Raw genomic sequence first — 57671 nt, forward strand, 5'->3', positions numbered from 1 at the left:
ACATCGAGATCGCCGTGCTCGACGAGGCCGACCACATGGCCGACCTCGGCTTCCTGCCCGCCGTGAAGCGGATCATGGACGCCACCCCGCGCGGCGGCCAGCGGATGCTGTTCTCCGCGACGCTCGACAACGGCGTGGACATCATCGTCAAGCGCTACCTGACCGACCCGCTGACCCACTCGGTGGACTCGGCCTCGTCCCCGGTCGCGGCCATGGAGCACCACATCTTCGAGGTGTCCGGTGCGGACGCGAAGCGCGACCTGATCGAGCAGCTCGCCGCGGGGACCTCCCGTCGACTGCTGTTCACCCGCACGAAGCACCAGGCCAAGAAACTGGCCCGGCAGCTCACCGCGAGCGGGATCCCCGCCGTCGACCTGCACGGGAACCTGTCCCAGAACGCCCGCGAACGCAACCTCGACGCGTTCTCCACGGGCGCCGTCAAGGTCCTGGTCGCCACGGACATCGCCGCGCGCGGCATCCACGTCGACGACGTCGAGCTCGTCGTCCACGTCGACCCGCCGGCCGAGCACAAGGCGTACCTGCACCGCTCCGGTCGCACCGCCCGGGCCGGCTCCGGCGGCACCGTCGTCACGCTCATGCTCCCCGAGCAGCGGGGCGACGTGCGCCAGCTGACCCGCGCCGCGAAGATCACGGCCTCCCCGGTGCGTCCGGACGCGGCCGCCGTGGCCAAGCTCGTCGGTGACGTCGCCGTCAAGGTGGACCCGGCACGAGCCCCCGCAGCAGCGGCGACTGCGCCCGCGCCGTCCGGTCCCGGCCGCGGCCGCTCCGGTAGCGGCGGTCGTGGCGGTGAGCGCTCCGGCGCCGGCGCCCGTACCGGTGGCCGCTCGCGCGGTGCCCGATCGCAGGGCGAGGGCGCGGGTTCGCGTTCCGGCGGCGCGTCCGACGGCGGCCGTTCCGGTGGCGGTCGCTCCGGCGCCCCGACCGGTGGCGGCCGTTCCGGTGGCGGCCGTTCCGGTGGTGGTCGCTCCGGCGCCCCGACCGGTGGCGGACGTTCCGGTGGGGGACGCTCCGGCGGCTCGTCGTTGACGTACTCCACCAGCAGCGGTGGCTCCAGCACCGGCGGCCAGACTCGTTCGGGCATGCAGGCATCCTGGGCCGGTGAGCGACCGGCAGCCGCCGGCTCCGGCGGCGGCGCGGCGCGGGGCAGCCGCGGCGGGCGCCGTTCCGGCCGCCCGGCCGGCTCCCCGGCACAGGGTCGCTGACCCAGCACCGGCAACCACACCGAGCTCGAGGCCCTCGTCCTGACGGATGGGGGCCTCGAGCCGTCTGGCGTCACGCGAGCGCGGCGAGATCCGAAGGTGCCGACGGCCGACGGCGACGCACGAGCATCGCCGACGGCCGCCGTCGAGCGTTGGTTCGGCGGTGCTCAGCCGACCAGTCGGCGGCGCAGCAGCAGCAGCACGGCCCCACCCACGAGCAGCGCGACGGCCGGTGCCAGGAGTGACATCTGTGCGCCCGTCGCGGCGAGCTCGGGTCCGGTCTCGGGTGCCGCGGCGGGTGGGTCATCGGTCGGCGCCACGACCTCGGCCACCGTGATGACGAGTTCCTGGGCGGACGCGGCGTAGTCGGCGTCGCCGCTGTAGGTGGCGGCCAGCGTGGCCGTTCCGGCCGGCCCCGCCGTCCAGGCGATGGTGGCGACACCGCCCGACACGACGGCGGTGCCGATCTCGATGCCGTCGGCGGAGAACGTCACGGTCCCGGACGGCGTCGGTCCTGCCGGCGGGGTGACGGTTCGGCTCCCGGCACCTGCCCCCGCGGGTGCGACGACCTCGGCCCCGGCTCCGGTCACGCGTGCCGTCAGCGTCACCGACTGGCCTTCGGTCGGCGCAGAAGGGTCCGCGGACAGGGTGGTCGTCGTGCTCGCACTGGTGGCCATGGCCACAGTCACCGTCAGGGCCTCGGCTGTGGCTGCCGCGTGTATTGCATCACCGGAGTAGGTCAGGTCGAACTGGTAGGTCCCGGGGGTTGGTGGGACGAAAGTCGTCTCGGCCGTCCCGGCGTAGGGGAAGTCCCCGGCCGTGGTCACGGGCAGTTCGGCGATGGTCTCGCCGGACCCATCGTGCGTCGCCGTGATGGTCAGGGTGCCGCCGCCGCCCGGCGCGTCGAACTGGTGGATCAGGCCGGTCAGGGAGATGGGCTCGCCTGCCACCGCGTCCACGGTCGTGGTGCTCAGGTGTGCGGCGGTGCCCAGGTTGGCGTAGCCGATGGTGATGAATCCCGCGCCGGTGCTCGCCGACTCGGTCGTGACCGTGATGCCGTCGCCGACGAATCCGGAGCCGCCGCCGCCGCCGCGGAAGGGCTGCTGCGCTCCGGCTCCGCCGAAGTAGCCGCCGCCTCCGCCGCCGCTGCCCTGGCCCTCGGTGTTGGCGCCCTGCTGGCCCTGTCCCGGGATGAAGTCGGTGCCGTCGAACGTGGCGGGCAGCGGCGAGGCGGTGTCGTAACCGGCTGCGGTCACGCTGGCGCCCGCGACATGGGTGCCATCGACCGCAGGGTCGGCGTCGGGTCCGGAGCCGGTGAAGCCACCAGCCCCGCCGTAGCCGTTGCCGCCGTAGGCCTCCCTGTCACTGCCATCGCGGCTGCCTCCTCCGCCGCCGCCGGCGGCGAGCAGCAGGTCCCAGTCCCCGGGTCGCTCGGCGAAGAGGAAGCTGCCGCCTCCGCCGCCGCCGCCATAGCCGTCGCCGTAGCTGCCGGCGCCGCCGCCGTAGCCGCCGCGACCGCCACTGTGACTGACCTCTCCGACGTCGCCGACCACGAGCGCCAACTGCTGTCCCGGCTCGACGGCGATCGTCGCCTCGGCGCGGCCGCCGGCGCCGCCGTCGGAGAAGTAGTTGCCGCCGGCACCGCCCGCGACGACCACGGTGACCTCCGTGATGTGGTCCGGGACCGTCCACAACTGCGGTGCGCCGGTGACGCCGAAGGTCTGCGTGCACAGGGTCGCCCCATCGCAGGGGTCGCCCTCGGCGGCGACCGCCGGTGGCGCGGCGCCTAGGGCCAGCAGCAGGGCCACGGCAGCAGGAGCGGAGAGTCTCAGGGCACGGCGCATAGCGCACTCCAGGGGTCCGACCGTCCCCCCGTGGGTCGGCAGCACATGAAGACTACGCGTGTGGCCCACCCCACATTCACGAGTCCCAGGATGTGGTCGGGGCGAGGGCCCTGTCCGTCTATCGGTCGCGGTTGTCCCCACGGGCCCGGGCGCGCCTACCCTTGGAGCCATCAGGTCCACCGCGCCGGCTGCGGATCCCAGCGGGAGTCGAACGGTGCGGGACGCGCCAACCGACGACCCCGAGAAACAGCGAGAAGGACACAGTGGCCACTTCCGCCTCCCATCACCTCAGCTACCTGACCGACCCGGACCCGCACACCGGCCGCCTGCCCGCCCGGGCCCGACTGACCAGCGACGCCCCCGCCGTCGACCTGGACGGCGACTGGGCGTTCCGGCTGGCGAGCGACACGCTCGACCTGACACCGGCCGTCGGCGCCGAGGACCTCGACGACACCGCCTGGGACCGGATCACGGTGCCCGGCTCCTGGCAGTTCGTCGGGCTCCCGGGTGAGCCGACGTACTCGCCGCCCGCGTACACCAACGTCGTCTACCCGTTCCCGGTGGACCCGCCGCATGTGCCGGACGCGAACCCGACCGGGGAGTACCGGCGCACCTTCACGGTGCCCGCGTTCGCGCCGGACGCGCGAGCGGTGCTGCGGTTCGAGGGCGTCGACTCCACGTTCGTGGTCTGGGTGAACGGGACCGAGGTCGGCACCAGCGCGGGTAGCCGGTTGGCAGCCGAGTTCGACGTCACCGGCCTCGTCCGCGAGGGTGAGAACACGGTCGCCGTGCGCGTGCACCAGTGGTCCGCCGCGAGCTATCTCGAGGACCAGGACATGTGGTGGCTCTCCGGGATCTACCGCTCCGTGCGGCTGCTGCTGCTGCCCGCCGGCGGCATCGAGGACGTGTTCGCCCACTCCGACTACGACCACACCACCGGCACCGGCACGCTTGCCGTCGAGGTGACCACTCGCGACGGCGCCGCCGCCGTGCTCGACGTCCCCGAGCTCGGCCTGCACGGGGTGGACCCGGCCGGGCCGCACACGCTCGACGTCGAGCCGTGGAGCGCCGAGGTGCCGCGCCTGTACGACGCGGTCCTGCGTACGCCGACCGAGCAGGTGAGGCTGCGCCTCGGCTTCCGCACGGTGCGCGTCGCGGACGGGCTGATCACCGTCAACGGCGCGAACCTCCTGTTCCGCGGCGTGAACCGGCACGAATGGCACCCCGAGACCGGGCGGACCCTCGACCCCGAGACGATGCTCGCGGACGTGCTGCTGATGAAGCGGCACAACATCAACGCCGTCCGCACCTCGCACTACCCGCCGGACGCCCGGTTCCTCGACCTGTGCGACGAGTTCGGGCTCTGGGTCATCGACGAGTGCGACCTGGAGACCCACGGGTTCGGGCTGAACGGCTGGCGCGGCAACCCCAGCGACTCCCCGGACTTCGCCGATGCGCTGCTGGCCCGGATGCGGCGCACCGTGGAGCGGGACAAGAACCACGCCAGCGTCATCGCCTGGTCCCTCGGCAACGAGGCCGGCACCGGTGTGAACCTGGCCGCCATGGCCGCCTGGACCAAGGACCGCGACCCGAGCCGGTTCATCCACTACGAGGGTGACTGGGACTCCAGCTACGTCGACGTCTACTCCCGCATGTACGCCGACCACGCCGAGACGGAGGCGATCGGACGCCGGGCGGAGACCCCGACGACGGACCCGGCGGCCGACGCGCACCGGCGCGGCCTGCCGTTCCTGCAGTGCGAGTACGCGCACGCGATGGGCAACGGGCCCGGCGGGCTCACCGAGTACCAGGAGCTGTTCCACACCTACGACCGGCTGCACGGCGGCTTCGTCTGGGAGTGGATCGACCACGGCATCACCCGCACCACCGAGGACGGCCGGTCCTACTACGCCTACGGCGGGGACTTCGGCGAGGTGCTCCACGACGGGAACTTCATCACCGACGGTCTCGTGTTCCCCGACCGGACGCCCTCGCCCGGCCTGCGCGAGTACAAGAAGGTGATCGCCCCGATCGAGATCGAGACGGTCGACGGCGGCGCGCGGGCGCGGGTCCGCAACCGGTACGCCGTGCTGTCCACCGCCGGCCTGGTGGTGCGCTGGGACGTGGAGGTCGACGGCGAAGTCGTCGCCTCGGGCGACGTGGACCTGCCCGACATCGCAGCCGGGGAGGTCGGCGAGGTCGACCTCTCCCCGGCGGTTGCGGTGGCGTTGCCGGACGGGCTCGACGGCGAGGCCTGGTTGAACCTGCGGGTGCGGCTGGGCGCCGACACGGCCTGGGCCGACGCCGGGCACGAGATCGCCTGGACCCAGTACCTGCTGAGCGACCGCGCCGAGGCCCTGGTGCGCACCGGCGCAGGCGGCGCCGAACGGACCGAGGCGGGCTACGCCGTCGGGCCGGCGCGGTTCGATGCCCGCGGAACCCTGATCGGGCTCGGGGACGTCCCCGTGACCGGGGCCCGGCTCGACCTGTGGCGGGCGCCGACGGACAACGACGTCGGCTGGGACAACGTGGCGGCGGCCTGGCGCAAGGTCGGCCTCGACCGCACCGAACAGCGCACGGTCTCGGTGGACCTCGACGGCGACTCGCTGCGGGTCGTGACGCACACGATGGCGGCCGCGGTCGACGTCGGGATGCGCGCGGTCTGGACGTGGACCGCCACGGCCGACGGGGTGCTGCTGGACGTGGCGACCGAGGCGATCGGCACCTGGACCACCACGGTGCCCCGGATCGGGGTGCGCCTCGGGCTGCCCGTGGCACTGACCGACGTGACCTGGTTCGGGCTCGGGCCCGGGGAAGCGTACGCGGACACCCGGCGGGCGCCGCACGTGGGCAGGTTCGAATCGACCGTGGCGGACCTGCAGACGCCGTACGTGTTCCCCCAGGAGAACGGGAACCGGGCGGACGTGCGCTGGGCCGAACTACGCGACCGCGACGGCGGTGGGGTCGGATTGCGCGCCCCGGACCTGGTGGACCTGACTGTGCGCCCGTGGACGTCGGAGGACCTCGACGCCGGCAGGCACACGACGGACCTGGTGCCGGGCGAGGCGACCTGGGTGAACCTCGACGCCGCGCAGACCGGGATCGGTACGAATTCCTGCGGTCCGGGCGTGCTCGCGCAGCACCGCCTGCTCGCGGCGCCTGCTCGGATCACGGTGGAGCTGCGCACGCTCTGAGCCAGACCTGGGCGGGAGGCGCTACGCCGCGCTAGCGTGTGCGACCACGGACCATTCCGTTCTGCGCGAACGCCGTGCATCCGCGGAAGAGTTCGGCGTGGTCTGCTGTTCGGCGGAAGGTGGGCGTAGAGGTGAGCACGAACAGCACAGACAGCACGAGCGCCGGGAGCGCGGACCAGCGGGCGGACCCACCCCGGCGGCCCGATGGGGACGAGCCGCAGAGCCGGACCCACCGCAAGCACCTGATCGGCCAGCTGCCCGGGCCGCTGCGCTCGTTCCTGGCGACCGAGGCGGGTGGCGCGACCCTGCTCCTGGTGGCCGCGGCACTCGCGGTGATCTGGGCGAACTCGCCGTGGTCCGCCTCGTACGAGGCGCTCTGGGATGCCGACGCCGTGATCGGGCTCGGTCCATGGATGCTCGAGATGCACCTCGGGCACTGGGTGAACGACGGCTTGATGGTCGTGTTCTTCTTCGTCATCGGACTCGAGGTCCGGCAGGAGCTCGCAACCGGGGAACTCACCGACCGCCGCCGCGTGGTGGTCCCGGTGCTCGCCGGCATCGGCGGCATGCTGGTCCCGGCCGCGATCTACCTCGCCCTGAACGCCGGCACCGAGGCTGCGCACGGGTGGGGGATCGTGATCGGCACGGACACCGCGTTCCTGCTCGGCGCCCTCGCCCTGGTGGGACCCGCCGTGTCCACCCAGCTGCGGATCTTCCTGCTCACCCTCACGGTGGTCGACGACCTCGTGGCCGTCAGCGTGATCGGCGTCGCCTACTCCGACGACCTGGACCTCGGCGCGCTCGCGTTCGCGGTGGTGTGTCTGATCGGCCTCGTGGTGCTGAGCCGGTTCCGGGTGTGGCGGGCCTGGCCGTACGTGCTCACGGTCGTCGTGCTCTGGCTGGCCACCCTCGCCTCCGGGGTGCATCCGTCCATCGCCGGGATGGCCGCCGGACTCCTCGTGCCGGCGTTCCTGCCGCGGCGCCAGGAGGTCGAAGGTGCAGCCCGGCTGTTCGCGGCGTTCCGGCAGTCGCCCCGCCCGGACTCCGGGCTGACCGTGCAGGCCGGCGTGGCCCGGTCGATCTCGGTGAACGAACGGCTGCAGACGGTGCTGCACCCGTGGACGTCCTATCTGATCGTGCCGGTCTTCGCGCTCGCCAACGCGGGGGTCGACCTACGCGGTGGGGTGCTGGCCGACGCCCTCGGCTCGCCGGTGACCTGGGGTGTGGTGGCCGGTCTGGTGCTCGGCAAGACGGTCGGGATCAGCCTCGGTGCGTTCGCCGGGGTGCGAGCCCGTCTCGGGTCGCTGCCGCAGGGGGTGGCGCCCGGGCACGTCGTCGGTGGCGCCGCGCTCTCCGGGATCGGGTTCACGGTGTCCCTGCTGATCGTGGACCTGGCGTTCGGCGACTCGGTGATCGCCGACGAGGCCAGGGTCGGCGTGCTGCTCGCGGCCGTGTTGGCGGTGGCCGTCGGTGCCCTCGTGTTCCGACTGGCCGCGAGGTTCCGGGGCGAGACCAACGCGAGCCTGCCGATGGTGCTCTCCGATCCGGTCGACCCGGTGCGCGACCACATCCGGGGACCGGTGGACGCCCCGCTGACGCTCGTGGAGTACGGGGACTTCGAGTGCCCGTTCTGCGGCAAGGCCACCGGCGTGGCCCGTGAGCTGCGCGAGCACTACGGCGACGACCTGCGATACGTGTTCCGCCACCTGCCGCTGCCGGACCTGCACCCGCACGCCGAGCTCGCCGCCGTCGCGGCCGAGGCCGCCGCCCACCAGGGTCGGTTCTGGGAGATGCACGACCTGCTGTTCCGGCGCCAGGACGAGCTCGAGGTCGAGGATCTGGTCGGGTACGCGGCGGACCTGGGCCTGGACGTGGAGGTCTTCATGCGCGGGGTGGACAAGGAGACGCTCAGGCGGCGCGTCCGCGAGGACGTCGCCAGTGCCGAGGCCAGCGGCGCCCGGGGCACCCCCACGTTCTTCGTGGGGGAGCGGCGCCACCTCGGCCCGCACGACACCGCATCCCTGATCGCGGCGCTCGAGGCCTCCAGAGCGCCTGCCTGACCCGCGGTCCCGGATCGCCGCCCGGTCGGTGGCAGACTCTGCCGGATGGCACAGCGGCAACGGGCACGAATGCTCACGGACAGGTCACCACTCGCGCTCGGGCTGCGCACCCTCATCGTGGTCCTCGGGATCGTCGCCGAGGTGTGGAACCTGACCGAGCTGGCCACCGGCGCCGGCGCGCTCGCGGACCACTTCGCGTACTTCACGATCCACACCAACCTGCTGGTCATCATCGTGCTCGGCTGGGCGATCGGCGTGCCCCCGGCGCGCCGGCCCGTCTGGTTCGACCCGCTTCGTGGGGCGATGACCACCTACATCGTGCTCACCGGGATCCTGTACAACCTGCTGCTCGCCGCGCCCGGGGAGATGTTCTCCTGGGCGGTGCATCCGCCGAACCTGCTCCAGCACCGGATCATCCCGATCCTCGTCGCCATCGACTGGCTGGTGATCCCGACGGTGCGGCGGCTGCGGCTGTCCCGGTTCTGGATCTGGCTCGCCTACCCGGTGGGCTACCTCGCGTTCACGCTCATCCGCGGTCCGCTCGTGGGCGACTGGTACCCGTACTTCTTCCTCGACCCGAACGAGTTCGGCGGGTACGCGGGCCTGCTCGTGCCGATCCTCGGGCTCGTGGTGGTGTTCGCCGTCGGTGCGTTCGTCGTGTGCGCGGTCGGGGTGGCGCGGTACCGATCGGTCAGGGCCGGATCGTCGTAGGCCGTCCCGCGGTGAGGTGGTGCACCGCGCGGTCGTCCCCGACGCGCACCGTGACGGTCGTGTCCCGGTCGGCGGTGAGGGTCGCTGTGCGCAGTCGGCCCGTGGCCCACTCGAGGTCGACGGTGATCGCGCCGCGCACCCGCAGACCGTGCACGGCGCCGTCGGCCCACGCGGGCGGTAGGCAGGGCAGCAGGTGGACCTCGCGGGCACCGTCGGAGGAGACCCGGTGTCCCTGCACGAGCAGCTCGGCGACCCCGGCCGTGAAGCCGAAGTTGCCGTCGATCTGGAACGGGGGATGCGCGCACAGCAGGCTGCGGTACACGCCACCGCCTTGCACCGAGACGACCGCCGGCCCGACGGGCTCCACCAGCCGCAGGAAGGCGTCGATCGCCGCCTGCGCCCCGTCCGGATCCCGCAGCCGGGCGCGCAGGTTCAGCCGCCACGCGAGCGACCACCCGGTCGACTCCAGCCCGCGGGCCGCCAGCGTCGCCAGGGCGGCAGCGGCCAGGTCCGGCGCCTGGTCCGGGTCGATCGACGTGCCCGGGTGGACGCCGAACAGATGGCTCTGGTGGCGGTGTTCCGGCTCCGCCTCGGGCAGGTCCGCGAGATGCCACTCGGCGATGCGCCCATCGGCCATGATCCGCTCGCCCGGGAGCCTGGCCAGGGCGTCGTCGACGCGGGCAAGCAGCGGCTCGTCGGCGAACGGGACGCCGTTGCCGACGTCCACGCCGGCCAGCCGCCGAACGCCTGTGAGCAGGTCGCGGGCCATGGCCAGGTCGGAGGTGGTGGACGCGGTCACGGCGCCCGGGGTCCCCTCCGCCGTGAGGAAGGAGTTCTCCGGGGAGGTGGCCGGGCTGGTGCCGAGGGTGCCGTCCGGCATGGTCACCAGGGTGTCGAGAACGAACCGCGCGGCTCCGAGGATGACCGGCCGGGCGCTGGCCAGCGAGCCGGAGTCGCCGGTGAAGTCGTAGTGGTCGATCAGGTGCCGGGTCAACCAGACCCCACCGAACGGCCAGAACGACCACCGCGCGGGATTGGTGCCGTTGCCGACGGGGTCGGTGAACGCCCACGCGTCGGAGTTGTGGTGGGCCACCCAGCCGCCGGCTCCGTAGATCTCCCGGGCGGTGCCGCGGCCGGCCGCGGCGAGGTCCTCGAGCCACCGGCGCAGCGGCTCGTCACACTCCGCGAGATTGGTGCTGAGCGCCGGCCAGTAGTTCATCTCGGTGTTGATGTTGACCGTGTAGTTGCTGCGCCACGGCGGGCGCAGGGACTCGTTCCAGATGCCCTGGAGGTTCAGTGGCAGCGTGCCGGGGCGCGATCCGGCGATGGTCAGGTATCGCCCGTAGGCGAAAGCGAGAGCGGCGAGAGAGGCGTCGGTGCCGGTCGCCCGGTGCTCGCGCAGCCGCGCGTCGGTGTCCAGGCCCGGCTCCGGCCCACCGCCCAGCCGTAGCCCGACCCGGTCGAAGAGAGCGCGGTGATCGGCGACATGTGCCGCGCGCAGGTCCTCGAACGTGCGCCGGCCGGCCTGCTCGAGCCGCTCGGACGCCTGGGCGAGCAGCCGGGCTCCGTCACCGTGCAGGCCGTGGTGGGCGCCCGCGTAGTCACTGCGCGAGGCGAGCAGCACCGTCAGCCAGGTCGCCCGGCGCACCTCGATCCCGGTGGTCCGCACGGTCACCACGCCATCGGTGTCCAGACGCAGCGCCACCGCGCAGGTGACGCCGGCACCGGGCGCGGGCGGCGCAGACGGAGGCGCCCCAGGGGCGGGCCCGGGCGCCTTCGGGTCGGTGGAGACGGTCGGCATCCGCACCAGGGCGGACCAGGTCGCACCCTGCGGCGACCCCGCCGCGCCCACCTCGAACAGCCGATGATCCGAACCGACCCGCACCACCAGGTCCGTGGGCGTCCGCATCCGCCGGTCGACCACGAGCGCCCCGGCGGGGCGGCTGGCGAACACCTCCTGGCGTACCGCTGCGACGCCGTCGGACCAGGAATGCCCCGCAACCGCCTCGTCCAGACGCAGCCACCTGCGGTAGTCCGCCGTGACCTCCGGCGCACCGGCGTCGGTGATCCAGAGGTCGACGAGCGGCTGATAGGCCTGACTGCGGCCGCTCTGGAGCCGCTGCACCAGGGTTTCGGCACGAGGGACGTCACCGGCGGCGACCGCGGCCCTGGCTGCGGCCAGGATCTCCGGCGCGCGTCCGGGTTCCAGGCCGGTGCCGCGGGTCGGCCGGACCCGTGGCGCGCCCGTCCAACAGGTGTCGTCATTGATCTGGACCCGGTCCTGTGCGGTGCCGCCGAAGACCATGGCGCCGAGGTTCCCGTTGCCGATGGGAAGCGCATCGGTCCAGGCCCCAGCCGGGGTCGAGTACTGCAGCGTCACATCCGGCGATGCGGCGGCCTTGGCTGGCGGCACGGAACTCCCTCGGTCGTGGTTGGCGGCCGCAGAATCCTATGCCGGGTTCGGCCGAGTGCCCGACGGCGGCAGTCGCCGTCGGGCCCGGCGCTCGATCCGGCTACCCCGCGACGACGCAGAACTGGTTGCCGTCGGTATCGGCCAGTACCACCCAGCCGTCATGGCGGGCCACCTCGGCCGCCCCCAACCCCTGCAGCCGGCCGACCTCGCCATCCAGGTCAGAGGTGAACAGGTCGAGGTGCAGCCGGTTCTTCCCGACCCGGGGCTCGGGCACGTTCTGCAGGGAGAGGCCGACACCGCTCTTCGCAGGGTCCTCCAGGTACGCGGTGCCTTCGTCGGAGGAGCCGACGGCGTAGCCGGTGACCTGCTGCCAGAAGGCGGTTGCCCCGGCCAGATCGGTGGTGTCGATGGTGATGTTGCCAATGCTGCTGCTCACGGGTGGATCCTTCGGGTTGGCTAACTGGTGTCAGCGTGACGCTAGTTATATATCCATCCATCGTCAATAGGTAGTTAGAGTGGGCTCATGGCATCGCTAGGCCTGATCGAGGAGTTCATCAACACGCGCATGGCCGACGGCGACGCGATCGCCTCGGTCCCCGACCTCACCTCCTGGCTGACGGCCCGCGACCTGGTGCCCGGCGCTGCCACGCTGTCCGGGGCCGATGTCGCCAGGGCGACCTCGGTGCGCGAAGGGCTGCGCGCCCTGATCGCGGCCAACAACGCCGATCCGGTGCCCAGCCCGAGAGGGGACGGACTCAGCCCGTCCGCCCGTGACGATCTCGCCGCCCTGACGGAGCGGCTGCCGCTCATCGTGGACGTCGACGCCCGGCCGCCGGGACTCGTGCCGCGGCCGGGACTGCCCGCCGTCGACTCCGCGTTGGCGCGCATGCTCGCAACGGTGGTGCTCGCGGTTGCCGACGGCACCTGGGCACGGCTCAAGGCGTGCCGTGAGCCGAGCTGCCGATGGGCGTACTACGACCAGTCCCGCAACCGGTCCCGGTCCTGGTGCTCGATGGACCTCTGTGGCAACCGGGCGAAGGCGCGCGCGTTCTACAACCGCAGCCAGCCCTGAGTGCCACCGCTCAGGCGCGGTGCGTCTCCTCCAGGTACCCCCCGATCAGGGCCAGGTTCTGGATCGCGGCCAGCCCGAACTGGGAGGCATCGTTGGTGGACACGAACGCGGCCTCGTCCACCGGTTCCAGCACGCCCGGACCGTCGATCCGGGTCCGGGCCCAGTGGCGCTCGCGGCACAGGGCGTTGACGTTGACCATGTCCCCGGAGTCCACGAAGAACCGCCGCCACGCGAACGCGGCCAGCTCGGCATCGCCGGTGCGATGGGCGGCATATGCGGTGAGCCGGCTGTGTGCCTGGATCAATGAGATCCCGGTGAGTCGCCGGCCGAGCTCCGCCTCCTGGGTGGCCGCGTCCGCCAGGTAGAGCCGGCAGTACTGCAGCCAGGCCTGTTCGAATCCCGGCACGTCGGCGAGATCGATCAGTTCCGAGCACACCTCCACGAGGCCGAACACGGCGCTCAGGTGCGAGACGGCGATCCGCTCGCGGGAGGTGTCGAACCGTCCGGTGGACAGGTCGAGGCGCGCCTCCCCGGTGAGGAACCCGTTGGCCAGCGCGCCGATGTCAGCCATTGTGCCGAGCAGCTTGTCCTGGGCGACGGTGTCCCCGTGCCGCTCCCAGCGGGTCAGCCACGTCGCGGCCAGCGCGCCCCAGTCGGTGCCGAGCCCGACGGACAGGGCGGCCGGGTCGGGGGAGTAGACATCCGAGCGGACCTTGCGGGTGGCGTCCACACCGAGCAGTGCGCGCTCGGACGTGGCGAGCTCGTCGAGCAGGTCCCCGACCCGCTCGTCCGCCGTCAGGTAGTAGTAGAACCGCCGGTAGGCCGGGTTCGAGATCCGCAACTGCTTCGCGCTGCACCCCCAGTGCTGCACGTTGTGCCGGGTGCCCAGCCCCGCGAACGCACCCGCGTGGTAGACGTCCACCTCGCCGGTGTGCCGGGTCATCGCCTCCGCGAACCGGAACAGGTCCGCCCGCCCGGAGCGGAGGAAGGACAGCCAGAACCACAGGTCCGGGGACAGTTCGGAGTTGTCCCACGCGTACCCGCCGACGTCGTAGCGCCACGTGTGCCGGTCCGCGTCGTAGGTGTGCATGACGTCGCCGTAGTCCCAGAAGCCGTACCAGCGGCGCTGTTCCACCTGGTCGAGGTAGAACGCGAGCAGGAAGTCGTTGCGGTCCTCGATGGCGGCCCGCGCCGGCGTGGACCGGTCCACCGGGTCCCAGTCGCCGAACACCCCGGCCGCGTGCAGCCGGCCCGGGTCGGTCACCAGGAGTGGTGGCGTCGCCAGGGCCGCGGCCCTGGTCGCAAGTGCGCCCGACGACGGCGTCCCCGCCACCGCGGTCAGGCTCAGTTCGTGGGTGCGGGCGATGCCGTTGGCATCGCCGAAGCCGCTCTCGTAGTCCTCGTAGGTGATCTCCAGCGCGTCCAGCTGGTCGGCGTAGCCGTCCTGGCCGAGCCCGTCGTGGAAGAACCGCACGTCCATGGCGCGCGACTCCGGCGCCCACAGCCACACGGTCAGCTCACCAGTGTCGGTCGTGGCGCCGCGCACGTCGATCTGGGTGGGGGCGCCCTTCCAGAAGTCCCGCAGGCCGAGCTCCAGCCCGCCGGAGGTGTCGCCGAGGTAGGCGTACCCGCCGGCCCGGGTGCCGCCGCCGATGCCGACCCAGCCCACTCCGTCGGCAGTGCGTTTGCGGACGGTGTAACCGTCCGGGCTGCCCTGGTGCAGCGTCCAGTCGTTCCAGGTGGGTACCCAGCGCAGTCGCTCCGCGACTGCAGCGGCCCAGTCGGCGGTGGGCGGAGTGGGCCGGCCGGCGACCTGGGCGGCGCGGACGTCGCTGCCGGGGTCGCGGCGCAGCCCGGTGATGCCGCGGACGGCCTCGGTGAGAAACCCGCCGGCGCTGCCGGCCAGGCGCACGTGCCGGTCGTGGGCCTGCTCGCGCAACGGCACCTCGAACCGGACCCCGAGGCCGGCGAGGAAGTCGTGGTCGGGGTCGCCGTCCCAGACGAAGGAGTGCATCAGACGCACCGTGGGTGAGCCGGCGTAGGCGTACAGGCGCACCGTGAACGGCAGCCACTCGCGGGTGCCGCGGTCATCTCCGTGGACGCCGTCGATGCGCACCACGGCGCGCACCGGACCGTCCTGTTCCACGGTCACCATGCGCACGCGAGAGGAGAACGGCCTGCGTGGCTGCGGGCCGTCGTCGTCAGGGCCGGCGGCGAGCAGGCTGACCAGGCGGCCGGCGCGGGCGACGACGCGGCCGCCCGTCTCGATCGCGGCGATCAGGTGCGCACCCGCGCGCGGCACCCTGACCCGGATCACCCCGGTGTCGACGAGCACGTCCTCGCCGGACTCGGTGACGGACACCTCCCGTGACGGCCGGATCGGCTCGGCGGCGGGCTCGAGCGCGTACGCGTCGCGGGGCGCGGCGGGGGCGGCGGCGTGAGCCGTCCACTTCACGGACCCGTCCGGCCAGGTCGCGGTCACCCAGGTCTGCACGGGCTCCGGCACCCCGTCCGCGGTTCGCAGGGCGATCGGGGTGCCGGCGGCCAGCGTCCCACGGGCCCAGGGCACGCCCCACGTGACGCCGGTCGCGGCGGCGGGGATGTCCTCGAGCCAGTGCAGGGCGGTGCTGGGCAGGCTCCCGGTCGGGCGCTGGGCGGTCGCGGACGGTGCGGTGCTGGGATCGGCGGGCATGAGACTCCTGGGTCGGTTGTGGATGTCCGGTGCACTCACGCCATCGCCAGGACGGGCGCCAGTGCGTCGGCGACGATCCGGGCCACGGCGGTCGCGCCGGTGACGTTGAAGTGGGTGTCGTCGGTGACGCCGTCGGGATAGTTCGGGTGCTCTCCGGGGCGGAACTGCGTGAACAGGGACCTGGACCCGTCCTCGCCGAGGCCCTGGTACAGGTCCGTGGTGGCCGCGGTCAGGTCGATCAGCGGCACCAGCTCGGCCGCGGCCAGATCCCGGACGGCGTCCGGGTAGTCGCCGTGGGTCGGCACGAGGGCACCGGCGGCGAAGGCGCGCCGCTGCACGCTCGTGCACAGCACCGGTGCGGCGCCGGCCTGCCGTACCTCGGTGAGCATCCGGGCCAGGTTGGTGGTGTAGCCCGCGCGCGCCCCGAGGACCTCGGGTTGCTTCTGGTCGTTGTGTCCGAACTGCAGCACGGCGATGTCCCCCGCGGCGGCCTCCCAGAGCAGCGCGTCCCACAGACCGTCCGCACGCAGCGAGGTCGTGGTGGCCCCGCCCTTGGCGAAGTTGTGCACCACCACGCCGGGCGTGAACGTGGCCAGGTGCGCGCCCCAGCCGGACATCGGGGCCTCGTGCGGCGGACAGGCCGCCACCGTGGAGTCGCCGGCGAGCAGGATCCTCATCCCTTCACGCTCCCGATCAACATGCCCTTGGCGAAGTGCTTCTGGAGGAACGGGTAGGCGAGCAGGACCGGGATGGTGGCGACCATGACGACGGCGAACTTGATGCCCTGGGCCGGTGGCGGGAGCTCGTTGCCGAGGTCCTCGGCGGTGAGGGAGGACGCTGCGGTCACCTGCCGCAGGAACATCTGCAGGGTCCACTTGGAGGTGTCGTTGAGGTAGATCAGGGGCGACATGTAGTCGTTCCAGATCCCCACGGCGTAGAACAGGGCGAACGTGGCCAGCACCGGCTTGGACAGGGGCATGACCACGCTGCGCAGGATGCGCAGCTCGTTGGCGCCGTCGATCTTCGCGGACTCCTCGAGCTCCTTGGGCAGCTCCTGGAAGAAGTTCTTGATGATGATGAGGCTGAACGGGTTGATCGCCGCAGGCAGGATCAGGGCCCAGTAGGTGTCCAGCAGGCCGAGCTGTTTGACGATCAGGAAGGTCGGGATCAGGCCGGCGGAGAACACCATCGTGAACACGACCAGGGACATGATGGTGCGCCGGCCGGGCAGGTCGATCTTGGACAGCGGGTAGGCCATCAGCGCCGTCAGGACCAGTTGGACCGTGGTGCCGACGGCAGTGACGGCGATGGTCGTGATGAACGCCCGGACGAACACGCTCGAGCCGAGGATCGAGGCGTAGGCGTCGGTGGTGAACTCGTTCGGCCAGAGGAAGAACGGCCGGGTGGTCAGTTCGTACTCGGTGGCGAAGGACCCCGCGAGCACGTACAGGAACGGCAGGATGGCGATCGCGCCGACGCCGATCAGCACGGCGGCGTTGACGACGTCGAACACCTTGCCGGCCGGGGTGTTGAACCGGTACTTGACCCTGGCCATCAGAAGATCCCCGTCTGGTTGAAGCGCTTGGCGATCCAGTTCGTCCCGAAGATCAGGATGACGCCGACGATCGCCTTGGCCAGGCCCACGGCCGTGGCGTAGCTGTAGGAGCCCTGCTGGATGCCGACGAAGTAGACGTAGGTGTCGAACACGTCCGCGACGCTGCGGTTCAGGGCGTTGGACATGAGATAGATCTGCTCGAACCCGGTGTTCAGGATCTGGCCGGTCTGCAGGATCAGCAGCACGATGATCGTGGAGCGGATGGACGGCAGGGTGATGTGCCAGACCCGCTGCCAGCGGCCCGCGCCGTCGATGATCGCGGCCTCGTACTGCTCCTGGTCCACACTCGCAAGCGCGGCGAGGAAGATGATGGTGCCCCACCCGGTGTTCTTCCAGACGTCCTGCAGCACGATCAACGGCCGGAACCAGGCCGGATCGGCGAGGAAGTTGATCTCGGTGCCCATCAGGTCGTTCAGCCAGGTCCACAGCGGGCCGTTGCCGATCGCGAACAACAGTCCGGTCAGCGAGACCACCACGGTCCAGGACAGGAAGTGCGGCACGTAGACCAGGGTCTGCACGGTCCGCTTGAGGATGTTCAGCCGCAGCTCGTTCAGCAGCAGGGCCATCACGATCGTCAGCGGGAAGGCGATGAACAGGCTCAGCGCCGCCAGGATAAGCGTGTTCCCGAGCAGGCGTGGGAAGTCCGGGTTGGTGAAGAAGTCCTCGAAGTGCTTCCAGCCCACCCACTCGCTTCCCTGGATCCCCAGGAACGGGATGTAGTCGCGCCACGCGATCTGTGCCCCGTACATGGGCCAGAACCGGAACAGCGCGAAGTAGGTGATGCCCGGCAGCATCAGGAACAGCAGCCACCGGTAGCGCACGATCGTCTCGCGTACGTTGCGTCGGTTCTGCGGTCGCGGCGTGATGTCCGCGCCGCCGCTGGCAGCCTCGGCCTCGATGAGCGTGGCCATGCGTGCCTCCTCTCAGGGGTGGGGTGGTGCGGGGGCCGGCCGGCCCCCGCACCGTCGATCAGCCGAGCTCGCTATAGAGCTCGTTCAGCTCGGCGATCACCTGGTCGCCGCCCTGGGAGTGCCAGCGGTCGATCACGTCCTGCACCCCGGCCTCGTCGATCTGACCGGCGATGAACTGGATCCGCGCATCGGAGATCAGCGTGTCGAGCTGGGTGCCGCTGGACTGGTACGTCTCCGAGGCCAGCGCGGCCGCCGGGTTGAACACCGCGTTCTCGAGGTCCTCCGCCTGGAGGTCGAGCCGGAGCTGGGCCAGTTCCTCGTCGTACGGCGTGGCCGGCTGGGTCGAGTACGCGTTGTAGCCGGCCACGTTCGTGCCGAGCTGGGCCCAGGCCCCGCTCACCTGATCGGTGAAGTCCTGGCGGTCCTCGTTGTACACCGCGTAGTCGTCCTCGACGGTGAAGTTGTCGCCCTCGATGCCGTTGTTCAGCAGGATCTGGGCCTCGGTGCTGTTCATGTCGTTCAGGACCTGGAGCACCTGCTCGAGCTGTTCCTCGGTCTCCACGGAGGACCGCGGGATTGCGAGGAAGTTCGAGTAGCCGGCGGTGGGCATGGCGAACGTCCCGTGCGGACCCTCGGGCTGCCCCACGAGCGCGACGTAGGACTCGGCGTTCGCGGGGTCCTGCTCGCGGAAGAGCTCGACCAACTGCGGCGCACGGGACTGGACGTCGATGATGATGCCGCCCTGGCCGTTCAGGAACGGCTCGTTCCAGGTGGCCGGGTCCATCGTGGCGTAGTCCGGGTTGGTGTACCCGTTCTGGACGAGGTCACGCTCGTACTCCAGGGCCTCCATCCACTCGTCGGTGGTGAAGGACGGGACCAGCTCGCCGCCGTCCTCCAGCCAGACGTTCCCGGCGCCGTTCCAGAGCTCGAGCGCGTCGTACGGGCTGCCCGAGCCGATGGACCCGGGCCAGGCGGGGTTGATGAACCCGTACGTATCGTCCTGGCCGTTGCCGTCGGGGTCGTCCTCGGTGAACGCACGCGCCACCTCGAAGAGCTCGTCGGTGGTCTGCGGCTGCTCGAGGCCGAGGTTGGCGAGCCAGTCCGCGCGCAGGATGATGCAGTGGCGGATCACGTCACGGGACCGGTACACGCCGTAGACGTGGCCGTTCACACTGGTCGCCTCCTGGACTTCTGGGTTCTCCGAGACGAGGTTCGGGTAGTCGCCGGAGTTGAGGTAGTCGGTGAGCTCCCAGAAGCCACCGGCCTCCGCCGTCTGCACGAACGCCGGAGTCTTGCCCATCACCATCACGTCCGGGATGTCGTCCCCGGCGAGGACGACGTTGGTGCGCTCGCCGTAGTCGGTGTTCGGCACCCACTGCACGGACAGGTCGACGCCCGTCAGCTCGCTCAGCGCCAGATCGATCGGGTCATCCTCCTCCGGCGGCACGGCGGCGAAGTACGGCGCCATGATCGACAGGCTCGACAGCGCGTCGCCGCCGCCGTCTCCTCCGCCATCGCCGTCGCCGTCATCGCCCCCGCTGGTGCAGGCGGCGGTCAGCGCGAGTCCGGTCACGGTCAGGATCGCGAGCGGTGCTCGCAGTCGCTTCCTCGTTGTCATGGTCGGTGTTCCTTTCGTCATCATCGGCGAGGTCAAACGGTGGTGCTGGGCTCCGCCTCGACCTGGCGGTCGTTGGCGGCGAAGAAGGACAAGCACAGCGCGGTGCACAGGTACAGCCAGAGGCCGACCGAGATGGTCGGCAGCAGGCCGGGCAGCCACGCGGTGACGGCGGCCACGAGGGTGGTCGTGGCGGCGAGCAGGAGGGGGACGCCGGGGAACCGGAGGCCGAACGCCAAGGCGAGACGGAGGCAGTCCCGGGCGCGCAGGTCGTAGTGGGCGTCCATGGTGATCACGAGGAGCTGGTGGATGACGGTCAGCGCCGCGGCTGCCACCAGGGCAACCACCAGCGCGCTGCTACCGGGCTCGCCCCAGAACGAGGTGAGGTTGAGCCCGAGGATCGCCAGCAGCAGCCAACCCGGTGCCTGGAGCAGGTTCGCCCGGCGCAGCTGTCCACGCCAGGCCGAGGCGAACGTGCGCACCAGCGGCTGGGCCTCGCCGCGGATCCGGCCCCGGCTGCACGCGACCGCCGCCGCGACCGACGGGGCGAACCCGAGCACCACGCCGCCGGCCAGCGTGAACACGAGAACCAGGACGTTCAGGACGGCCACATAGCCGACGGCGTCCGCCCAGCCGTACCAGCGCTCGGTACGGCCCGGCGTGTACGCGGACGTCTGGGCGGTCACAGCGCGCCCGGGGGTGCGTGAACCACGTGGTGACGCCGTTCGTGAACGTTCACGAAGTTGGCTGTCATGTATCTCTCCTCAAGTGCGGCTGCGGGTCGGCCGGCACGCAGCCGGGCGGGCAGATGGCCTGGCCGAAGCCGGCGGGGTTCGTTGGTGGGGCAGTTGTGGGCCGAGCGAGTAACGGGCGTCAGCGCCCCACTCGGCCGGAGTGGGCTGCGACTTCGCAGACCGCTCGGACGAGACTCCGTGAACGTTAGGGTTGAATGCATTCACTGTCAAGAGTCTGGGAAAGCGGTCTCCGAATCTCGTGCGGGTGGCACTGCCCATCGGCCGTGCGGATGGCGGTGTGGCCGCGCAACCCAGCCGCCCGGCGTCAGGTGGGGTCTAGGCTCGCGCTCACACAAGTGGAAGCAAGGGGAGTTGGGAATCGCATGGTGGCCAGCCGTCGAACGCGTCCGGGGATGAATGACGTGGCCAGGGTGGCTGGCGTGTCACACCAGACGGTGTCCCGTGTGCTCAATGACCACCCGAACGTCCGGGACAGCACCCGTGAGCGGGTGCTCGCTGCGATCGCCGAGCTCGGATACCGACGCAACAGCGCCGCCCGAGCGCTGGTCACCCACCGGTCCGGCATCATCGGGATCATCACCAGCGGCTCGGTGCACTCCGGCCCGGCGAGCACGCTCGCGGTGCTCGAGCGCACGGCCAGGGCGGCCGGCTACTTCGTCACCGTGGCGGCGGCCCCGCACCCCACGCCCGAACTGATGCAGGAGATCTTCGGCTCGTTCATGGACCAGTCCGTCGAGGGTGTCGTCGTGATCGCGCAGGGCGACGAGGTAGCCGGCGCCGCCCGTGCGGCGTTCGCCGAGGTGCCGCTGCTCATGATCTCCTCGCTCACGCCGGAACCGGACGACCCGCCGCTGGTGTCCGTCGACCAGGAGGCGGGGGCGCGACTGGTCGCCCGCTACCTGCTCGACCAGGGGCACCGGGACGTGGTGCACCTGGCGGGCCCCGAGGACTGGTTCGACGCCAGGGCCCGGGTCCGCGGCTGGCACGCGGAACTGAGTGAGGCAGACGTCACCCCGCGTCCCGACCTCACCGGCGACTGGAGCGCGGGCTCGGGGTATGGGGCCGGGCAGGCGCTCCTCGAGGACCTGCCCACGGCGGTCTTCGCGGCGAACGACCAGATGGCGCTCGGCGTCCTGCGGGCGTTCGCGGAGGCCGGAGTGGACGTGCCGGGGAAGGTATCTGTGGTCGGCTTCGACGACATCGTCGGTGCGGACAACTTCTTCCCGCCACTGACCACGGTCCGGCAGGACTTCGAGGCCCTCGGCCGGCTCGCCATCGACGCCCTGGTGGCGGCGATAGGTGGCGAGGCGGCGGCCCGCGAGCTGGTCGCGCCCGTGCTGGTGGAGCGAACCAGCTCGGGACAGCCGCGGCCCTGAGTCCGTGGCGAGTGCGCTGAAGTGGCAGCCACTTCGGCGCTGTCGGCCGAGCGAGTGGCGCGCGACGGGTTGGCAAGTATTGTTGTGAGCGTTAACATGTTCGCGATACGGTGCACGGGGCGAAGACGCCCGTGACATTCGGGGCAACGACGCGAAAGAGGACCGAGGGATGACCGAACAGTCGGCCGAGCAGGGCCGAGACGCCTTGGTGATCGGGGTGGACTACGGGACGCTGTCCGGCCGGGCGGTGGTGGTCCGGGTCAGTGACGGTGCCGAGCTGGGCAGCGCGGAGTATGCCTACCCGCACGCCGTGATGGACCGGGCGCTGACCGCGTCGGCCGACGAGCCGCTGCCACCCGACTGGGCGCTGCAGGTGCCCGCCGACTACGTCGACGTGCTCAAGAACGCCGTGCCCGACGCGCTTCGGGCCGCCGGCGCGGACCCGGCCGACGTGATCGGGATCGGCACCGACTTCACCGCCTGCACGATGATCCCGACGCTCGCCGACGGCACCCCGCTGAACGAGCTCGAACGGTTCGCCGATCGCCCGCACGCGTACGTCAAACTCTGGAAGCACCACGCCGCGCAGTCACATGCGGACCGGATCAACGAGCTCGCACGCGAGCGGGGCGAGGCCTGGCTGCCCCGGTACGGCGGGCTGATCTCCTCCGAGTGGCAGTTCGCCAAGGCGCTGCAGGTCCTCGAGGAGGACCGCGAGATCTACGACGCCATGGACCGCTGGGTCGAGGCCGCGGACTGGATCGTCTGGCAGCTCGGTGGCAGCTACGTCCGGGACGCCAGCACCGTCGGCTACAAGGGCATCTATCAGGACGGCGCCCACCCCGGTACCGACTTCCTCGGCGCGCTCAACCCCGACTTCGCGACCTTCGTCTCCGACAAGCTGGACGCGCCGATCGCCCCGCTCGGCGCGCGGGCCGGTCGGCTCACCGCCGAGGCCGCAGCCTGGACCGGGCTGACCGAGGGCATCGCCGTGGCCGTCGGGAACGTCGACGCGCACGTCACCCTGCCCGCGGCCAACGCCGTGGACCCGGGCCAGATGGTGCTCATCATGGGCACCTCGACCTGCCATGTCGTCAACAGCGAGAGCCTCCACGAGGTGCCGGGCATGTGCGGCGTCGTCGACGGCGGCGTGATCACCGGGCTGTACGGCTACGAGGCAGGGCAGAGCGGCGTCGGGGACATCTTCGCCTGGTTCGTCTCCACCGGCGTGCCGCCGGCGTACGTGGCACAGGCCGAGGCGGCGGGTCAGTCCATCCACGCCTACCTGACCGACCTCGCGGCCGCCCAGCCGATCGGCGGCCACGGGCTCGTCGCGCTGGACTGGCACTCCGGGAACCGCTCGGTGCTGGTGGACCACGAACTGTCCGGGCTCACGCTCGGGCAGACCCTGACCACGCGGCCCGAGGACATCTACCGCGCCCTGCTGGAGTCGACCGCGTTCGGCACCAAGACGATCGTCGACACGTTCGCGGCCTCGGGGGTTCCGATCACCGAGCTCGTCGTGGCCGGGGGGCTGCTCCGGAACCGCTTCCTCATGCAGATGTACGCCGACGTCACCGGGCTGCCGCTGAGTACGATCGTCTCCGAGCAGGGCCCCGCGCTCGGCTCGGCGATCCACGCCGCGGTCGCTGCCGGTGCCTACCCGGACGTTCGCGCGGCCGCGGCCGTCATGGGCGGGCGGGTCGCCGGCGCGTACACACCGGACCCGGAGGCGACCGCCGCCTACGCTGAGCTGTACGCGGAGTACGCCGCGCTGCACGACTACTTCGGGCGCGGCGGCAACGATGTGATGCGCCGACTCAAGAAGATCCGCCGTCGGGCGCTCGGTTCGGCAGCCGCCGAAGGCGACGTAGCTGCGCCCGACCTCGAGCCGCAGGGCGACCTCGTATGACCGGCTCGACCGCACCGATCGTGTTGGCGGACCTGCCCGCGCAGGTGCGCACCGCCGTCGGGCAGGCCCGGGAGCGGGTGGCGGCCCTGCACGGGGAGTTGACCCGCTACGGACTCGTGGTCTGGACCGCGGGCAACGTGTCCGAGCGGGTGGCGGGTGCCGACCTGTTCGTGATCAAGCCGTCCGGCGTCTCCTACGACGACCTGACGCCGGAGTCGATGGTCGTCTGCACGCTCGACGGCACGAAGATCGACGACGGCACCCCGGCGCACCTGAAGCCGTCCTCGGACACCGCGGCACACGCCTACGTGTACCGGCATCTGCCCGACGTCGGCGGCGTGGTGCACACGCACTCGACGTACGCGACGGCCTGGGCCGCCCGCGCCGAGCCCGTGCCGTGCGTGCTGACGATGATGGCCGACGAGTTCGGCGGTGAGATCCCGATCGGGCCGTTCGCGCTGATCGGTGACGACTCGATCGGCCGCGGCATCGTGGAGACCCTCCGGGAGTCCCGCTCGCCGGCGGTGCTGATGAGGAACCACGGGCCGTTCACGGTCGGCACCGACGCCCGCACTGCCGTGAAGGCCGCCGTGATGTGCGAGGAGGTCGCCCGCACCGTGCACATCTCGCGCCAGCTCGGGGACCCGCTGCCGATCGCCCAGACCGACATCGACTCGCTGTACGACCGCTACCAGAACGTCTACGGACAGGGCCCGGCGCCCGAGGAGGACCCCGCGTGAGCACCCACATGACCGACCCGTTCGAGGGCAAGGAGATCTGGTTCCTGACCGGGAGCCAGGACCTGTACGGCGAGGAGACCCTCGCCCAGGTCGCGGAGCAGTCGCAGCAGGTGGCGGCGCTGCTCGAGGAGTCGGATGCGGTCCCGGTCCGGATCGTCTGGAAGCCCGTCCTGAAGGACTCCGCCGCGATCCGGCGGGCAGCCCTCGAGGCGAACGCGGACGACGACTGCATCGGCGTCATCACCTGGATGCACACGTTCTCCCCGGCGAAGATGTGGATCGCCGGCCTGGATGCGCTGCGGACGCCGCTGCTGCACCTGCACACGCAGGCCGGCGTCGAGCTGCCCTGGGCCGACATCGACATGGACTTCATGAACCTGAACCAGGCCGCCCACGGCGACCGCGAGTTCGGCTACATGGCGGCCCGGCTGGGCGTGTCCCGCAAGATCGTGGTCGGCCACGCGTCCGACGGCGTCGTCCGCGCCCAGGTGGGCGCGTGGGCTCGCGCGGCGGCCGGGTGGGCGGCCCTGACTGGCATGAAGCTGGCCCGGTTCGGGGACAACATGCGCGGCGTCGCCGTCACCGAGGGCGACAAGACCGAGGCGGAACTGCGGTTCGGTGTCTCGGTCAACACCTGGGGTGTGAACGATCTGGTGGCCCGGGTCGACGCCGTCGCCGACGCCGCGATCGACGCCCTTGTCGCCGAGTACGTCGAGACCTACGACGTGGTCGCCGAGCTCCTGCCCGGCGGTGAGCGGCACGAGTCGCTGCGCTACGGCGCCCGCCAGGAGCTGGGCCTGCGGTCATTCCTCGAGGAGGGCGGCTTCGCGGCGTTCACCACGAACTTCGAGGACCTCGGCGGGCTGCGTCAGCTCCCCGGCCTGGCCGTGCAGCGGCTCATGGCCGCCGGGTACGGCTTCGGCGCGGAGGGGGACTGGAAGACCGCCATCCTGGTGCGCCTGGCGAAGGTGATGGGCCACGGCCTGCCGGGCGGCGCGTCGCTGATGGAGGACTACACCTACGAGCTCACCCCTGGCAGGCAGAAGATCCTCGGCGCGCACATGCTCGAGGTCTGCCCGTCGCTGACCACGTCCCGGCCGCGGCTGGAGATCCACCCGCTCGGGATCGGGGGCCGCGAGGACCCGGTGCGCCTGGTCTTCGACGCCGACCTCGGCGAGGGCCTGGTGGTGGCGCTCTCGGACATGCGCGAGCGGTTCCGGCTCGTGGCGAACGAGGTGGACATCGTCGGCCCGGATGCGGAGCTGCCGAACCTGCCGGTGGCGCGCGCGGTCTGGGTGCCGCGTCCGGACTTCACGACGTCGGCGCGGGCCTGGCTCACCGCGGGAGGTGCGCACCACACGGTGCTCACCACCGCCGTCGGGCTCGAGGTCTTCGAGGACTTCGCCGAGATCGCCCGCACCGAGCTCGCGGTGATCGACGCGCAGACCACGGTGCGCGGCTTCGCCCGGGAGCTGCGCTGGAACGCCGCCTACTTCCGGCTCGCCCAGACGCTGTAGGGCAGACTGGCCGGGGCCCGACCGGCCAGCACCCGATGGAGGACACCATGTCCAGCTACCCGGAGTTCATCCCGAAGGCCGGCGCCTGCCTGGCCACGAAGAACGTGCTCACCCGCGCCGGCGCGGTGCGGTGGATGGTCCGCGAGGACTCCAGGGCCCCGGCGGACAACGGGTGGCTGATCTTCAGCGAGATCGACACCGAGGAGTACCTGGCGGATTCGAGCAACTTCCAGATCACGGACTTCAACGCCGTCTGTGCGTTGGAGCCCGCGCTGATCGGGATCTACGACTTCCCGGTCGGCTCGGACCTGGAGATCGTGCGTGACGCCGCCGGGATCCACATCATCGACACGACCACCGGCCGGGAGATCCCACGGGACCGGTTCTACGTGCCGCCCCAGTTCCAGGCCTGGCCGGAGTAGGCCCGCAGACTCGCGGGGCGACTGCCCGCAGCATTCCTGATAGCGTTAACAACACCGATATCCCGCGCGCGAGAACGTGCTCCACGCGGCACCGTGAAGGAGAAGAGCAAGGATGCGTCTGGCCAGACTCCATGGAGTGGGTGACCTCCGGATCGAGGAGGCGGAACCGCCCGAGGTGCAGCCCGGCCACACGCTGGTCCGGGTCACCGACGTGGGCCTGTGCGGCAGCGACCTGCACTGGTTCGCCGAGGGGGGCATCGGCGACGCCCGGCTCACCCGGCCGATCGTGCCGGGCCACGAGTTCGCCGGCATCGGCGCTTCCGGCGCGCTCGACGGCGTCCGCGTGGCCGTGGACCCGGCGATCCCGTGCATGAACTGCTCGATGTGCCACGAGGGCCACCCCAACCTCTGCCCGACCGTCGGGTTCGCCGGGCACGGGAAGCTCGACGGCGGCCTCGCCGAGTTCATCTCCTGGCCCACGAACCGGCTGTTCCCGCTCCCGGACTCCTTCACCGGGGCCGACGGCGCGGTCCTCGAGCCGCTCGGGGTCGCTCTGCACGCGTGGGACCTCGGGCACGTGCCGCTCGCGGCGAACGTGGCGATCGTCGGCGGCGGCCCGATCGGTCTGCTGCTCGTGCAGCTGGCCCGGTCCGCCGGTGCGGACCGGGTGGCCGTCGTCGAACCGCGCGAGCACCGGCGCGACGCGGCGCTGCGCTACGGCGCCGACGAGGTGCTCACGCCGGACGAGGCCCGCGAGGCGTCCGCGTGGAAGGGCTGGGGTTCCGGCGGGCTCGGCGCGGATGTGGTGTTCGAGATCGCCGGGAACGACGACGCGATCGCCATCGCCGCGACGGCCGCCCGACCGGGTGCCCGGGTGATCCTCGGCGGCATCCCCGACGACGACTCCTCGTCGTTCCGGGCCGGCACTGCCCGCCGCAAGGGCCTGACCCTGGTCATGGTGCGCCGCATGAAGGAGATGTACCCGCGAGCCATCCGGCTCGTCGAACGGGGCCTGGTGGACGTGCGCTCGCTCGTCTCCGAACGCGCGCCGCTGAGCGACGCCCCCGCCGCGTTCGCCCGGGCCACCGAGCGCACCGGTCTCAAGGTCGTCATCGGCCTCGACTGACATCACGCCCCAGCCCAACACGAATCCGAACACCCCGAGAGGTCCGCGCAACGATGCAGGTCGATACCACCACACCCCCGATGGGGTGGAACAGCTGGGACTGCTACGGCCCCAGCGTCACCGAGGACGAGGTGCTCGCCAACGCCGAGTTCATGGCGGCACACCTGCTCACCTTCGGGTGGAACGTCGTGGTCGTGGACATCCAGTGGTACGAGCCGACCGCGCGGGCCGGCGGCTACAACGACGATCCGCCGGTGGAACTTGATGCGTTCGGGCGGCAGGTACCGGCGCCGAACAGGTTCGGCTCCGCGGCCGACGGGGCCGGCTTCGGCCCGCTCGCCGCCCGCGTCCACGACCTCGGGCTGAGCTTCGGCCTGCACATCATGCGGGGAATCCCGCGCCGCGCCGTCGAGCTCGACCTCCCGATCCTCGGCACCGCGTGGACCGCGACCGACGCCGCCGACACCGGGTCGGTATGCCCGTGGAACCCGGACAACTACGGCCTGAACCACGACCACCCGGCCGCGCAGGCCTACTACGACGCGCAGGTGGCGCAGTTCGCAGCGTGGGGTGTCGACTTCATCAAGGCGGATGACATGCTCGCCCCCTTCCACGACGCCGAGATCGCCGCCTACGCCGAAGCGATCCGCCGGTCCGGCCGGCCGATCGTGCTGTCCCTGTCGCCCGGCACCGGCCTGGACACCGCGCACCTGGACCACCTGCGCGACAACGCCGCCATGTGGCGCATCAGCGACGACCTCTGGGACCGCTGGGAGGACGTGCACGACCAGTTCGACCGGCTCGCCCGGTGGGCGCCGACCCAGCGCCCGGGCGGCTGGGCGGACGCGGACATGCTCCCGCTCGGCCGGATCGGCATCCGCGCCGAGCGCGGCCAGGACCGGCCGAGCCGGCTCACTCCGGACGAGGCCCGCACCCTGATGACGTTGTGGGTCATGGCCCGGTCCCCGCTCATGTTCGGCGGCGACCTGCCGTCCACCGACGCCGACACCCTCGCGCTGCTCACCAATCCCGCCGTGCTGGAGATCCTCAAGCATTCCGACGGCGGAGGCCAGGTCTCCCGCGACGGCGACGCCGTGCTGTGGTCGGCTCGGGCGACGCGGCCCACGCCGCGGGCCGGCGCTGCTGGCGACCCACCCGCCGCGGCCACCTACCTGGCCGCCTTCCACCTCGGCGACCAGGCGAGTTCCGCCGTCGTCGATCCTGACGCCGTGGGCGTGCGTGGCCCGCACACCGCCACCGACCTCTGGAGCGGCGAGGTCCTCGACCTCGCCGAACCCCTGACCATCCCCCCGCACGGCGTCCGGCTCGTGCGACTCGACCCCCACCACTGACCCGCAACCAGGAGCACCCCATGTTGACCGCATCCCTCGTGATCGACCCGGCGTTCGTCGTCGGGCCCGTCCGGCGCCGCACGTTCGGCTCCTTCGTGGAGCACCTCGGCCGGTGCGTGTACACCGGCATCCACGACCCCGAGCACCCGAGCGCCGATGAGGACGGCTTCCGCGGCGACGTCCTCGACCTCGTCAAGGAACTCGGCACCGGCACCGTGCGCTACCCGGGCGGCAACTTCGTCTCCGGCTACCGCTGGGAGGACGGGGTCGGCCCGCGCGAGCAGCGCCCGAGCCGACTCGACCTGGCCTGGCACTCCACCGACCCGAACACGGTGGGCGTGGACGAGTTCATGCGCTGGGCGAAGAAGGCCGACGTCGAACCGATGATGGCCGTCAACCTCGGCACCCGCGGTGTGCAGGAGGCCCTCGACATCCTCGAGTACTGCAACGTCGCGGGCGGCACGCACCTGTCCGACCAGCGCCGCGCGAACGGAGCCGAGGAGCCGTACGGCATCAAGATGTGGTGCCTCGGCAACGAGATGGACGGCCCCTGGCAGATCGGGCACAAGACCGCACACGAGTACGGACGCCTGGCCACCGAGACCGCCCGCGCGATGCGGATGATCGACCCCGACCTCGAGCTCGTGGTCTGCGGCAGCTCGTCCTCGGCGATGCCGACCTTCGGCGCGTGGGAGGCCACCGTGCTCGAGGAGGCGTACGAGTACGTCGACTACGTCTCCGCGCACGCCTACTACAGCGAGAAGGACGGCGACCTGGCCTCCTTCCTGGCCTCCGCCGTCGACATGGACCACTTCATCGACTCCGTGAGCGCTACCGCGGACGCCGTGCGGGCCGCGAAGAAGCTGACCAAGCGGATCCACATCTCCTTCGACGAGTGGAACGTCTGGTACCAGCACCGCGCCGAGTCCCGCCCGCCGACCGGGGACGACTGGCCCGTCGCGCCGGTGCTGCTCGAGGACCGCTACAACGTCGCCGACGCCGTGGTGGTGGGCAATCTGCTCATCTCGCTGCTGCGGCACACCGACCGGGTGCACTCGGCGTCGTTGGCGCAGCTCGTCAACGTGATCGCCCCGATCATGACCGAGCCGGGCGGGCGGGCCTGGCGCCAGACCACGTTCCACCCGTTCGCGCTCACGTCCGAGCACGCCAAGGGCGACGTGCTGCAGGTGGCCGTCGACGCTCCGACGCTCGAGACCGAGAAGTTCGGCGAGGTCTCGGCGCTGGACGCCGTCGCCACCCGCGACCCGGAGACCGGCGCGGTGGCGATCTTCGCCGTCAACCGGTCCACCACCGAGACGCTGACCCTGACCGTGGACGTGCGCTCGCTGGGCGACGTGCAGGTGGTCGGCGCGCAGACGCTGTCCAACCCGGACCACACCTGGGCGGCGAGCGCGGACGACGCGACGTCCGTGTTGCCGGTCGAGAACGGCACGGCCGCAGTGTCCGACGGCGTCGTCACGGTCGAGCTGCCGGCCGTCTCCTGGTCCGTGGTGCGGTTGGGCGCCTGATCCGTGGCCGGTGCCGGCCGCCGAGGCGGCTCACCGCCGAGCGGTCGGCGCCGCGGCCAGGGCGCGGATGTCGCGCTCGGCCTCGGCCACGCCGATGGCGCGGCAGCCCTTGGCGACCCAGCCGCGGATGAGCCCGGGCTCGGCGCGGAACAGGGCGGTGCCCCGGCGGATCAGCGTCATCGGGGGCTTGCGGGACTCGGCGAAGTCCCGGAGCAGCCGGAACCAGAACGTCTGCATCCGCGGGCGGAGCAGGCAGATCGCGTCAGCGAGTACGTCCTCGGCGCGCAGGTCCGCGACCAGTTCCGCGGCGAAGATGCCCTCCGCGATCACGATCGGCTCGTCGTCCAGGACCACGTGGGTGGTGCCCGTGCGGCGCGAGGACGGGATGTCGTAGAGCGGCAGGTCGCTCGCGCCGTCCCGGCAGAGTGCCACCAGGGCCGCCCGGGCGCCGTCGTGGTCCCAGGACGCCGGCGAATCCCAGTCCACGCTGCCGAACCGGGACGGCAGACCGGGTCGGTCGATGTCGAAGTAGAAGTCGTCCAGCGGTACCACCGGCAGCCCGAGCCGGCGGGTCAGCGAACTCTTGCCGGAGCCGGACGGGCCGGTCAGCAGCACCACCCGGCGCCGGACCTGCCGGGCGCCCTCCGGGATGGGGAAGAGCGCATCGCCGGCACTGTCGGGGTCGGGACCTTCGGGCATCCGGCCATTATCCCCATCTCGCACCAGCATCCTTAACCGCAACCGTCACCCCAGTGGAGTGCTCACGTGAACGCATCAGCCAAGGCCATCATCAACCTCGACGTGGAGGGGCCGGTCATCAGCCGGCACCTGTATGGACACTTCGCCGAGCACCTGGGCCGGTGCATCTACGGCGGCTTCTATGTGGGTGAGGACTCCGACATCCCGAACTCCGGCGGCATCCGCCTGGACGTCGTGGAGGCGCTGCGGGCCCTGAACATCCCGAACCTGCGCTGGCCCGGTGGCTGCTTCGCGGACGAGTACCACTGGATGGACGGGATCGGCCCGCGCAGTGAGCGCCCCTCGATGGTGAACACGCACTGGGGCAACGTCGAGGAGAACAACCACTTCGGCACGCACGAGTTCATGGCCCTGTGCGAGTTGCTCGGCGCCGAGCCGTACATCAACGGCAACGTCGGCTCCGGCACGGTGAAGGAGATGAGCGACTGGGTCGAGTACCTGACCCGGGACGGCGACTCCCCGATGGTGCGGCTACGCAAGGCCAACGGGCGCGAGGAGCCCTGGAAGGTGCCGTTCTGGGGGATCGGGAACGAGGCCTGGGGCTGCGGCGGGAACATGAGCGCCCAGCACTACGCCGACGAGGCCCGCCGCTACGCGACGTACTGCCGGGACCACGGTGGCAACAAGCTCTACCGGATCGCCGCCGGGGCCTCCGACGACGACTACGCGTGGACCGAGACCCTGATGAAGGCGGTCAACTGTCTCGGCTGCGCGAAGGAGCCGCGTGGGTACTTCCAAGGACTGACGTTCCACTACTACACGGTGCCCGGGCCGTGGTCGGACAAGGGCAGCGCGCTCGAGTTCGACCTCGACGACTACTACGCGACCATGGTCAAGGCCGCGCGGGTGGAGGAGCTCATCGCCGGCCACGCCGCCGTGATGGACTGCTACGACCCGAAGAAGAAGGTCGGCCTGATCCTGGACGAGTGGGGCACGTGGTGGAACGTGGAGCCCGGCACGAACCCCGGGTTCCTGTACCAGCAGAACACGATGCGCGACGCGCTCGTCGCGAGCGTCCACTTCGACGCCTTCCACCGCCACGCGGACCGGCTCGTGATGGCGAACATCGCCCAGACCGTGAACGTGCTGCAGGCGATGATCCTCACCGACCCCGACTCCGGGGCCCTCGTGCTCACCCCGACCTACCACGTGTTCGAGATGAACTCCGGGCACCAGGACGCCGCCTCGCTGCGGGTCGACGTGAAGTCCGAGGGCACCACGCGCGCGGTCGGGGAGAACGAGTTGGACACGTTCTCGGTCTCGGCCAGCACGAAGGACGGCCGCGCCCTGGTCTCCCTGACGAACCTGGACGCCGACGCCCCGCTCGAGGTGGACCTCGACCTGCGTGGCCGGACCGTCGCCGGGGTGACCGGCCGGATCCTGACGGCGGACGTGCTGAACGCGCACAACTCCGCAGACGCCACCGGTGTCGAGGTGGCGGACCTGGACGGCCTGACCGTCGACGGCGGGGTGCTGCGGGTGAGCATCCCGGCGCATTCGTTCGTGACGGTGGACCTCGAGCTGGCCTGAGCCGGGCGCCGGCGACGCTGCGGAATCGGCGTTCCCCTGACGCGAAGTGCGGGTTGGCTGGCGCGTGACCCGCAGTTCGCGTCAGCGGAGCGCGCCACCCCGTGGTTCCGCTGTCGCGAAACGTGGGTCGGCCGGCGCGTGACCCGCAGTTCGCGTCAGTGGAGCTGGTCCCGGCCGACCTGTCCGTTCGCCATCGGGGAGCCGCCGGCCGGCCGAGCGCCCTGACGAGCAAGATATACTACCGCTATATCTCTCGGATCAGGAGGCTCTGATGACGACCAAGAAGTTGATCAGTCTGCCCGACCAGTTGGCGCGCGACATCAAGGAAGCGGCGGTCAAGGCCGGCAAGTCCGACTCCCTCTGGATGCGGGAGGCAGCAGAGGCGATGCTGGCCGGGGCGAGGGAGGAGTCCCTGTCGGAGATCGCGGACTTCATCTCCGACCGCGACCGGGAAGCGCTGGACCGGCTGGCACAGTGACGTTCGAGCATCTCTCGACCTCGGACCTTCTGTTCCTGTTCGCCAGGGTCGAGGGATTCCGGCCGCTGGTCAGAGATCTGGGGGCGTTGGAGTCTGCGGTGGAGCGGCCAAAAACTACCTTCGGGGGTCACTCGCTGTATCCGACCCTGAGCCTGGCAGCGGCAGCACTGATGGAAGCCATCAATCAGAACCATCCCCTGGTCGACGGGAACAAGCGACTGTCCTGGATCGGCGTGGCAGCGATGTACGCATTGGCGGGCCACCGCAACCCGGTGGTCCCCTCCGACGACATCGTGTCGCTGACGCTGAGCGTGGTTCAGCACGAACTCACGCTGGAGGAGATCGCTGGTGAGTTGGACCGGCTTCTCCGGAAGCCAGATGGGAATGGGTAGGACCACGGCCGAACGCGGATGATCGATCGCCGCGACGTCCGGTCTTCTGGGGATGACCCTCGGGAACGCGGGCGTGTACATCTGGCCATTCCTCGGGCTCCCCGATCTTCCCTCGGCTCTGCTCCTGGTCGTGGGCCTTGCCGGGATCCTCATCGGGGCGCCGGAGTGGGGGAACGCCCGGTCGCGGACCGCAGTATCCGAGGCTCACGCAGACATGCGGTTCGTCGTCCGCCTGGTGGCTGCCGTGGTGCTCGTGCTGATGATGCTCGTGGGCGGTGCGCTCACCGCACTTGGCGCCCGAAGCGATTTCGTCGGCTTCTGTGCGGTGGTGGCGTGCTTCTTCCCAGCAGCGGTCCTGCTGGGCACCGCCCATCTGCGGAGGGCGACGGTCACGGCCACGATCCTGGGTGTCGCCCTCGGCCTGTCGGTGATCGCGCTCCTGATGTACCAGAGCGGGAACTGGGGAGGTCCCTACCCCGGATAGCTCGAACAGTCGTCGGAGTCGGTGAAGGAGGAAGGCGACTCGGGCCTACCCTGACCACATGGCGGCGACGATGCGGGATGTGGCTGCGCTGGCCGGGGTGTCCCTGAAGACGGTCTCCCGGGTGGTGAACAGCGAGCCCCACATCCGGCCGGAGACGGTCGCCCGCGTCCGGGACGCCATCGCGAGCCTCGGCTGGGTGCCGAACGGAAGCGCCCGAGCCCTGCGCACCGGCCGGACCGGAGTTATCGGCATCGCCGTCGCCGGCCTGCGCAGGCCCTACCTCGCGGCGCTCGTCGAGGCGTTGGTCACCGAGACCGACCGGCGCGGGCTCCAGGCGGCGGTCGAGCCGAGCCACGGTGACCCGGCCCGGATCCGCGCGGTACTGGACGGTCGCGGACCGAGTTACGACGGCGTCGTCCTGATCGGCGACGACGGCGCCGGCCTCCCGCTCGACGGGGCCCTCACCGACCGTCCGGTCGTCGTGGTGCAGGGCGACGACGCGGACGCGGACCTGGTGCTCGACGACGTGGCCTCCGCCATGGGCATGGTGACGCGTCATCTCGCGGTGCTCGGACGCCGTCGCCCCCTCCTGCTCGGCGGTGACCGTGGCGCCGACCGCGGGCCGCGTACGCCCGGCGCGCTCGCCGAACCGGGGGCGGTGACCCGCGCGGCACTGGCGGCGGCCGGCTTCGGGGCCACGGTGCCCGTGATCCGGCCCGACGGCGAGTGGGACCGTGGGTGGGGTGCCGCCGCCGCGGTCGCCGCACTTGCCGCCCACCCTGGGACCGACACCCTGATCTGCGTCAACGACGAGGTGGCCCTCGGTGCACTGTCCGCGCTGACGGCCCGGGGCGTGGACGTACCGGGCGAGGTTGCCCTGCTCGGGTACGACAACCTGGACGACGGGTGGTTCTCGACGCCGTCCCTGACCACCGTCGACCCCGGGCCGGCGCGACTGGCCCGTGCTGCGCTTGACCTGCTCGCCGAGCGGATCGCCGGGACCGTACCGGCCGTACCCCGGCGGGTGGTCCTGCCCGTGGAACTGGTCCGGCGCGAGTCCACGATGGGAGCGCCCCGATGAGCCGGCCGACCTTGGCGGACGTGGCCGCACGGGCCGGTGTCTCGGCCAAGACGGTCTCCAACGTGCTGCTCGGGCGTCGCTACGTCGCCGAGGCCACCAGGGCCAGCGTGCTCGTGGCCGTGGCCGAGGTCGGCTACACGGTCAACGAGGCGGGCCGCGGGCTGGCGTCCGGCCGCACCGGGCGGGTCGCCGTGGTGGTGCCGATGATCTACCAGCCGTACTTCGCCGAGGTCGCGGAGCGGCTGATCCTGGCGCTCGAGGAGCACGGGCTGACGACCACGCTACGGATCGCCCACGACACCGCAGCCGAACGGGACGCCGTCCTCGGCATCACCACCCCCGACGTCGACGGCGTGATCCTGTGCCCGCACGGACTGAGCCCCGAGGTCCTCGGTGACGCCGTCCCGCCCCGACCCGTGGTGCAGCTCGGCGGCGGGATCATGCCAACGTTCGACTGCGTCATCATGGGCGAGCGCGAGGGCTTCCGGGCCATGGCCGAACACCTGCTCGACACCGGCCGCCGCCGGATCGCACTGATCGGCACCGGCCCTGCCGAGGCGCCGCAGGGAAGTCGGTTCGCCGGGTACCTCGACGCGCTCGCAGCACACGGCATCGCACTCGACGAGCGTCTGCTGATCACCGGATCGGACTGGGACCGGCGCGCCTCCGGCTACGAGGCCGTGGTGGGCCTGTTGCAGACCGGCGTGGAGTTCGACGCCGTCATGTGCTTCAACGACGCGATGGCCGTCGGAGCCCTGCGCGGGCTGCGCAGCCACGGGTTGCGGGTGCCCCAGGACGTCGCGGTCACCGGCTTCGACGACACCGACGAGGCCGAGTTCACCACACCGCCGCTGTCCTCCGTCAGCCCCGAGCAGGAGGAGATGGTCGCCGCCACGGTGCGGATGCTGATCGAACGGATCGGAGGCCGGGACGAGTTGCCCCGGGTGGTGCACACGGGAGCGCATCTGGTGCCCCGGGCGTCGTCGGCCCCGGCCGCCCAGGACGGGTAGTGCGTGCACACCTCACACTCCGGATGTGCGCCGCGTCTTCAGGGGACATGGTGACCACCTACCTCCTCGAGGGGCCCGACGGGAGGCCGTACCGCTCCAGCGCCCCGGGTGTGCTCGGTGGACATCGGCGCGGGAGGATCTACGGGCGGCTGGACTGCCCGGCCGCGCTGCGGGCGATCGCGAGAGGCGGGTACGTGCGGAACCGAGTGTTCTTCGCCGACGAGGCCACCGCGATCGCAGCCGGGTACCGCCCGTGCGGCGTGTGCCTTCGGCACGAGTACTCGGCGTGGAAGGAGCGGTGATGGACGCCCTCTTCGGCGACGACCTGCTGGCCAGACCCCGCCGCCAGCTCGCGGACGGCGCCACCTGGGTGCCGGGCTGGCTGACCCTCGACCAGCAAGCCTGGATCGTCGCCAGGTTCCACGAATGGGCCGACGGACCGGTGCCGATCCGGGCGGCCAAGGTCCGCGGGCACGAGATGAGCGTGAAGACCGTCTGCCTGGGCTGGCACTGGCGCCCCTACGAGTACACCCGCGAGGCGGTCGACGTGAACGGCAACCGGGTGCTCGACTTCCCGGCCTGGATGGTGCGCCTGGGCCGCCTGGCCCTGGCCGAGGTGACCGGGGACCCGAGCGGCGGCGACGACTACACGCCGGACACCGCCCTCGTGAACTTCTACGACGACCAGGCCCGGATGGGCATGCACCAGGACAGGGACGAGCGCTCCCTCGCGCCCGTCGTCTCCCTGTCGATCGGCGACACCAGTCGGTTCAGGTTCGGCAACACCGAGAGCCGGAACAAGCCGTACCAGGACATCGACCTCGCCTCCGGGGACCTGTTCGTGTTCGGCGGCCCGTCGCGGCTCGCCTATCACGGCATCCAGAAGGTCCACCCGGGCACGGCGCCGGAGGGCTGCGGCCTCGCCGCCGGGCGGATCAACATCACCATGCGTGTCACCGGCCTGACCGGCTGACCGGGCCTACGCCGACTTCTATCGGGCAACGGACTGTCACGAGCCGAAGATCCTGCCAACACCGGTGACCCGATCCGTATGCTCGCCGGCACCGGGTGCACGCTGCACCTGATCGAGCCCTTCGGCTTCGAGCTGAACGATGCGCCGGGGCCGGGCTGGACTAACCACGACCTTGCGAACGTCGTCGTCCATCCCGATCTCGTGCCGCTTGCGACGGTCCTGCCGTGTCATGGCCAGCAGCGGGGCGTCACGTGAGCAGGCGACGGCGGTAGCCCTCGGCCACCGCCGCGGCTCGATCACGAACGCCGAGTTTGTCGTAGATGTGTTGCAGATGGGTCTTGATGCTCGCTTCGCCGATGAACAACGTTGCAGCTGCCTCTCGGTTCGAGTTGCCGTTCGCGACCAATTGCAGCACCTGATTCTCTCGGTCGGTCAGGGCGCCGGGGCTTGGCCGGCGAACCTGCCCCATCAGGTGCTGCGTCACCGACGGCGCGAGCACCGACTCTCCCCGCGCGGCTGCGCGGACTGCTCGCGTCAGTTCGTCGGGCACCGCATCCTTGAGGAGATAACCGATCGCACCCGCCTCGATCGCCGGCAGGACGTCGCTCTCGCTGTCGAACGTGGTCAGGATCAGCACACGGGCACTCGGGGCCTGCTCGCGCAGGGTCGCGGTTGCCGCGACGCCGTCCATCCCGGGCATCCGGAGGTCCATGAGCACGACATCCGCCGCCAGCGCCGTCGCACGTTCGACGCCCTCGACGCCGTCACTCGCCTCGCCGACCACGACGATGTCCTCGGCGTCCGCGAAGGTGTCACGAAGACCGCCCCTCACGATCGGATGATCGTCGACGATCACCAGTCGAATCATCGGTCTGTCTCCTCCTCTGCTCTCGCATCCCCAGGGGCGATCGCCGGAACGCGCACGCTGACGGATGTCCCTTCACCCGGTGCGCTCTGGACCTCGACATGACCGCCGACGCCCCTAATGCGCTGGCGCATGCTCGTCAGGCCGAAGCCGGTGCCGACCCCTTTCGCGAACCCGCGTCCATCATCGCGCACGTCCAACAGCACCTCGGTGCCCGTGTAGGACAACGTGACTCCGACGCGTGAGGCTCCAGCGTGCTTCGCCACGTTGGTCAGCGATTCCTGCGCGACCCTGAAGAGCGACACCTCGATCGCCGGGCTCAGTGGCTCCCGGGTGCCGGTGACGTCCACCCGCGCGTTGATCCTCTGGTCCTGGGACCAGCGCTCGGTCAGCGTGCGCAGTGCGTCGGGCAGGTGCGCTCCGGCGAGCTCCTGGGGAGCCAGCGCCCGCACGGACCGTCTGGCCTCGGTGAGGCTGCTGCGCGCCAGCCGAAGTGCACGCGTGACGTGCTCTTCGGTCTCGTTCTGCACGCTCGCGGAACGCTCCGCGGCCTGGAGCTGCGTGATGATGCCGGCGAGGCCCTGGGCCAGAGTGTCGTGGATCTCGCCGGCCAGTCGCTGCCGCTCGTCCTGTGCTCCGGACTCCCGGGCTTGGGCGACCAGCTGCGCGTGGAGCCCGGCGTTCTCGTGCAGTGCCCCCTCGAGTCGCTCGACGAGCTGCTCCCGCTTGCGTTCCTCTGGTTCGCTGCGCGCGGTGAGCAGGATGCCCACCCCGATCGCCGCGGTCTGCACGACGACGATCAGGAGGAACTCCGCGAGCATCTCAGGGTCCGCCCACACACGCATCGCCGAGCTGTTGATGGCCACGGAGGTGGCCAGGACGCCGAGCACCCCCAACGGCCACGGTCTGAGCAGGTACGCGTGGAAGAAGCCGGAGATGGTGAAGACGAGGAAGATCTCGGAGTACGTCATGAGGGTGACGCACAGTGCCAGCAGTCCGACGAAGTAGATGGCGCTCGGCACGGGCCGGAGCGCCCTGCTCCTGATGGGCAGTGTGTGTCCGAACAGCACCCACAGCACCGAGACCGCGACCAGCCCGAGGACGGAGGTGCCCTCGGGCCAGAAGGGTTCACCGGAGGCCGGAAGCACGCCCAGGAAGTAGATCGCTGTGGAGACCGTCAGCAGCAGCCACGGTGTGAACAGCTGCAGCAGGTCCCAGACCCGCAGGTGCTCCTCCTTCCAGGCCAACCGGGAGCGGTTCGCGAACTCCGCTTCTTCCACGATCGCGGAACCGTGCGTCCTCGAGCTCGGGCGCTCGCCGTCCCCGGCGCCTCGCGTCATCGTCACCTACTCCCAGCGGAAGAGCTTCGCGGCGATCGCGCTCGCGATCACGGCAATACCCGCCATTATGGCAATCTGCAGCCAGAAGGACTGCCCCCCGGCGGTGGCAGTGACCTCGCCCGCTTCGGCGGACCACGCCGCGGTGAGAGCCTGCAGCCCGGGTGGGATGAAGTCGCCGACCTCGCGCAGCAGGTCCGGCATGAGGACACGGGGCAGGAACGCCCCGCCGAAGAACATGAGCGCAACGAACAGGAGGGTACCGATCTGGTTCGCGGCGCCGCTCGTGCGGACCACGGCCGCGGAGATCATGCCGAGCCCGAGCAGTGCCGCAAAGCCGACGACGAAGGCGACCACGAACTCCAGCGGCCGCTCGGGCGGCGCGATGTCCAGCACCGCCCACGCGAGGAAGATCATGAGGGCCGCGGAGACGACCACGGAGGCGAGAGCGACGATCATCTGCGCGAGCAGGACGTTGCGCGGATGCGCCGGGGTGGTCGACAGCCTGCGCAGGATGCCGCGCTCACGATACGTCGCGATCACCGCGGGGACGTGCTGCACGGCGATCATCACCATCCCGAACACCAGCGCCGTCGGCGCCCAGACGTCGATGGACCGGAGCCCGCCGGTCTCCGGCGACGGCTCTCGCAGTGCCGGGATGGCACCCAGCCCGAGCAGGAGTCCCGCCGGGAACAGCACACCGAAGATGACGGTGGCGGAGTCTCGGAGGAAGAGCTTCGTCTCGACCTTGACCATCTCTCGCAGAGCATGCATCAGTCGGCCTTCCTCTCGGAGGGTTCTTTGGATTCCGGGGCACGGCCCGTGAAGGCCACGAACGCGTCTTCGAGGTTGCGCTGGTCGACGCGGAGATCTTCCGCCACGACCTGGGCCCTGGCGAGAGCCCCGGCGACGCTGCTCAGGAGCTGCCCGCTGCCGGTGACGAGCCAGCGACCCTCGGTGATCTCGACGCCTGTCACGTCGGAGAGCTCCGTCAGGACACTCCTGTCGAGTGGCTCCCGCACGCGGAACCTGACCTGCTGTACCGCGCTCGCCCGCGCGATCAGCCCTGCCGGTGTGTCCACTGCGGCGACCCGGCCACCATCGATGACGGCGATCCGGTCGCTGAGGCGTTCCGCCTCATCCATGAAGTGCGTGACGAGGAGGATCGTGACGCCCGTGTCACGAACCCGCTCGATGAGGCTCCAGGTGTCGCGCCTGGCCTGCGGGTCCAGTCCGGTCGTGAGCTCGTCGAGGATCGCGACCTTCGGGTTGCCGACCAGAGCGAGCGCGATCGAGAGCCGCTGCTTCTGCCCGCCCGAGAGAGCCTTGTACTGCGTGTTTCGCTTGTCGGCGAGACCCAGGAGGTCCAGGAGCTCGCGCCAGTCGACGGCGTCCCGGTAGAAGGAGCTGTAGAGCTCGAGCGCTTCGGCGACCTTGATCGCGTCCGGGAAGCTGCTCTCCTGCAGTTGCACGCCGAGCCGCTCACGCACCTCCGCACGGTCCTTGATCGGGTCGAGCCCCAGCACGGAGATCGAGCCCGAGTCGGGCGTTCGCAGGCCGGCGATGCTCTCGACGGTTGTCGTCTTGCCGGCGCCGTTGGGCCCGATGATGCCGAAGATCTCCCCCTCTTCAACGGTGAAGGAGACGTCGTCGATGGCAACGTGCGTCCCGTAGCGCTTGTGCAGATTTCTTACTTCCAACGCGGTCATCCTGCGACGTTATGGGCGCGCCGCTTGCCGCTACATCGACCGTAGCGTCTGCGCTCGGGTTGATTCACGCCTCCACCGCTCGGTGGATCAACAGCACCTTGCCGGATCGCCCGACGCCCTGTTGGTTGTCGCGCTACCCGTCATCGCGGCACACACCTGACCTGGCGCACGGAAGCGGAACCGCCATGCTCGACCTCCCACGCCGGCCCCAGGCCTCGGATCAGCTCAGCATCGAATGCTGTGGCTCGCGCTGTTATGTGGCGAGGTTCTGTCGGCAACCGTGGCGGTTCCGCTGCTGAGTCATGCTGGCGGGTCTGCCCTGACTGAAGTCCCGGAAGCCGATCGGCATGTGGAGCGTGCCGATGCGTGATCCCGTGCGGGCACGGGTGTGCGGGGCCTCGACCATCTCGGCCGACCAATCTTCGTGCTCGCAGGAGCGGGCGGTAGAGGTCGACCAGCGCGCCGGCGACGTCGCCGGGCCGGGTTGCGACGTCTGACAGCGTCGGATCGCCCTCCAGCACGGCGTAGGTGAAGAATGTCTCGCCGTTGACGTGCAGTGCCACCCACGGCTCGCGCGGGACGTTGCGGACCTTGGCCCGGCTCGCCGTGGTCGAGACACGGATGGTGCCGTCGCCGGCGACGTGGTGCATGACGTCGGACAGTTGCGGGCGTCCGTCACGCCGGATGGTGGTGAGGGTCGACTCCCGTCCGGCCGGTGCGACCCCGAGGGCAGCGCTTGGGTCGCCGGGCGTGAAGCGGGTCTATCGACGCCGGCGGAGCGTGTCTTACGTCTCGGAGGCCCGGGCGGCGACGGTCACGATGGCATCCACCACGTCCGGAACAACTTCGACGGGGACCTGGTGTCCCAGCCCGGGGATGACCCGAAGCTCGGAGTCGGGAATACGAGCCTCGATGTCATAAGCCGCCTCCACCGGCACCAGCGGGTCGTCGTCACCCTGGACAACAACCGTGGGGAGATCGATGCTCTCGAGGTTGGCGAATCGATAGTCGGCGCTGGCAAGGTGGCCGACCAGTGACATAACTTCCTGACGGGCGAGCGCAGCGGGGTCGTAGGCGCGTTCGACGGCGCGGAGCACGGCCGCACGGAGCTCGGCTTCGTCGGTCTGGTACCCGGCTCCGGTCAACGCCTGCTCCTCAGCCACCCGACGGTCGATGAATCCCTCCCGGTCGGTCGGCCGCGGTCCCGGAGGCATGTCGGCGAACGCCTCGGGATCGATCGGTGGTAGTTCGGGGTTCCCCGAGTCTGCGGCCAGCAACGTGAGCGAGCGGACGCGCTCCGGTGTGTCGATTGCGATCAACTGCGCGATCGCTCCACCCATCGAGAGTCCCACCACATGGGCCCTTTGCACGTCGAGCGCGTCGAGCACGCCGAGAGCGTCCTCGGCCATGTCGTCGAAGGTGTACGGCACCGGCGGGGGCTCGCCGGTCTCCAACGCGTCACCGATCGCAGCCTCGTCGAGCGGCTCCACCTCCGCGAACACAGTGGTGAGCCCGACGTCCCGGTTGTCGAACCTGACGACCCGATAGCCCTGGTCCACCAGCGCCTCGACCAGTTCCGTCGGCCAGTCGATGAGCTGCATCCCCGTGCCGGCGATCAGCAGCACCGTCTCGTCGTCCGGAGAGCCGAGGCTCTCATAGGCGATCACCGCTCCGTCCAGCTCCACCTCACCGTAGTCCGACCCGGCTTCCAGGGAACTGTCGGATCCGCTATCCGGGGGGCTGCCGGTGCAAGCCGCCATGACTCCTAGGCCCGCGGCCAAGAGCACGAGGGCAGTTCTTCTCATCATGGTTCCTCTCCTAGACGTGGCCCGATACCCGAAGACCGAAGCCGCTAACCGCAACCAACCCGCCAACATCGCCCGCGCGGGCCCGCGAGTGAGCGTCCTGGAGAAGCACGGCGACTTCCTCCGCGGCTTCCGGGGAACCAGAGCGCGTCGATCGGCACGCCCGAATCCCGTGGGCTGAGCCCGGCAGTGTGGCCCGCCGCCCACCACGCTCGGCGACCTGTCGGCCAAGGGCATGGTGCTCACGATCGACCGGGGCGACTACTACCAGGCCGGCATGGTCATCCTGTAGGGCGGGCTCGAGGAGTTCCGGCGTGAACGTCTGGACGCGCTCAAGGGACGCGTCGTCGCCGCGGCGCCGCACCTCCGGCCGGTCCTTGACCGGGTCGAGTCCCAGCACGGAGATCGAGCCCGAGTCGGGCGTTCGGGGGCCGGCGATGCATACTTCTGTTGCGGTCATGCTGCGAAGTTACGGACGCGCCGCAGCCTGCCACATCGACCGTGGCGTCTGCGCTCGGGTTGATAAGCCCTCCACCGTTCGGTGGATCAACAGCACCTTGTCGGATCGCCCGACGCCGTGTTGGTTGTCGCGCTACCTGTCACCCCGATACGCGCCTGACCTGGGGCACGGAAGCGGAACCGCCATGCTCGACCTCCCACGCCGGCCCCAGGGCTCGGATCAGCTCAGCTTCGAATGCGCCGCGAGAACCGCGCCTTCAGGCTCCATCAGCTGGCCGGTGACCTCCACGCCGACGTCGTCCAGGCGGGTGAAGGTGGTCGACCACGATCGTGTCCGGCAGTGCCCCGGTCGACAGGGTGACCAGCCGTTCCGGGATGCCAATGTACGGGGCCGGAATCTCGCCATCCGCGGCTGGTCCCCACTGTTATGACAACTTTAATGGCTTGCCAATTGACAACGCTGAATGAGAGCGTTAACAATGGTCCTCGTCGCACCGATGAAGGAGTCAGAGTTGACCGTGCCAACAACGTTCGAGGGGTCCGTGGGCCACCGCACCGTCGCGCCTGCCGTGCCGACCGGACCGGTCGCCGTGCAGCGTCCGCTGGACCTGAGTGCCGTGCGCCTCGACCCGAACGGACGCCTCGGCGCCTGGCAGCAGCTGAACGCGACCGCGACCATCCCGCACTGCATCGACCAGCTCGAGGCGTCCGGTGTGCTCGACAACTTCCGCCGGCTGGTCTCCGAGTCCGATGCCGACTTCCGCGGCTTCGTGTTCGCCGACTCGGACCTGTACAAGGTGATCGAGGCGGTGGCCTGGGAGATCGGACGGTCCGGCACCGACCGGTGGGACGCCTGGCTCGACGACGTCATCGGGCTCGTCGCCCGGGTCCAGGACGACTCCGGCTACGTGATGACCTGGATCCAGGGCGTCCACCCTGAGAAGCGGTTCGTCGAGCTCGAGTGGACCCACGAGATGTACGTGCTCGGTCACATGGTCCAGGCCGCGATCGCCCTCGACCGCGCCGCCGGCCGCACGGACCTGCTCGAGATCGCGGAGCGCTTCATCGCCCTGATCCACGCCACCTTCGGGCCCGAGGGCGTCGAGGGCGTCTGCGGGCACCCCGAGATCGAGACGGCCCTCGTCGAGCTGTACCGGCACACCGGCGAGCGCGCCCACCTCGACCTCGCGCAGCGCATGATCGACCTGCGTGGCCGCGGCCTGCTCAAGGTCGGCTCGCTCGGCGCTCGCTACTTCCAGGATCACGCCCCCGTGCGCGAGGCCCGCTCCGCCGTCGGGCACGCCGTGCGACAGTTGTACCTGAACGCCGGCGTGACCGACCTCTACCTGGAGACCGGCGAGGCTGCGCTGCTCGAGGCCATGGACGCCCAGTGGGCCAGCGCGCACGAGCGCAAGATGTACCTGTCCGGCGCGTTCGGTGCCCGGCACCGCGACGAGGCGTTCGGCGACGACTACGAGCTGCCGTCGGAACGCGCCTACGCCGAGACCTGCGCCACCATCGCGGACCTGCACTGGAACTGGCGGATGACCCTGGCCCGGGGCGGATCCGGCTACGCCGAGACCATCGAGCGCGAGATCCACAACGCCCTCGCCGCGTCGGTGGACGCAGGCGGCACCCGGTTCTTCTACTCCAACCCGCTGCAGCTGCGCCCGGACCGCTACTCCGAGGAGAACGCCCCGCGCGAGCGCACCTCCTGGTACGCCTGCGCATGCTGCCCGCCGAACATCGCCCGCGTGGTGGCCCAGCTCGCGGCCTACGTGGCCAGCAGCACCGACGACGAGCTGCTCGTGCACCAGTTCGCCGGCGCCGAGATCGACCTCCCCGCCCACCTGGGCGACGGCACGCTGACGATCGAGACCGACTACCCGCGCACCGGTGCGGTGACGCTCAGCGTGCGCGGCACGGTGCGCCAGGGTGCACGGCTCGCCGTGCGGGTCCCGGGGTGGTCGGCGCCCTCCGCTCTGGTCACCGTCGGCATCGACGGGGCCGACGGCGCAGCCGCCCGGGCGGACGCCGACGGCTATGCCCGGGTCGCGCTGGTCGACGGCGCCCGGTACCGGCTGGACCTCGACCTCACGCCGCGCTGGACCACCGCGCACCCGCGCGTGGACGCCGTCCGCGGCTGCGTCGCACTCGAGCGCGGCCCCGTCCTGTACTGCATCGAGCAGGCCGACGTCACGGGCTCGACCGAGGTTGACGACCTGACCGTCGTGGCCGCGCACGCACCGCGCGAGGTGGCCGCGGCCGCCGTCGCCACCGGTGATGTCGGCATCGAGCTCACCTTCCGCGTGAGCGCACCACCGACAGACCTGTACCGGACAGACCCCGGCGACATTCCGCCGTCGGGCATCACCACAGTGACCGCCATCCCGTTCGCGACCTGGGGCAACCGCGCCCCCGGGGCGATGCGGGTCTGGCTCCCGGTCGCCCGCGACTGAGTCGCGGACGACGCACTCCCACCGAATCACCACACGAAGGGCTCAATGATGAGGAAGGCACTGACGGCGACCGCCGCGGTCGTGGCAGGCGGGCTCGTGCTCGCCGGCTGCACGTCCGGCGGCGATGACGGCGCAGACGACGGCGGCAACGGGGGTGGCGGTGAGACCATCCAGATCCTGGTGCTCAAGCACCCCCTGACCGGCCCGATGGCCGACATGGCCTGGGTTGCGCAGCTCGAGGAGATGGCTGACGTGACCATCGAATGGGAGGAGGTCTCCGCCGACTGGGACCAGAAGAAGTCCACGATGCTGGCGGCCGGGGACATCCCCGACCTGGTGGTCGGCGTGAACGCGATCACCGACTCCGACCTGGTCACGTTCAACGGGCTGTTCGAGGACCTCAGCGACGATCTGGACGCGCTGCCCAACGTGCAGGGCATGTTCGAGGCGGTCCCGGAGACCGAGGTGATGGCCACGCAGCCGGAGGGGGAGGTGTTCTCGCTGCCGAGCTATCGCCGGTTCTGGCCGCAGACCGCCACCCGTCAGTACATCAACCAGCAGTGGCTGGACAACCTCGGCCTGGAGATGCCGACCACCTGGGACGAGCTCTTCGAGGTCCTGAAGGCGTTCAAGGACGAGGACGCGAACGGCAACGGGGACGCCGGTGACGAGATCCCGATGGACTGGTCGCCGACCGGGACCGGCGGCTTCGGCTTCTTCCAGCCCTCCGCGTTCCTGGGCAGCCTCGGGCTGCCGATCACGGGCGGCGGCGGCGCCGGCTACTTCGTCGAGGACGGCGAGGTGGGCAACTTCTTCACCGACGAGCGGTACCGCGACGTCGTGGAGTTCCTGCACGACTGCTACGCCGAGGGCCTCATCAGCCAGGAGGTCATGACGCAGGACTACTCCGCCTATCAGTCGGTGGGCCGCGGCAACGGCGATGACGCGACCGTCGGGTTCTCCTGGGGCTGGACGGCGTCGGACCGGTTCGGCGCCCAGCTCGCCCCCCAGTACGCAGCCACCGCCCCGATGATCGCGCCGGGCGCCGACGCCTCCGACGTGGTCTGGAGCTACGACAACTACTCGCTGAACTACGGGCCGAACAGCATCACGATGTCCGCGCAGACGGACGCCCGTGACGCCTCCCTGCGAGTGATCGACGCCTTCTACGACCAGGACATCTCGGTGCAGGTCCTCTGGGGTGACATCGGCCCGAACATCGAGGAGACCGGCGAGAACGCGTACACCGTGCTGCCGCCCGCCGACGAGACGTCCGACCCCTCCACCTGGAAGTGGACCACCTCGCTGGCGGACAACGGGCCGATGTGGATCCGGGACGACATCGACGTGGTGCTGCCCTCCGATCTGCAGGAGGCCAACGACCAGGCCGAACCACTGGCCGATGCGCTGGCGAACGTCGACCCTGTCGAGGACGTCTTCCCGGCGGAGTTCTTCAGCCTGAGCGCCGAGGACTCCTCGACCGTCTCGCTGAACAACACCAACTTCCTCGCCATCGCGATGCAGAACTGGGCGACCTGGGTCACCGAGGGCGGCGCCGAGGCCGGGTGGGACGACTACGTCGCGCAGCTGGAGGCCGCGGGCGTGCCACAGAACGTGGAGATCTATCAGGGCTATTACGACGAGTACGTCGCCTCACTGGGCTGATCACCTCCCGGGCCCGCCGCCGTCGTGGCGGCGGGCCCGGCCAAACGGCCGAAGGAGGCCAGGATGACGCTGATCGAACCCACGCCGGTCAAGGTGACGGGTCGGCGCTCGAGGGCCGCGACCGGGGCCGGTGTGCCCCCGCGCCGGGGCCTGCTCCGCCACTTCCGCAGGTACTGGCAACTGTGGGTGATGGCCGCACCGGCCATCGCGTTCGTGGCCGTGTTCTCCTACATCCCGATGTACGGGATCCAGCTCGCGTTCCGTGAGTTCGACTTCACCGCCGGCCTCACCGGCGGGGAGTGGGTGGGACTGAAGTACTTCCAGCAGTTCTTCGAGAGTCCGCAGTTCTGGACGCTCATGCGCAACACCGTGGTGATTAGCGTGACCACTCTGGTGGTGGGCTTCATCGCCCCGATCGCGCTGGCGCTGCTCGTGAACCAGGTGATCGGCAGGTCGCGCAAGAAGTTCCTCCAGACGGCCACCTACCTGCCGCACTTCATCTCCATCGTGGTGATCGTCGGCATGCTGCAGGTGTTCCTCTCGCCCACCTCCGGGCTGATCACCCGGTTCCTGGAGGGGCTGGGGATCACCGGGGTGAACTTCCTCGGCGATCCCTCGGCGTTCGTGCCGGTCTACGTGATCTCCGAGGTGTGGCAGCACTGCGGTTGGAACTCGATCATCTACCTGGCCGCCCTGGCCAGCGTGGACACCCAGCTCTACGAGGCGGCGAAGATCGACGGCGCCGGCCGCCTGAGCATTGTTCGGCACATCGACCTGCCGGCTCTGATCCCGACCATGATCGTGCTGCTGATCCTGAACATGGGCGGCGTGCTGAACGCCGGCTTCGAGAAGATCTTCCTGATGCAGAACCCGCTGAACCTCTCCGTCTCGGAGGTGATCTCGACCTACGTGTACAAGATCGGGATCCTGTCCAACCAATTCAGCTATGCGACGGCGATCGGGCTGTTCAACACGGCGATCAACTTCGTCTTCCTGGTGGTCACGAACCAGATCGCCAAGCGCGTCGCCAACACGAGCCTGTGGTGAGAGGAATGACGACCATGCTGACAAGGCTGCGGCACCGCAGCCCAGGGGACATCGCCTTCATGGTGTTCCTGGCGCTGACCTGCGGGCTCATCCTGTTCATCACGCTGTACCCGGTGTACTTCGTGATGATCGCCTCGATCTCCGACCCGACCCTGGTGTCCACCGGCCGGGTGTCCTTCTGGCCCCGCGGGCTGTCCTGGTTCGGTTACGAGCAGATCTTCGCGGACACCCGGATCTGGACCGGCTACCGGAACACCCTCCTCTACACGGTGGCGGGGACGGCGTTGAACCTGCTGGTGACCCTGCCGGCCGCGTACGCGCTGTCCAGGCGCGAGTTCGCCCCCCGCAAGTTCCTGATGCTGTTCTTCGCGTTCACGATGTTCTTCAGCGGCGGGCTGATCCCCACCTATCTGCTGTACCGGGACCTCAACCTCCTGGACAACTGGGCGGTGTTCGTGCTGCCGTCCGCGGTGAACGTCTTCAACCTGATCATCGCGCGCGCGTTCTTCGAGAACTCCCTCCCCGAGGAGATCTTCGAGGCCGCCACGATCGACGGCGCCAACTACTTCCAGTTCTTCGCGAAGATCGCAATCCCCCTGTCCATGGCGATCATCTCGGTGATCGGGCTGTATTACCTGGTGCAGCACTGGAACGACTTCTTCACCGGTCTGGTTTTTGTCCGCACCTACGACAGACAACCGTTGCAGATCGTGCTCCGGGACATCCTGATCTCCAACCAGGCGTTCGCCGGTGGCGCCGGTGGCGCCGGCGGCACGGGCGGCAGCTATGCCCAGCAGTACGCGGACCAGATCAAGTACGGCGTGATCGTGGTCTCCACCCTGCCGATCATCGTGCTGTACCCGTTCCTGCAGAGGTACTTCGAGAAGGGTGTCATGATCGGATCGGTGAAGGGCTGATGCTGCGCCTGCTCGGATGGCACACCCGCGCCGGCGAGATCGGTCTCCGGCTGTTCCTCCTGAACGTCCTCTGGCTTCTGTACACGCTGCGCGGCGGGGTGGTGCTCGGGGCGTTCCCGGCGACGGCCGCGGTGCACGCCGTGCTGCGCCGTGACGTGATCAATCCCGGGGACACCGGTCGGGCGTCGCTCCGAGCCGAGTTCGCGGCGGCCTGGCGCGCGGAGCTGCGATCGGCGAACCTGATCGGCTACACGCTGACGGCGGCGTGGGTCCTGCTGTTGGTTGAGCACCGGCTCCTCACCTCCGCCGGCGCCCAAGGGCTGGCGGCTGGGGTGGCGGCGGTGTTGTGGTTCGCAGCCGCGGTGCTGTTCCTGGCGTGTGCTTCGGTCTGGATGCTGGCGGTGCACTTCGACGAGGGGCCACTGGCGACGCTGCGCCGCGCGGCGGTGCTGGTCCTGGCTCGCCCGCTGACCGCGATCGGGACGGCCGTGGTGCTGGCCGTGACGCTCTGTGTGTACTACGTGGTTCCAGGCCTGATCCCTGTTTTCGGCGTGGCGGTACCCGCCTTGCTCACGTCGGCCTGGCTGTGGCGCAGCGGCGTCCTACCGCGGCCGGCCCAGGAACCGCATCCATCGCCCGTACCGGCCCACTCCCAGGTCTGAAGGGGAACAACAGTGTCGATGAGCCGAGTCGAACGGTCCGACCGCGTCCGGGCGCAGGTTGTGCTGCGGCCGCTCGGGCACACCGGGCGGGTCCGGATCGAGAGTGGGCCACTGGCCGAGCGGATCGCCGACGCCGCGGACACCTATCTCGACATGGACCCGGACGACGTCCTGCACGGCTTCCGGACGGCGGCCGGCCGGGCCGCTCCCGGCGCGCCCCTGACCGGGTGGTCCGCCGTGACCTCGGAACCCACGTTCGGGCAGTGGGTCAGCGGACTCGCCCGCCTCGGCGTCACCGCCGGAGTGACGGCGGCGAGCGAGCGGGCGATCGAACTGGTCGACGGCTTCGCGGAGACGGTCGGTCCCGACGGTGACGTCCGGATGTCCCTGTACGGCTACGAGAAACTCATCTGCGGACTCGTCGACACGTTCACCCTCGCCGGGCACGAGCCGGCGCTGGCGCTCCTCGAACGGACCGTGCCCTGGGCGGACCGGACCTTCGACCGGGCCCGGCCGACGCCGTCGGCGCACGACTTCGCCGGTGGCCGGATCGGGCCGACCAGCCACGCCCGCACCCTCGAGTGGTACACGCTCGCCGAGAACCTCCACCGCGCCTGGCTGGCCGGTGCGGACGAGCGGGTCGGCGAGTTCGCGCGGGAGTGGCACTACGACGCCTACTGGGACCGCTTCCTGACGGAGCCGCAGCCGGGCCGGGCCTGGCCGGTCCCGACCTGGCTGCACGCATACTCACACCTGAACACGTTCGCATCGGCGGCCGCGGCGTACGAGGCCACCGGCGAGGACCGGTACCTGGAGATCGTGCGCAACGCGCACACGTACTTCACCACGACGCAGACGTTCGCCACGGGTGGCTACGGTCCGAGCGAGTTCACGCTGCCGGAGGACGGTGCGCTCGGGCGCAGCCTGGAGTGGCGCACGGACTCGGCCGAGATCGTGTGCGGGTCGTGGGCCGCGTTCAAGGTGTCCACGGCGCTGCTGACGTACACCGGCGAGGCGCGCTACGGGGACTGGGTGGAGCAGCTCGTCTACTCCGGGATAGGCGCGGTGACGCCGGTCCGGCCGGGTGGCCGCACGCCCTACTACCAGGACTACCGGCTCGGGGTCGCGACGAAACTGCCGCACTGGGACGACTGGCCGTGCTGCTCCGGGACGTACCTCCAGTGCGTCTCCGAACTCCCGAACTTCCTCTACTACGCGGCCGACGACGGACTCGCCGTGCTGCTCTACGTGCCCTCGACGGTCTCCTGGGAACACGACGGTCGCGAGTTCGGTCTCACCCTCCAGACGTCCTACCCGCGGACCGACGATGCCCGCCTGACCCTGCGCGGCTCGGGTCACCTGGCGTTGCGGCTGCGGGTCCCGTCGTGGAGCGACGGCTTCGCTGCGGCCGTGAACGGAGAACCCGTGCCCGCGGTCGCGAAGGAAGGGGACTGGCTCGTCATCGACCGGGACTGGCGTGACGGCGACGTCATCGACGTCACGATCGGCGCCGGGCTGCGGGTCCTGCCCGTCGATGCCCGGCACCCGAACCGGGTCGCCTTCGCCCACGGCCCGGTCGTGCTGGCGCAGAAGGCCGACTGGACCATGCCGATCTCGCTCCCCACCCCCTGGGAGATGGTCGACCTCGACCAGGCCTTCGAGCCGGGCGAGGGTGTGCGGTACACGCCCAGCGGCGTCGGAACGGCGCGCCTGCCCCTCGGCGACCTGCGGCCGCTGTCGGAGATCGCCGAACGGACGCCGTACCGCGTCTACTTCGACCTGGACGACCCGCGGATCGTCTGACCCGTGCGCCGGCGCCTCGGCGGCAATTCGGGGCCGGGCCCAGCCGGCCCGTCCCACCACCAACCCGACTGGAGTTCGAACCCGCATGACCGATCACCTCTTCTCCACCGACGCCGAGAGCATCACCTGGCGGGGCGGTGGCGAGACGCTCGTGGTCCAGGCCTGGGGCGCTGACTCGGTACGGGTGCGCGCCGCCCACGGGGCCGGCGTGATCGACACCGACTGGGCGCTGCTGCCACCCGAGGCGGGCGCCCACGAGAAGGTGAGGGTCGCCGTCGACGGCTCGGTGGCGACCCTGACCAACGGTGAGCTGCGCGTCGTCGCGACCGCCCGGGACTACTTCGACGGGCAGTCCGGCTACCAGCGGTTCGCGTGCCGGCTGGAGTTCTACGGGGCCGATGGACGCCTGCTGTTCGCCGAGGAGGACGCCGGCGGCGCCCTCAAGCTGCGGGCTCGGGACTACTCGGCGCAGGACGGCGGCACCTACGCCACGACCCTCGCCCTCGTGGCCGACCCCACCGAGAAGCTCTACGGGATGGGTCAGTACCAGCAGGACATCCTCGACATCAAGGGCTGCACGTTCGAGCTCGCCCACCGCAACTCGCAGGTGAGCGTGCCGTTCGTGCTGTCCAGCGCCGGCTACGGGTTCCTCTGGCACAACCCCGCGGTCGGCCGGGCGACGTTCGCGAGCAACCGCACCGAGTGGGTCGCCGAGTCCACCAGGCAGCTCGACTACTGGGTCACGGCGGGATCCACGCCGGCGCAGATCACCGCCGCCTACGCCGACGCCACCGGGCACGCGCCGATGATGCCCGAGCACGGCCTCGGCTTCTGGCAGTGCAAGCTGCGGTACTGGAACCAGGAGCAGCTGCTCGAGGTGGCCCGCGAGCACAAACGGCGTGGGCTGCCGATGGACGTCATCGTCGCCGACTTCTTCCACTGGCCGCACATGGGCGACTACCGGTTCGAGGAGGAGTTCTGGCCGGATCCGGCCGCGATGGTCGCGGAACTGAAGGACCTCGGCATCGAGCTCATGGTCTCGGTGTGGCCGCAGGTGTCGCACTCCTCGGAGAACTACGCACGGATGGCCCGCGAGGGCTGGCTCGCCCTCTCCAACCGGGGCGTCGACGTGCAGATGGCCTTCGAGGGCCCGAGCCAGTTCGTGGACGTGACGAACCCGGCGGCCCGCGACTTCCTCTGGGAGACCTGCCGCGCCAACTACGCCCGGCACGGCATCCGGCTGTTCTGGCTGGACGAGGCGGAGCCCGAGTTCGCGTTCTACGACTACGCCGCGTACCGGTACCACCTCGGCCAGGTCCGCGAGGTCGGCAACATCTACCCGCAACTGTTCGCACGCACCTTCCATGACGGACTGATGGCCGACGGCGACGGTGCTCCGGTCGCTCTGGTGAGGGCCGCGTGGGCCGGTAGTCAGCGCTATGGCGCCCTCGTCTGGTCCGGTGACATCCACTCCAGCTTCGCCTCGATGGCCCGTCAGATCACCGCGGGGATCCACATGGGCGTGGCCGGGATCCCGTGGTTCACCACGGACATCGGCGGGTTCGGCGGCGGACGCACCGATGACCCGGCCTTCCACGAGCTCCTGGTGCGCTGGTTCCAGTTCGGGACCTTCCTGCCCGTGATGCGACTGCACGGCGACCGCGGGCCGGCCGAGCGGGTCCGGGCCGCGGACGGCAGCCACCGCCGGGACTCCGGCGCAGCCAACGAGCTCTGGAGCTTCGGCGAGGAGGTGTTCGCGATCCTGTCCCGCTACACCCACCTGCGGGAGCGGCTGCGCGACTACACGCGATCGGTGATGGGCGCCGCGCACACCGACGGCCAGCCGGTGATGCGTGCCCTGTTCCATGAGTTCCCGGGCGACCCGGCCGCGTGGGACGTGGCCGATCAGTTCCTGTTCGGGCCGGACCTGCTGGTCGCGCCGGTGCTCGAGGCCGGGGCGCGCTCGCGGCCGGTCTACCTGCCCGCCGGGGCGGACTGGACCGATCTGCACACCGGCGAGGTGCACCACGGCGGGCAGCGGATCGAGGTCGACGCGCCGATCGAGGTCATCCCGGTGTTCGCCCGCGCCGGGGCGCTGCCCGACCTTGTCGGTAGCCTCTGAGGGGCTGCTCCACGAGGTGGCGCCGGGGTGGGAAGCGCACGTAACGTCCACGTAACTAATTGACCCTAGTCTGACGATCTGTGTAGCGTACTTACATCAGTCGATGACGAGTGGGGGAACGGCCAGTGGTCGAGGTGGACGATGTGGCGCGGGTCCGAACGGGCCTGAGCCGGGCGATCGCCGAACCCGGCCTGATCGGCGACGGCCCCGTCGGCCTGTGCGCGAACTACACGTCCGTCACGGCGGACCTGCGCCGCGGTGTCGACGCGCTGCTGGGTGCGGGTGTGGAGCTGACCACGATCTTCACCCCGGAGCACGGTTACTGGGGTGCGGTGCAGGCGGGCGAGAGCGAGGGCGACGGCGTCGACCTCGCCACCGGTCTGCCGGTGGTGGACACCTACCGCTCCGACGGGCAGCGGCTCGACGCGCTGCTGCGCGAGTCCGGGGTGGGCACGATCCTGGTGGACTTCCAGGACATCGGCGTTCGGTTCTACACCTACACCTGGACGCTCTTCGACCTGCTCTGCTCCGCGGCGCGGGTCGGGATCCGCATCGTGGTGCTCGACCGGCCGAACCCGCTGGGCGGTCTGGTCCGGACCGGGCCCGGGCTCGATCCGTCCTGCGCCAGCTTCGTGGGCCGGGTCTCGATCCCGCTCCAGCACGGACTCACCCTCGGCGAGCTCGCTCGGTGGTTCAATGCGGCCCACGTGCCAGACGCGGTGGGCGCAACCGCCGATCTCGAGGTGGTCGAGCTGGCCGGCTGGGCCCGGCAGCGCCAGGGCGCGGACGACAGCTGGGTGCTGCCGTCGCCGAACATGCCCACGCTGACCACGGCGACCGTCTTCGGCGCCATCGGGCTGCTGGAGGGCACGGTGCTCTCGGAGGGCCGCGGCACCACGAAGCCGTTCGAGCTGTTCGGAGCGTCCTGGACCGACGGACGCCTGGCCGTCGCGCTGACCGAGCGCGACCTCCCCGGTGTCGCCTTCCGTGAGGCCGTCTTCCGTCCCACGTTCAGCAAGTGGCACGGTGACGTGGTGCACGGCGCCCAGCTGCACGTGCGCGATGTGGCGGCGTTCGATCCGATCGCGACCGGCGTCGCCGTGCTCCAGGCGGTCGCGGCCTTGTATCCCGGGGAGTCGATCTGGCTGCCACCGCAGCCCGGCCGCCCGCCGTTCATCGACCTCCTCTGGGGCTCGCCGACCCTGCGCGCCGGAATCGACGGCGGGGCGGACCTGAGCGCGATCCTGGACGGCGGCCCACCGACTCCCACCGTGCCACCGGAAGCGCTCCTCTACTCCTGAGCATCGCCCCCGAAACCGAACGAACGAAGGACGAATCCGTTGTCACCTCAGACGATCATGGCCGTGGGCGGTCACATCGGCGACATGGACCTCGCCGCCGGGCCGATCCTCGCGCAGAACGTGCTCGACGGCGGCCGGTCCGTGCTGGTGGCGCTCACGCCGGGGGAGCGGGGGCACCCGAGGATGTCAGCCACGGACTACCGCGAGCAGAAGGTCGCCGAGGCGCGGGCCTTCGCGGCCGGGATCGGCGCCGAGGTGGTCATCTTCGACGACATCTCCGACGGCTTCCTCACCGCCGACGACGCGGTCGCCGAACGGGTCGCCGACCTGATCCGCGAGGTCAGGCCGACCACGCTGCTCGCTCACTGGCGGCGCAGCATCCACACCGACCACGAGAACGCCTCGATCCTCGCCGAGCGGGGGCGTTACCTGGCCGGCCTGCCCGGGTGGAAGGACGAGACCGCACGCCATGGTGTGGGCCGGCTGCTGTTCACCGAGAACTGGGAGGACGCGACCGGCTTCGACGCGGACGTGTTCGTGGAGATCTCGACGCAGGCGCACCGGCTCTGGACCGAGGCCATCAGCGGCCAGGCCTTCGCTCGCGGGGAGACCTACGGGTTCCGCTACATCGACTACTACTCGGCCCAGATGATCACCCGGGGATGCCTCGCCGGGGTGCCACACGCCGTCGCCCTCTCCTCCGGGCGGACTTGGGGCATGACGCCCCTGAACTGACCCGACCCCTCGGTGCAGGGCAGGCAGCTGCCGCCCTCGCGCCGTCAATGAGCACCGTCGAACGGATCGGAAAGGTCATTCCCTTGCAGGTCACCTATCGCCCGCACCGGCCCGGTGATGCCGCCCGGCTCGCCGAGCTCACCACGGTCGCGATGGCTCGCGACGCGGTCAGCGAGGACTGGTTCACCCACACGGTTCTGCTGGACCCGAACTTTGACCCGGACGGCCTCATCGTCGCCGCTGACGGGGCCACCGGGCAGGCTCTGGGCTTCGTCTACGCGGTCCGCGCCGGGCGGGGGATCGGGCCTGATCCCGACGGCGGGTGGATCACCATCGGCTGCGTCCGGCCCGACGCCCGCCGGCAGGGCATCGGGACCGAGCTCGTCCGCCGGGCCGGGGTGTTCCTCGCGGGCAAGGGGGCTCACTGGGTCAACTACGCCGCGTATCCACTGGCGTACTTCCTGCCCGGTCTGGACGCGGCGGCGTACCCGGACGCTGCCAGGCTGTTCGAGCGGGCCGGCTTCCGGCGGCTGTACACGGCTGCGGCGATGAGCATCGATCTGGCCGGGTACGCGACGCCGGCCGACGTGCTGGACCTGCGCGCGGCGCGGGTCGCCGAGGGGTACACGTTCGCCACCGCGCGGCCAGACGATCTGCCCGAGGTGATCTCCTTCGCCGCGCAGCGGCTGGCACCGGACTGGGGTGAGGCGGTCCGGGACTCGGTCCTGCAGCACGGCCGGATCGACAGGGTGCTCCTGGTGCGCCACCCCGACGGCGACGTCGTGGGCTTCTCCACGTACGGCGCGTACCGCGGGCTGCGGGAACGGTTCGGCCCGTACGGCGTGGACGAGACGTCTCGGGGCACGGGTCTCGGGAAGGTGCTGCTGCACGAGACCCTCGTCCGGATGCGCGCCGAGGGTGCCCAGAGCGCCTGGTTCCTGTGGACCGGTGAGGACTCACCCGCCGGGCACCTCTACCTGCGGTCCGGCTTCCGCATCACCAGGCGCTTCGACGTGCTGCGCGCCGAGCTGGACCACTGACGCCACCCATATTGTTCCCCCCGCTCCATCCATCGAAAGGTCTCCACATGAGAACCCCGAGGTTCATCCGCCTGGCCGCCGTGCTGACGGCCGGCGCCCTCGTCCTGTCGGCCTGTACCGGCGGCGACGGTGACGACGGCTCCGGCGAGGACGCCGGCGCGGTCGCGCCGCTGACGATCCACGCCAACACGGCCAACACCTACCAGCAGAACTTCAACCCGTTCTCCCCGACGGCGCTCCAGGGCACCAAGGGCATGCTGTACGAGCCGCTGATGATCGCCACCCCGATGGTTCCCGGTGAGGCGCAGCCCTGGCTGGCGGAGTCGATGGACTTCAACGAGGACGGCACGGTCGTCACGTTCGTGCTTCGGGAGGGCGTCGCCTGGTCCGACGGCGAGGCGTTCGACGCCGACGACGTCGCCTTCACCTTCAACCTGATGCGCGACAACCCGGCGGCGAACGCCGGTGCGCTCGACCTCGCCGAGGCGGTCGCCACCGATCCGCTCACGGTGGAGGTGACCTTCAACAGTGTCGCGTTCGCGTTCCAGGCTTCCATCGCGAACACCGTCATGGTCCCCGAGCACGTGTTCGCCGACGTGGACCCCGTCGAGTTCCAGAACGAGGAGCCGGTGGCCACCGGGCCGTTCGTGCTCGAGCAGTTCGGGCAGCAGCTCTACACGCTGAGCGCGAACGAGGGTTATTGGAACGCCGACGAGGTCGAGGTCGAGCAGGTCCGCTATCCAGCGTCCTCCGACCAGACGTTCAACAGCTCGCTGCAGGCGGGCGAGTTCGACTGGTCCGGCGGCTTCGTCGCCAACATCGACCAGATCTACGTCTCCGGGGACCCGGAGCACCGCTCCTACTGGTACCCCGGTGATGGGCTCGTGAACCTGCTCGTGAACACCCAGACAGCACCGTTCGACGACGTTGCGGTACGGCAGGCCCTCAGTGCCGGTATCGAC

General features: G+C 70.6%; 48 protein-coding genes (2 of these 48 cut by a window edge). 33 read left to right on the forward strand and 15 right to left on the reverse strand.

Translation table 11 applies throughout. The features are described 5' to 3' along the window. A protein-coding gene (locus HALOF300_RS05110) for a DEAD/DEAH box helicase (protein WP_156739862.1) crosses the window boundary here: on the forward strand, positions 1-1223 show its 3' portion. It extends 457 nt beyond the left edge of the window; the window shows 1223 of its 1680 coding nt (coding positions 458-1680); its start codon lies beyond the left edge, outside the window; it ends in the stop codon at positions 1221-1223. 164 nt (positions 1224-1387) lie between these two features. Here HALOF300_RS05110 and HALOF300_RS05115 read toward each other — a convergent pair whose 3' ends face one another. Continuing rightward, positions 1388-3064 carry an Ig-like domain-containing protein gene (locus HALOF300_RS05115; protein ID WP_231955028.1) on the reverse strand — a complete coding sequence of 559 codons (1677 nt, stop codon included), beginning with the start codon at positions 3062-3064 and terminating at the stop codon, positions 1388-1390. Positions 3065-3327: 263 nt separating this feature from the next. On the opposite strand from HALOF300_RS05115, the gene HALOF300_RS05120 reads away from it, so the two are divergent. From HALOF300_RS05120 to HALOF300_RS05130, 3 genes are all read left to right on the forward strand, one after another. Further along, complete coding sequence (locus tag HALOF300_RS05120; RefSeq protein WP_231955029.1) at positions 3328-6258, forward strand: glycoside hydrolase family 2 TIM barrel-domain containing protein; 2931 nt, start codon at positions 3328-3330, stop codon at positions 6256-6258. A gap of 131 nt (positions 6259-6389) precedes the next feature. Beyond that, positions 6390-8318 carry a Na+/H+ antiporter NhaA gene (gene nhaA, locus HALOF300_RS05125; protein ID WP_231955030.1) on the forward strand — a complete coding sequence of 643 codons (1929 nt, stop codon included), beginning with the start codon at positions 6390-6392 and terminating at the stop codon, positions 8316-8318. A 45-nt stretch (positions 8319-8363) separates the two neighbouring features. Beyond that, a complete protein-coding gene (locus HALOF300_RS05130; RefSeq protein WP_156739864.1) occupies positions 8364-9029 on the forward strand; it encodes a Pr6Pr family membrane protein in 666 nt (221 codons plus the stop codon). On the opposite strand, the gene HALOF300_RS05135 is transcribed toward HALOF300_RS05130, so the two are convergent. Together HALOF300_RS05135 and HALOF300_RS05140 are read right to left on the reverse strand one after the other, a co-directional pair. Further along, on the reverse strand, positions 9010-11442 hold the full coding sequence (locus HALOF300_RS05135; RefSeq protein WP_156739865.1) for a glycosyl hydrolase family 95 catalytic domain-containing protein: 2433 nt from the start codon (positions 11440-11442) through the stop codon (positions 9010-9012). The genes HALOF300_RS05130 and HALOF300_RS05135 overlap by 20 nt on opposite strands. 100 nt (positions 11443-11542) lie before the next feature. Further along, positions 11543-11878 carry a VOC family protein gene (locus HALOF300_RS05140; protein ID WP_156739866.1) on the reverse strand — a complete coding sequence of 112 codons (336 nt, stop codon included), beginning with the start codon at positions 11876-11878 and terminating at the stop codon, positions 11543-11545. 87 nt (positions 11879-11965) lie between these two features. Here HALOF300_RS05140 and HALOF300_RS05145 point away from each other — a divergent pair, with 87 nt between their 5' ends. Next, positions 11966-12514: a CGNR zinc finger domain-containing protein gene (locus tag HALOF300_RS05145; RefSeq protein ID WP_156739867.1), complete on the forward strand. Its 549-nt coding sequence runs from the start codon at positions 11966-11968 to the stop codon at positions 12512-12514. A gap of 10 nt (positions 12515-12524) precedes the next feature. On the opposite strand, the gene HALOF300_RS05150 is transcribed toward HALOF300_RS05145, so the two are convergent. The 6 genes from HALOF300_RS05150 to HALOF300_RS05175 are packed head-to-tail and all read right to left on the reverse strand — an operon-like array spanning position 12525 to position 20033. Next, entirely contained in the window at positions 12525-15206 is a 2682-nt protein-coding gene (locus HALOF300_RS05150) for an exo-rhamnogalacturonan lyase family protein (RefSeq protein WP_231955031.1), read from the reverse strand. 35 nt (positions 15207-15241) lie between these two features. Next, entirely contained in the window at positions 15242-15883 is a 642-nt protein-coding gene (locus HALOF300_RS05155) for a rhamnogalacturonan acetylesterase (protein WP_156739868.1), read from the reverse strand. Next, positions 15880-16761, reverse strand: a complete 882-nt coding sequence (locus HALOF300_RS05160) for a carbohydrate ABC transporter permease (RefSeq protein ID WP_156739869.1) — start codon at positions 16759-16761, stop codon at positions 15880-15882. Before HALOF300_RS05160 ends, HALOF300_RS05155 begins: the two co-directional genes overlap by 4 nt. Beyond that, on the reverse strand, positions 16761-17732 hold the full coding sequence (locus HALOF300_RS05165) for an ABC transporter permease (RefSeq protein WP_156739870.1): 972 nt from the start codon (positions 17730-17732) through the stop codon (positions 16761-16763). The genes HALOF300_RS05160 and HALOF300_RS05165 overlap by 1 nt, the downstream gene beginning before the upstream one ends. Before the next feature lie 58 nt (positions 17733-17790). Then, positions 17791-19350 carry an extracellular solute-binding protein gene (locus HALOF300_RS05170; RefSeq protein WP_156739871.1) on the reverse strand — a complete coding sequence of 520 codons (1560 nt, stop codon included), beginning with the start codon at positions 19348-19350 and terminating at the stop codon, positions 17791-17793. A 32-nt stretch (positions 19351-19382) separates the two neighbouring features. Next, the gene (locus HALOF300_RS05175; protein WP_197522318.1) at positions 19383-20033 is read right to left on the reverse strand and encodes a DUF624 domain-containing protein; all 651 of its coding nucleotides are present in this window, start codon (positions 20031-20033) and stop codon (positions 19383-19385) included. Positions 20034-20494: 461 nt separating this feature from the next. Here HALOF300_RS05175 and HALOF300_RS05180 point away from each other — a divergent pair, with 461 nt between their 5' ends. From HALOF300_RS05180 to arfA, 8 genes are all read left to right on the forward strand, one after another. Continuing rightward, complete coding sequence (locus tag HALOF300_RS05180; protein WP_156739873.1) at positions 20495-21478, forward strand: LacI family DNA-binding transcriptional regulator; 984 nt, start codon at positions 20495-20497, stop codon at positions 21476-21478. 169 nt (positions 21479-21647) lie between these two features. Further along, positions 21648-23390 carry a ribulokinase gene (araB, locus tag HALOF300_RS05185; RefSeq protein WP_156739874.1) on the forward strand — a complete coding sequence of 581 codons (1743 nt, stop codon included), beginning with the start codon at positions 21648-21650 and terminating at the stop codon, positions 23388-23390. Then, positions 23387-24130: an L-ribulose-5-phosphate 4-epimerase gene (locus HALOF300_RS05190; protein ID WP_156739875.1), complete on the forward strand. Its 744-nt coding sequence runs from the start codon at positions 23387-23389 to the stop codon at positions 24128-24130. Before araB ends, HALOF300_RS05190 begins: the two co-directional genes overlap by 4 nt. An 8-nt stretch (positions 24131-24138) precedes the next feature. Next, a complete protein-coding gene (araA, locus tag HALOF300_RS05195) occupies positions 24139-25647 on the forward strand; it encodes an L-arabinose isomerase (RefSeq protein WP_156739985.1) in 1509 nt (502 codons plus the stop codon). Between the two features lie 47 nt (positions 25648-25694). Next, positions 25695-26069: a DUF2185 domain-containing protein gene (locus HALOF300_RS05200; protein ID WP_156739876.1), complete on the forward strand. Its 375-nt coding sequence runs from the start codon at positions 25695-25697 to the stop codon at positions 26067-26069. A 136-nt stretch (positions 26070-26205) separates the two neighbouring features. Next, the gene (locus HALOF300_RS05205) at positions 26206-27195 is read left to right on the forward strand and encodes a zinc-dependent alcohol dehydrogenase (RefSeq protein WP_231955035.1); all 990 of its coding nucleotides are present in this window, start codon (positions 26206-26208) and stop codon (positions 27193-27195) included. 53 nt (positions 27196-27248) lie between these two features. Continuing rightward, positions 27249-28547, forward strand: a complete 1299-nt coding sequence (locus HALOF300_RS05210; protein ID WP_231955037.1) for an alpha-galactosidase — start codon at positions 27249-27251, stop codon at positions 28545-28547. A 20-nt stretch (positions 28548-28567) separates the two neighbouring features. Then, a complete protein-coding gene (gene arfA / locus HALOF300_RS05215) occupies positions 28568-30076 on the forward strand; it encodes an arabinosylfuranosidase ArfA (protein ID WP_156739878.1) in 1509 nt (502 codons plus the stop codon). 30 nt (positions 30077-30106) lie between these two features. Here arfA and HALOF300_RS05220 read toward each other — a convergent pair whose 3' ends face one another. Further along, positions 30107-30775, reverse strand: a complete 669-nt coding sequence (locus tag HALOF300_RS05220; RefSeq protein ID WP_156739879.1) for a uridine kinase family protein — start codon at positions 30773-30775, stop codon at positions 30107-30109. A gap of 66 nt (positions 30776-30841) precedes the next feature. Here HALOF300_RS05220 and HALOF300_RS05225 point away from each other — a divergent pair, with 66 nt between their 5' ends. The 9 genes from HALOF300_RS05225 (at position 30842) to HALOF300_RS05260 (ending at position 37038) form a co-directional block, all read left to right on the forward strand. After that, positions 30842-32365: an alpha-N-arabinofuranosidase gene (locus tag HALOF300_RS05225; RefSeq protein ID WP_156739880.1), complete on the forward strand. Its 1524-nt coding sequence runs from the start codon at positions 30842-30844 to the stop codon at positions 32363-32365. Between the two features lie 271 nt (positions 32366-32636). Then, positions 32637-32843: a hypothetical protein gene (locus HALOF300_RS26915; protein WP_197522319.1), complete on the forward strand. Its 207-nt coding sequence runs from the start codon at positions 32637-32639 to the stop codon at positions 32841-32843. Continuing rightward, on the forward strand, positions 32840-33235 hold the full coding sequence (locus tag HALOF300_RS26920) for a type II toxin-antitoxin system death-on-curing family toxin (protein ID WP_197522320.1): 396 nt from the start codon (positions 32840-32842) through the stop codon (positions 33233-33235). Before HALOF300_RS26915 ends, HALOF300_RS26920 begins: the two co-directional genes overlap by 4 nt. 52 nt (positions 33236-33287) lie before the next feature. Next, positions 33288-33719: a hypothetical protein gene (locus tag HALOF300_RS05235; RefSeq protein WP_156739882.1), complete on the forward strand. Its 432-nt coding sequence runs from the start codon at positions 33288-33290 to the stop codon at positions 33717-33719. Between the two features lie 58 nt (positions 33720-33777). After that, the gene (locus tag HALOF300_RS05240) at positions 33778-34800 is read left to right on the forward strand and encodes a LacI family DNA-binding transcriptional regulator (RefSeq protein WP_231955043.1); all 1023 of its coding nucleotides are present in this window, start codon (positions 33778-33780) and stop codon (positions 34798-34800) included. Then, positions 34797-35810: a LacI family DNA-binding transcriptional regulator gene (locus tag HALOF300_RS05245; RefSeq protein WP_156739883.1), complete on the forward strand. Its 1014-nt coding sequence runs from the start codon at positions 34797-34799 to the stop codon at positions 35808-35810. The genes HALOF300_RS05240 and HALOF300_RS05245 overlap by 4 nt, the downstream gene beginning before the upstream one ends. Positions 35811-35860: 50 nt before the next feature. Next, positions 35861-36112, forward strand: a complete 252-nt coding sequence (locus tag HALOF300_RS05250; RefSeq protein WP_156739884.1) for an Ada metal-binding domain-containing protein — start codon at positions 35861-35863, stop codon at positions 36110-36112. After that, positions 36112-36783: an alpha-ketoglutarate-dependent dioxygenase AlkB family protein gene (locus tag HALOF300_RS05255; protein WP_156739885.1), complete on the forward strand. Its 672-nt coding sequence runs from the start codon at positions 36112-36114 to the stop codon at positions 36781-36783. Before HALOF300_RS05250 ends, HALOF300_RS05255 begins: the two co-directional genes overlap by 1 nt. A gap of 78 nt (positions 36784-36861) precedes the next feature. Further along, entirely contained in the window at positions 36862-37038 is a 177-nt protein-coding gene (locus tag HALOF300_RS05260) for a hypothetical protein (protein WP_156739886.1), read from the forward strand. On the opposite strand, the gene HALOF300_RS05265 is transcribed toward HALOF300_RS05260, so the two are convergent. The 5 genes from HALOF300_RS05265 to HALOF300_RS05290 form a co-directional block, all read right to left on the reverse strand. After that, positions 37031-37651 (reverse strand): response regulator, encoded by a 621-nt coding sequence (locus tag HALOF300_RS05265; RefSeq protein WP_156739887.1) that lies wholly within the window; start codon positions 37649-37651, stop codon positions 37031-37033. The genes HALOF300_RS05260 and HALOF300_RS05265 overlap by 8 nt on opposite strands. Beyond that, positions 37648-38988, reverse strand: coding sequence for a sensor histidine kinase (locus HALOF300_RS05270; RefSeq protein WP_156739888.1), 1341 nt, complete (start codon positions 38986-38988; stop codon positions 37648-37650). The genes HALOF300_RS05265 and HALOF300_RS05270 overlap by 4 nt, the downstream gene beginning before the upstream one ends. 6 nt (positions 38989-38994) lie before the next feature. After that, positions 38995-39759 carry an ABC transporter permease gene (locus tag HALOF300_RS05275; RefSeq protein ID WP_197522321.1) on the reverse strand — a complete coding sequence of 255 codons (765 nt, stop codon included), beginning with the start codon at positions 39757-39759 and terminating at the stop codon, positions 38995-38997. Continuing rightward, positions 39759-40694: an ABC transporter ATP-binding protein gene (locus HALOF300_RS05280; RefSeq protein ID WP_156739889.1), complete on the reverse strand. Its 936-nt coding sequence runs from the start codon at positions 40692-40694 to the stop codon at positions 39759-39761. The genes HALOF300_RS05275 and HALOF300_RS05280 overlap by 1 nt, the downstream gene beginning before the upstream one ends. Before the next feature lie 785 nt (positions 40695-41479). Then, positions 41480-42454 (reverse strand): alpha/beta fold hydrolase, encoded by a 975-nt coding sequence (locus tag HALOF300_RS05290; protein ID WP_197522322.1) that lies wholly within the window; start codon positions 42452-42454, stop codon positions 41480-41482. A 1022-nt stretch (positions 42455-43476) separates the two neighbouring features. Here HALOF300_RS05290 and HALOF300_RS05295 point away from each other — a divergent pair. The 11 genes from HALOF300_RS05295 to HALOF300_RS05345 form a co-directional block, all read left to right on the forward strand. Next, positions 43477-45417, forward strand: a complete 1941-nt coding sequence (locus HALOF300_RS05295) for a glycoside hydrolase family 127 protein (RefSeq protein WP_231955067.1) — start codon at positions 43477-43479, stop codon at positions 45415-45417. A gap of 48 nt (positions 45418-45465) precedes the next feature. Next, a complete protein-coding gene (locus HALOF300_RS05300) occupies positions 45466-47082 on the forward strand; it encodes a type 2 periplasmic-binding domain-containing protein (protein ID WP_156739892.1) in 1617 nt (538 codons plus the stop codon). A gap of 63 nt (positions 47083-47145) precedes the next feature. Next, complete coding sequence (locus tag HALOF300_RS05305; protein ID WP_156739893.1) at positions 47146-48129, forward strand: ABC transporter permease; 984 nt, start codon at positions 47146-47148, stop codon at positions 48127-48129. 5 nt (positions 48130-48134) lie between these two features. After that, complete coding sequence (locus HALOF300_RS05310; protein WP_156739894.1) at positions 48135-49046, forward strand: carbohydrate ABC transporter permease; 912 nt, start codon at positions 48135-48137, stop codon at positions 49044-49046. Continuing rightward, positions 49046-49708, forward strand: a complete 663-nt coding sequence (locus HALOF300_RS05315) for a YesL family protein (protein WP_156739895.1) — start codon at positions 49046-49048, stop codon at positions 49706-49708. Before HALOF300_RS05310 ends, HALOF300_RS05315 begins: the two co-directional genes overlap by 1 nt. An 18-nt stretch (positions 49709-49726) precedes the next feature. Further along, positions 49727-51511, forward strand: coding sequence for a beta-L-arabinofuranosidase domain-containing protein (locus tag HALOF300_RS05320; RefSeq protein ID WP_156739896.1), 1785 nt, complete (start codon positions 49727-49729; stop codon positions 51509-51511). An 85-nt stretch (positions 51512-51596) separates the two neighbouring features. Then, complete coding sequence (locus tag HALOF300_RS05325) at positions 51597-53633, forward strand: glycoside hydrolase family 31 protein (RefSeq protein WP_156739897.1); 2037 nt, start codon at positions 51597-51599, stop codon at positions 53631-53633. 143 nt (positions 53634-53776) lie between these two features. Then, positions 53777-54934, forward strand: coding sequence for an exo-beta-N-acetylmuramidase NamZ family protein (locus tag HALOF300_RS05330; RefSeq protein WP_156739898.1), 1158 nt, complete (start codon positions 53777-53779; stop codon positions 54932-54934). A gap of 39 nt (positions 54935-54973) precedes the next feature. After that, positions 54974-55669, forward strand: coding sequence for a PIG-L deacetylase family protein (locus tag HALOF300_RS05335; protein ID WP_156739899.1), 696 nt, complete (start codon positions 54974-54976; stop codon positions 55667-55669). 47 nt (positions 55670-55716) lie between these two features. Next, on the forward strand, positions 55717-56709 hold the full coding sequence (locus HALOF300_RS05340; RefSeq protein ID WP_197522324.1) for a GNAT family N-acetyltransferase: 993 nt from the start codon (positions 55717-55719) through the stop codon (positions 56707-56709). Between the two features lie 47 nt (positions 56710-56756). After that, positions 56757-57671 carry the 5' portion of an ABC transporter substrate-binding protein gene (locus HALOF300_RS05345; RefSeq protein WP_156739901.1) on the forward strand. It continues 747 nt past the right edge of the window, so 915 of the gene's 1662 nt are visible here — the first part of the coding sequence; it begins with the start codon at positions 56757-56759; its stop codon lies off the right edge, out of view.

Source organism: Occultella aeris, from assembly GCF_902703175.1.
GTDB lineage: Bacteria > Actinomycetota > Actinomycetes > Actinomycetales > Beutenbergiaceae > Occultella > Occultella aeris.

Coding starts and splice junctions, on each gene's coding strand:
- HALOF300_RS05115 (WP_231955028.1), bottom strand. CDS start 3,064: ATGCGCCGTGCCCTGAGACTCTCCGCTCCTGCTGCCGTGGCCCTGCTG.
- HALOF300_RS05130 (WP_156739864.1), top strand. CDS start 8,364: ATGGCACAGCGGCAACGGGCACGAATGCTCACGGACAGGTCACCACTC.
- HALOF300_RS05145 (WP_156739867.1), top strand. CDS start 11,966: ATGGCATCGCTAGGCCTGATCGAGGAGTTCATCAACACGCGCATGGCC.
- HALOF300_RS05150 (WP_231955031.1), bottom strand. CDS start 15,206: ATGCCCGCCGATCCCAGCACCGCACCGTCCGCGACCGCCCAGCGCCCG.
- HALOF300_RS05155 (WP_156739868.1), bottom strand. CDS start 15,883: ATGAGGATCCTGCTCGCCGGCGACTCCACGGTGGCGGCCTGTCCGCCG.
- HALOF300_RS05160 (WP_156739869.1), bottom strand. CDS start 16,761: ATGGCCAGGGTCAAGTACCGGTTCAACACCCCGGCCGGCAAGGTGTTC.
- HALOF300_RS05165 (WP_156739870.1), bottom strand. CDS start 17,732: ATGGCCACGCTCATCGAGGCCGAGGCTGCCAGCGGCGGCGCGGACATC.
- HALOF300_RS05170 (WP_156739871.1), bottom strand. CDS start 19,350: ATGACAACGAGGAAGCGACTGCGAGCACCGCTCGCGATCCTGACCGTG.
- HALOF300_RS05180 (WP_156739873.1), top strand. CDS start 20,495: ATGAATGACGTGGCCAGGGTGGCTGGCGTGTCACACCAGACGGTGTCC.
- araB (WP_156739874.1), top strand. CDS start 21,648: ATGACCGAACAGTCGGCCGAGCAGGGCCGAGACGCCTTGGTGATCGGG.
- HALOF300_RS05190 (WP_156739875.1), top strand. CDS start 23,387: ATGACCGGCTCGACCGCACCGATCGTGTTGGCGGACCTGCCCGCGCAG.
- araA (WP_156739985.1), top strand. CDS start 24,139: ATGACCGACCCGTTCGAGGGCAAGGAGATCTGGTTCCTGACCGGGAGC.
- HALOF300_RS05200 (WP_156739876.1), top strand. CDS start 25,695: ATGTCCAGCTACCCGGAGTTCATCCCGAAGGCCGGCGCCTGCCTGGCC.
- HALOF300_RS05210 (WP_231955037.1), top strand. CDS start 27,249: ATGCAGGTCGATACCACCACACCCCCGATGGGGTGGAACAGCTGGGAC.
- arfA (WP_156739878.1), top strand. CDS start 28,568: ATGTTGACCGCATCCCTCGTGATCGACCCGGCGTTCGTCGTCGGGCCC.
- HALOF300_RS05220 (WP_156739879.1), bottom strand. CDS start 30,775: ATGCCCGAAGGTCCCGACCCCGACAGTGCCGGCGATGCGCTCTTCCCC.
- HALOF300_RS26915 (WP_197522319.1), top strand. CDS start 32,637: ATGACGACCAAGAAGTTGATCAGTCTGCCCGACCAGTTGGCGCGCGAC.
- HALOF300_RS05235 (WP_156739882.1), top strand. CDS start 33,288: ATGACCCTCGGGAACGCGGGCGTGTACATCTGGCCATTCCTCGGGCTC.
- HALOF300_RS05240 (WP_231955043.1), top strand. CDS start 33,778: ATGGCGGCGACGATGCGGGATGTGGCTGCGCTGGCCGGGGTGTCCCTG.
- HALOF300_RS05245 (WP_156739883.1), top strand. CDS start 34,797: ATGAGCCGGCCGACCTTGGCGGACGTGGCCGCACGGGCCGGTGTCTCG.
- HALOF300_RS05255 (WP_156739885.1), top strand. CDS start 36,112: ATGGACGCCCTCTTCGGCGACGACCTGCTGGCCAGACCCCGCCGCCAG.
- HALOF300_RS05260 (WP_156739886.1), top strand. CDS start 36,862: ATGCTCGCCGGCACCGGGTGCACGCTGCACCTGATCGAGCCCTTCGGC.
- HALOF300_RS05265 (WP_156739887.1), bottom strand. CDS start 37,651: ATGATTCGACTGGTGATCGTCGACGATCATCCGATCGTGAGGGGCGGT.
- HALOF300_RS05270 (WP_156739888.1), bottom strand. CDS start 38,988: ATGACGCGAGGCGCCGGGGACGGCGAGCGCCCGAGCTCGAGGACGCAC.
- HALOF300_RS05275 (WP_197522321.1), bottom strand. CDS start 39,759: ATGCATGCTCTGCGAGAGATGGTCAAGGTCGAGACGAAGCTCTTCCTC.
- HALOF300_RS05280 (WP_156739889.1), bottom strand. CDS start 40,694: ATGACCGCGTTGGAAGTAAGAAATCTGCACAAGCGCTACGGGACGCAC.
- HALOF300_RS05290 (WP_197522322.1), bottom strand. CDS start 42,454: ATGGCGGCTTGCACCGGCAGCCCCCCGGATAGCGGATCCGACAGTTCC.
- HALOF300_RS05300 (WP_156739892.1), top strand. CDS start 45,466: ATGAGGAAGGCACTGACGGCGACCGCCGCGGTCGTGGCAGGCGGGCTC.
- HALOF300_RS05305 (WP_156739893.1), top strand. CDS start 47,146: ATGACGCTGATCGAACCCACGCCGGTCAAGGTGACGGGTCGGCGCTCG.
- HALOF300_RS05310 (WP_156739894.1), top strand. CDS start 48,135: ATGACGACCATGCTGACAAGGCTGCGGCACCGCAGCCCAGGGGACATC.
- HALOF300_RS05315 (WP_156739895.1), top strand. CDS start 49,046: ATGCTGCGCCTGCTCGGATGGCACACCCGCGCCGGCGAGATCGGTCTC.
- HALOF300_RS05320 (WP_156739896.1), top strand. CDS start 49,727: ATGAGCCGAGTCGAACGGTCCGACCGCGTCCGGGCGCAGGTTGTGCTG.
- HALOF300_RS05325 (WP_156739897.1), top strand. CDS start 51,597: ATGACCGATCACCTCTTCTCCACCGACGCCGAGAGCATCACCTGGCGG.
- HALOF300_RS05340 (WP_197522324.1), top strand. CDS start 55,717: ATGAGCACCGTCGAACGGATCGGAAAGGTCATTCCCTTGCAGGTCACC.